Here is a 56,108-nt window from a genome sequence, read left to right as displayed (position 1 = left end):
CTCAACGATGGCAGCCGCAACATCCTCACCGTCGAGGACCCGGTGGAGTACGCCATCGCCGGCATTGGCCAAACCGCCATCAACCCGCGTGCGGGGCTGACGTTTGCCAGTGGCTTGCGCGCCATCCTGCGTCAGGACCCTGACGTGATCATGCTCGGCGAAATCCGCGATCAGGAGACTGCACAGATCGCCGTGCAGGCCAGCCTCACCGGCCACCTGGTGCTGTCGACCTTGCACACCAACAGCGCGGTAGGCGCAGTGACCCGACTGCGCGACATGGGCATCGAGCCCTTCCTGATCGCCTCTTGCCTGCGCGGCGTCCTGGCCCAGCGCCTGGTGCGGCGTTTGTGCAACTGTGCCGTGGCGCACCCGCTGCAGGCTGCCGAGCGCGAGCTGTGGCCCGAGCTGGCGGCGCTGGGCAGCACTTATCACGCGGTGGGTTGCGAGCAGTGCCAGGGCAGCGGTTATATCGGGCGACTGGGGCTGTACGAATTTATCGAACTGGACGCTGGGCTCATCGGCCTGTTGTACGACGGCGCCAGTGAGCTGGCCATGCAGGATTACCTGGCTGAACGGCGCCAAAGCCTGGTGGCGATGGCCAGCGATTGCCTGGCTCGCGGTGAGACCAGCCTGGCCGAAGTGCTGCGCGTGGTACAGGGCTAAGACATGCCGACCTATCGCTACCAGGCCGTTGACCTCGCCGGCAAATCGCACAAGGCCAGCCTGCAGGCTGACAGTGAACGCCACGCTCGCCAGCTGTTGCGCGAGCAGGGCCTGTTCGCCCGCCAGTTGCAGCGTCATGAAGCCGGCAGCCGACAACCCCGTCGCCAGCGCCTGAGCCGCGCCCAGCTGTGTGAGCTGACCCGTCAGCTGGCCACCTTGACCGGGGCCGGTATTCCCTTGGTCGATGCCCTTGCCACCCTTGAACGGCAACTGCGTCAGCCCGCCCTGCACAGTGTGCTGGTGGCCTTGCGCGGCTCGCTGGCCGAAGGCCTGGGCCTGGCCCGCAGCCTGGCCCGGCAGGGCGCACCGTTTACCGGCCTGTACTGCGCACTGGTCGAGGCCGGCGAACGTTCCGGGCACCTGGCCCAGGTGCTGACCCGCTTGGCCGACCACCTGGAGCAGGTGCAACGCCAGCAACACAAGGCCCGTACTGCGCTGATCTACCCCGCTGTGCTGATGGGGGTATCGCTGGCAGTGGTGATTGGCCTGATGACGTTCGTCGTGCCCAAACTCACCGAGCAATTCGCCCACGCCGGGCAAAGCCTGCCGCTGATCACCTCGTTGCTGATCGGCCTGAGCCAGGGGCTGGTGCAAGCCGGGCCCTGGCTGTTAGGGGTGGCGCTGTTGCTCGGGGTGCTGGGCGGCTGGCTGCTGCGCAAACCGCACTGGTGCCTGCGTCGCGACCAACTGCTGCTGCGCCTGCCGCGTATTGGCCACCTGCTGCAGGTGCTGGAAAGCGCGCGCCTGGCGCGCAGCCTGGCGATTCTCAGTGGCAGTGGCGTGGCCCTGCTCGAAGCCTTGCAGGTGGCCACTGAAACCATTGGTAACCGGCGTATCCGCCTGGCCATGGAGCAGGTGCGCCAGCACGTGCAGGGCGGCACAAGCCTGCACCGAGCGCTGGATGCCAGCCAGCAATTCCCGCCGCTGCTGGTGAACATGGTCGGCAGCGGCGAGGCCAGTGGCACCCTGGCGGACATGCTCGAGCGCGTGGCCGACGACCAGGAGCGCGGCTTTGCCCGCCAGGTCGATACCGCCATGGCGCTGTTCGAACCCCTGATGATCCTGGTGATGGGCGCCGTGGTGCTGTTCATCGTGCTGGCGGTGCTGCTGCCGATCATGCAACTCAACCAGGGCCTGCAATTGTGACGACAAGGAGTATTGCCATGCAGCATCGACGTAACCGCCAACGCGGCTTCACCCTCATGGAAATCATGGTGGTGATCTTCATCATCGGCCTGCTGATTGCCGTGGTGGCGCCCAGCGTGCTGGGCAACCAGGACAAGGCCATGAAGCAGAAGGTGATGGCCGACCTGGCCACCCTGGAGCAGGCGCTGGACATGTATCGTCTGGACAATTTGCGCTTCCCCAGCAACGAACAGGGCCTGGTCGCGCTGGTGAAAAAGCCGGCTCAGGAGCCGCTGCCTCGGGCCTGGCGCAGTGATGGCTACGTGCGTCGCCTGCCGGAAGACCCATGGGGCACCCCGTACCAGTACCGCATGCCCGGCGAACATGGCCGGGTCGATGTGTACTCGCTGGGCGCCGATGGCATGCCGGGTGGCGAAGGCCAGGATGCCGACCTGGGTAACTGGGCGCTGTAACCGGTGCGCGGTCAGCATGGGTTCAGTCTGATCGAGCTGCTGGTGGTGTTGGCCATCGCTGGGCTGATGACCGGGCTGGCGGTGGCTGGCCTCGGCAACGGCCAGGCCCGTGTCGAGCAGGCCCTGCAACGGCTGGCGGCCGAGGTCCGCGGCCAGGCCGCGCTGGCCCGGCATGCCGGGCAACTGCGCGGGCTGCGTTGGAATGGCCAGCGCCCGGAGTTCGTCCGCCGCCAAGGCAATGACTGGATCGTTGAAAAGGTCGCGCTCGGCGACTGGCCCAAGGGCCTTCACCCGGACTGGCCCCCGAGCCCGCAGCCGCGCCTGCTGTTCACGCCGCATGGCTGGGCACAGTCGGGCAGTGTGCGTTGGCGTTGGGCTGATGGCGGCCAGCAATGGGCTTGGCGCCGCAATGGTCACTTGCGGGTGGCGGTGGCGCCATGAGGCAGCGTCAGCGTGGTTTCACCTTGCTGGAAGTGACCGTGGCCCTGGCGATTGCCGCCGTGCTGGCAGTCATCACCAGCCAGGTACTGCGCCAGCGGCTGGCCGTTCAGGACAACCTGCAACAGCACCGCCTTGGCCTGTTGTGCGCGCGTGAGCTGCAAGCCCGCTTTGCTGTCGAGCAGTACTGGCCTGCCGAAAACCAGGTGGCCGGCAAGCTTGGCCAAGGTGGCCAACTGTGTCACTGGCAACTGCAACTGCGCCGCACCGGCGTGCGTGACCTGCGCCGTGGCGAACTGCAATTGTTCGCCGACCACGATCAGCGTCTGCCACTGGGCCAGTACACCGTGTTTCTGGAGCGCCCATGAAACGCCGTCAGGCAGGTCTGACCCTGATCGAACTGATGGTCGCCCTGGCGCTGACCGCCATACTCGGCATCATGCTCGCCGCGCTGGTCAACGGCTGGCTGAAGGTGCGCGAACGCCTGCAGCACACCAATCAGCAAACCTCGGTGCTGGACTTTTGTCTGGCACTGGAGCGGCGCTTTGACAGCCCGGTGCTGCGCCGTGTCTACGACCAGCGTTTGCCGCTGGCCAGCCGATGGCTGGACTGGCAACCCGCCAGCAACCAGTTGCTGTGGGTCGCCAGCACCGGCCTGCCGGCGGCCGAAGGTGGCTCGCGCCTGCAACGCCAGCGACTGCGCTTCGAGGTCCGTGAGCAGCGCCTGCTGCTGGAAAGCTCGGCCGATTTGTACGCCGCCGTCGCCCCGCGCTGGGTAGAGCGCGAACGACTCGACCAGGTCAGCGCCATGAACGTTCTGTACTACCAGGGCGGCCGCTGGCTGGCCTGGCCTTCTGACCAACCGGTACACCCAGGCCGTGGTGTGCGTCTGGAACTGCTGCGTGATGGAGCCCCCTATGTCTGCACCTTCGCCCTCCCATGGGGGCGCTCATGAAACTTGAATGGCGGCGGCGTACGCCGGCGCAGGCGTGGCTATTGCTGCGCCCGGGTGTTGTCTGGCACTGGGCGCTGGTCCATGAGGGTATTTTGCAAAGCCAGGGGCAGGGTGAGCCACCGGCAAACCCGCAGGCCCATGTTGCGCTGGTTCTGCCTGCCGAGGCCTGCAGCCATTTTCGCGTGCCGGCCCCGCCCGTGCTCAAGCGCGAAGAATGGCCTTTGTTGCTTGAGGATCGCTTGCTGCAGGCCCCGCATGAGGTGGCCTGTGCCTGCCTGGCCCGTGAACCCGGGCACCTTCGCCTGCTGGTAGTGGCGCGCCAGCAGTTGGATGAATGGCGTGGCCAATGTGCCGCCTGGGGCTTGCAGGTAGTGCGCTGCTGGGCGGAGCTGCAGTTGCTGCCGCTGCCCGAGCCAGGATGCGCCTGGCAATGGCAGCGTATGCCCGGCATGTCCTGTTACAAAGGGCTGGCCGAAGACGGACAGGAACACTGGCTGGCCTGGCCTGATGCCTTGGGTGGGGTACCGCAGCCACCGTGGGCAGGGCTGCACAAGACGTCGCTGAGCGGCAACTGGCCCACCGTATTTGCGCCGCTCGACACATTACCCGGTCTGTTCGAACGCATCCGCAAGGTGCGCTCGTTGCCGGCGGCGTCCCGACAGCAGCAGCGGCTGCTGGCAGCTTGCCTGGTGCTGGCCACCGTTTGGGGTGGCCTGTGGTTGAGCCAGCAATGGCGCCAGGCGCAACTCTGGCGCAGTCAGGTCTTTACCGTGACCGGCGAGCAGGCCAGCCCTCGACACGCGGCACAAGTCCTCAAGCGCCTGCGCGAGAGCGTACTGCAGCAGCAACTGCGTACACGCCAGCTAGACGACCTGCAGGCTCGCTTGCAGGCCTGGCTGCGTGACAATCCCGGCTTGCGCCTGCAAGCGGTGCGCTTCGATGGCCAGCGTTGGCACCTACACCTGCAGGGCGAGGGCAGTGCGCCGCCATGGCGTGATATGGCGGCTGCCGCTGGCGCCACAGTGCAGGTTCAAGATGGCCAAGTGATCTTCGACCTGGGAGCAGCCTCATGAACCGCGACTGGCTACAGCGTCATCGCTTCACGTTCGCCTGGGGACTGATCGCGCTGCTGCTGGCCTTCCTGGCCCTGCGCGAAGGCATTGCGCAATGGCGCGTGCTTGGCCAGTGGCGTGTGCTGGCCGAACAGGCGGCCAGCCTGCAAGGCGGGCCCGGTTTGAACCTGGAGCGGCTACGTCAGTCGGCCCAGGCCCGTGGGGTCGAACTGATCGAAGTCGATACGCAAGGCAAGGCCTGGCAACTGCGGGGGCAGGTGGCCGATGAGCGCATGCTGCAAGGCTGGGTGCAGAGCCTGCGTGCAGAAGGCGCATTGCCGTTGCAATGGGGGCTGGAGCAACAGGGCAAGGCTTTGCGATTCGACCTGGTGGTGCAGCCATGAGCCGCAGTGCAGCAATGGCCTGGGTGCTATTGGTATTCGTGCTCACGCTGTTTATCGAGCTTCCGGCCAATTGGGTGGTGCGTGCGTTCGGCCTGCCGGTACGTGATGTCGGCGGAAGCCTTTGGCAAGGGCAGGCACAACAATGGGGGCCGGTCGGGCCTTTGCGCTGGACGCTGCAGCCCTGGCGCTTGCAGGTGAATGCGCAAGTCGGGTTCCAGGGCCAGGCCTGGCAGTTGCGCGCAGAAGGCTGGCCTTGGCAGTGGCGGCTGGAGGCATCAGCCAAGGGGGCTTTGGCGACGGTCTCGACGGATTACCGCCTGGCCGGCCAGTGGCAGGGGGGGGTGAGGATGCAGGGGGCAGGGCGCCAATGCCAAGCCAGTGAAGGCCGCGTGATCGTAACCGACCTGGCTCTGAGCGACCCTTGGTCCCTTGGCCTTGGCCTTGGGCACGGTTGGCTGGAAATGGATTGCCGCAGTGGCTGGCACCTGCGCGGGCAGTTGGCGCAGCCAGGGCAACATCAACTGGCCGTGGATGCCGACCTGCCAGGGCGCCGGGCGCAGGTGGTGTTCCAGCTGCAGCCTGAAGCGCAGTTGACGCCATTGTTGCGTGGGGCTCAATGGCTCGGGCCGCAGGCCCTGGCGGGGCAGCGAGACCTTCGTTGGTGAGCAACTACGTGGCGTGGCGCCCTGTAGATACGCTGTGGGCGGTCGAGCTTTTCTGAGGTGGTCGGGGCTGAACCGCTTGGTCTTATCAAATGGTTCAAACCGCGAAGCAGGCGGCGCTTTGCGTGGCACCGGCTGCGCCGGTGTTCGCGGGTGAACCCGCTCCTACAACGGCCTGTGCCCAACCGCCGATATGTGCCCACCCACCGATTTGTGTCAAACCGCCGATTTGTGTCCAACCGCCGATTTGTGTCCAACCGCCGATTTGTGTCCAACCGCCGATTTGTGTCCACCCACCGATTTGTGTCCACCCACCGATTTGTGTCCAACCACCGATTTGGGCCCAACCACCGATTTGTGCCCAACCACCGATTTGTGTCCACCCACCGATTTGTGTCCAACCACCGATTTGGGCCCAACCACCGATTTGTGTCCAACCACCGATTTGTGCCCAACCACCGATTTGTGTCCAACCACCGATTTGTGTCCAACCACCGATTTGTGTCCATCCCCGATCAGTGTAGGAGCGGGCTTGCCCGCGAAGACGGCAGATCAGGCAATCACGATCACTCGTCGTCCGCAGTCCCGTTGGCCCGCCAGTAGGCCGCAGCCTTTAGCGCATCTTCCGGCACCCCTTTCTCCAGCAATAGCGCCTTGGCCTGGCGAGTCAGGGCTTTTTCCAGCGCCACCCAGGCATACAGCCGGCCTTGCGGCAAGCTCAGGTTCCGCACCAGTGCCAACAAGTCTTCCTCCTGGCGACGTACCCAGATCACTTCCACCTGGGCCTTGCTTGGCAGCGGCTGGCGCTCGTGCTCGTCTTCGATCTGGATCACTGCCAGCACCTGGCGGCCCGCCGGCAACTCCTCCAGCCGACGGCCAATGGCCGGGATAGCAGTTTCATCACCGATCAGCAGGTAGCTGTCGAAAATATCCGGCACCACCAGCGAGGCCCTTGGCCCTGCGATGTCCAGGGTTTGCCCGGGCGCGGCTTGCGCGGCCCAGGTAGAGGCAGGGCCGTCGCCGTGCAGCACGAAGTCGATGTCCAGCTCATTTGCCACCAGGTCGATGCGCCGCGGTGTGTACTCGCGCATGGTGGGCCGCGCGCCACCGTCCTTACCCATATTACGGGCCTCGATGGCCTGTTGTTGCTCCGGCGTTTCGGCAAACAGCAGCTTGATATGGTCGTCGCTGCCCATGCTGGTAAAGCCTTGCAGCTCGGCACCCCCCAAGGTGATCCGGCGCATGCGCGGGGTCAGCTCGGTGACCCGCAGCACCTGCAGACGGCGCTGGCGGATCTCGTGGTTTACGCGGTGAATGGTGTCACTCATGGGGCGTCTCCCTGAAAGGTTCGGTTGGCCCGGAGGCGATGGCCGTGGCGGCATGGTTGAGCAGGTCACGGACCCGTTCGATTTCTTCCGCGGTCCAGCGGCCGCTGTGCATGTGTAGTGCATGACGCAAATTACCGACCGCTTCATGAATCTCTGGCGGGCGGTCGTGGCCGCGCAGGGCGCGTTTGCTGACCTCGATGCGCATGCGCACGCCATCCAGGGCTACCGCCTGATCCGCCAAGGCGCTGCGGCCGGCATCGGTGATGGCATACAGGCGTTTGCTGCCCTGCACCTGGCCGCTGATCAGTTCGGCTTCTTCAAGAAAGTTCAGCGTGGGGTAGATCACCCCGGGGCTTGGGCTGTAGCTGCCTTCGAACAAGTTCTCGATCTGGCGGATCAGGTCGTAACCGTGGCCGGGTTGCTCGGCCAGCAAGTCCAGCATCAGCAGCTTGAGGTCACCAGGGGCGAAGACACGCGGGCCGCGCTCGCCACGGCCGGGGCGCCGCTCGAAGGGATCATGAGGGGTATGTTCGCGCATAAGGAAAGGGCTCCGTCGTTTGCGATATATCGTAAGATATTACTCAAGATATATCTAAAGACAAGCCATTTAATGCTGATGATTATCATCTACTCAGTCGATGTGTTACCTGTCGACGGCGGTGTGTGCACGGCAACCTGTGGCGGCTTGCACTCATTCGGGTTGCCTGGCTGCAGGTATGGCATGAGGATCGGTGCCATGCCCTTGAGCACCTGCACTGGCAGCGCCGAGGTAAATTTGAACGCTTCTGCCGTGCGACCCGGCACGAAGGCGGTCAGCGTGCCGAAATGGTTGTCGCCGAGGAAGAACACGAAGGTGGCGGTGCGGTTCAGCGAGCGCGAGCCGATCAGCCGGCCGCCGGCGCCGAAGCTTTCGATTCGGTTGTCACCGGTACCGGTCTTGCCGCCCATCACCAGTGGCGTGCCGTCCTGCAGCTTGAAGCTGCCGGAAATACGCCGCGCGGTACCTGCGTCGACCACTTGCGACATGGCGCCTTTGAGCGCACGCGCCACTTCGACCGGCAGAATGCGCACGCCGCGGTCCGGGTCTGTGATCAACTTGGTCTCGTAGGGTGTGTTGGCTGCAAAGTGCAAGGTGTCGATGCGCAAGGTTGGCAGGCGAATACCGTCGTTCTGGATGATCCCGACCAGTTCGGAGAGGGCAGCGGGGCGGTCGCCGGAGCTGCCGATGGCCGTGGCCAATGAAGGCACCAGGTGGTTGAATGGATAGCCCACGCGTTTCCAGCGCTGGTGGATGTCGAGGAAGGCTTCGATCTCGACCATGGTGCGGATGCGGCTGTCACGGGCGCTCTGGTGGCGGCTCTTGAACAGCCAGCCATATACCTCCTGGCGTTCGAAACGGCTGGCATTGATCATTTCGGTCAGTGTCGAGCCTGGGTGCTTCAGCAGGTAGCCAAGCAGCCACAGGTCCAACGGGTGGACCTTGGCGATGTAACCCTGGTCGGGCAGGTCGTACTTGCCCGGGCCATAAGCAGCGTACATCTCTGACAGACGGCCATCGGTCAGTTTGCCCAGCACCTTCTTGTCATCCTTGAGGTGGGCACGCACGAATGCGTTGAAGGTTTCCTGGCCTGCCTCGGGGAACAGGTAGCGGTGTACTGCCGCCAACCGCTGTGGGGTCACGCGCATGCTGTCGATAAAGGTGTCCAGGCGTTGTTGCGAGGTTCTACGCTGGTACTTTTTCCAGAAGCGCATCAGGTATTTGGTGCCCTCCTTGTCGGCGAAGCGCGCAAGGTACTCCTGGCGGCGCGGGTCGGCGTCGTCCTTGAGCAGCGCCACGCGGTTGTATGGTTGCTGGTAAGTCACGTAGCGCACGAGGTCGCGCATCAGGCGGATGAACGGCAGGTTGATCGACTCGCGCAGTGCATCTTTGAGTGTCGGGTTGCGGTTGTTGTCTTCCTTGCGGAAGTTGTTGAACACATGCATCCCGCCGCCAGTGAAGAACCCTTCGCCGGTGTTGGCCGAGTACTTGCGTTCCAGCGCGGCGTCGAGCATGGCGTCCAGGCTCTGGTTCTTGCTGTTCTGCGCCAGCCATTCCAGCGACCATTGCGTGATGCGGTCGAGTTCGGCCACTTCGACCTTCTTCAGCTCGGCGGCAGGTTTGCCGGCGTACTTGTCGTGCAGCTCGGCGATAATCTCCAGGTAGGTGGTCAGTACCCGTAGCTTGGCGGTTGAGCCCAGCTCCAGCTTGCTGCCTTCGTTGATGTCGAAGGGCTGGTTGGTGCTGTCGGTCTGCACCCGCACCCGCGAACCATCGGCGGTGCGCTCGAACAAGGTGAAGCTGTAGCTCACCTGGTCGGTGGTCTTGGCGGTGAGCAGTCGCTCGCCGATCAGGCCGATCTGTGCGGCAAACGCCGGGTCGGCGAGGTTTTTCAGGTACTGGCTGACCTGCAGTTGCAGGTCGGCCTGCAAGGTACTGGTGGCTGACAGGTCAAGGCGGTCGAGGTCGTACAGTGGGCGGTTGAGCATGGCCGACAGACGGTTGCGCGCAAGGCTGATGCCCTTGTTGGTGATGATCGGTACGATGGTCGGCTGCGCTACCCAGTCGCGGTACACCGCCTTGCTGACCAGTGCGGCATCGGCCAGCGGCTGATCGATGACCTTGTTGGCGGCAAGCACGCGAATGTGCGAGTCGGTGAGTTCGGCCAACTCGACCCGGCCCTTGGACAAGTAATACGAGGGACGGCGCTGGGCAATCATCAGCGACAGCACCTGGCGCAGGGCCAGGCCACGCGCGGCCATGCTCTCTGAGTCGGTGGCGGTGGCGTTCAGGGCCTGGTTGACCTGGTCGAAGTCGGCGCCGTACCACACCCGCAGGCCCTCGGCCATGCCATGTACCTCACCATGCCCAGGCACGGCCGACAGCGGTACGCTGTTGAGGTAGTCGCGCACGATACGCTGGCGTGCCTCGGTGGTGTCGGGGCCGCCCTGGTAGGCACGCACGCTGGCAGAAATCATCTGCCGGATCTTCTCCGCGCCCGACACCGTCAGGCCATCCGGTGAGTGGCGATATTTTTCCAGCTGGGTGGCCAGGGTGCTGCCGCCGGCAGACTGACCGGGCAGGGCCAGGTACTTGGCGACCTGGCTGTAGGCGGCCTTGGCAAAGCGTGGCCAGTCCACAGCCGGGTTGTTACGTGGGTCGTCGGTATCCAGCAGGTCGCGGTTTTCGATGAACAGCAAGCTGTTGACTATTACGGGAGGTATCGCCGCAAAGTCCGGGTACAGGTGCTGGGGGTAGTTGTACTGGTACAGCGTGTCGCCGCGGCAATCGGTGATCGACAGGCCGGCCTGGATCTTCTCGATATAGGGCGCGAACAGCCCATGATCGACGTAGTTCATCAATGCGGGTGAAAACTTCACCTGTTCGCTGATGAGGTAGTCGCGCTTGAGCAGGCGTGGCAGGAATTCACCCAGGGCGCTATAGCCCAGGCGTTTGTCGAACGGCCCATCACCGGGGTAGACGATGGCATCGCTGGGACCGGGTTGCAGCGAGTAGGTCAGTGTACCGGCCAGTCTGCTGAACTCGCGCGATTGTAGTTCGGAGGTACGGAATTCGTTATACGCGGCAACAGCGATGGCTACCAGTGCCACCAGCAGGATGAGGATGATCAGCCACCACCATAGCCGACGCTGACGGGGGGACTTGGATTGTGGCGTCTCGGCCTGAGGTATCTCGGGAGCTTCCGTTCTGCTGGGTTCCGATTGCCACAGTGCGCCCATAGTCTTCTATCCGGCCAAGTGTTTTCGTCTTGCTTGTCTGAAGCTTAGACGTTGAGTGGATAGGGTGAAAAATTTGTAGGAAGTTGGAAAAAGTGGTGTGGGGCTATACGGCTTTGGTGTGGGTTTCTTCAACGGACGATGTTGCTATGGTGCCTTGGCAATTCTTTGGGCGCGAAGCGGCCCCAGAGTTCTAGCCAAATTTCTGCATATATACAGTGAAAACACCTACAACGGTCTTCCTATACTGCTGGCCCCCTTCGCCCTGCCGGGCGCTCTAGTCCGGCACATGGGCAGGCCCACAAGGCCAGCCTGGCAAGCCAACGCCACGCCTATCGGCATGGTCGCGGCTGCACGAAGGTCAAATCCAATAACAAAATGAGGTTGTATTGCTATGCCAGTCGGCAACCACTCTGCCCACGGCCAGGCCACTGAAGGCGGCCCGCTCAAGCGTGAACTGGGCGAACGGCACATCCGCTTGATGGCGCTGGGCGCCTGTATCGGTGTCGGTCTTTTCCTCGGTTCGGCCAAGGCGATCGAAATGGCCGGCCCAGCCATCATGTTGTCTTACATCATCGGTGGCCTGGCCATCCTGGTGATCATGCGCGCGCTCGGTGAAATGGCCGTGCATAACCCTGTCGCCGGCTCTTTCAGCCGTTATGCCCAGGATTACCTCGGCCCATTGGCGGGCTTCCTGACCGGCTGGAACTACTGGTTCCTGTGGCTGGTGACCTGTGTTGCCGAAATTACTGCAGTGGCCATCTACATGGGCATCTGGTTCCCCGACGTACCGCGCTGGATCTGGGCCCTGGCGGCACTGGGCAGCATGGGCGCGATCAACCTGGTGGCGGTGAAGGCTTTTGGTGAATTCGAGTTCTGGTTCGCGCTGATCAAGATCGTCACCATCATCGCCATGGTCCTCGGCGGCATCGGCATCATTGCCTTCGGCTTTGGCAATGACGGTGTCGCAGTCGGTATCTCCAACCTGTGGAGTTATGGCGGGTTCATGCCCAATGGTGTGACTGGCGTGCTGATGTCGCTGCAGATGGTGATGTTCGCCTACCTGGGCGTGGAAATGATCGGCCTCACCGCAGGTGAAGCACGCAACCCGCAAAAGACCATTCCGCAGGCCATCGGCTCGGTGTTCTGGCGCATCCTGCTGTTCTACGTCGGGGCGTTGTTCGTGATCCTGTCGATTTACCCTTGGAACGAAATCGGCAGCCAGGGCAGCCCGTTCGTCATGACTTTCGAGCGCCTCGGCATCAAGACCGCCGCCGGCATCATCAACTTCGTGGTCATCACGGCGGCGCTGTCGTCGTGCAATGGCGGCATCTTCAGTACCGGGCGCATGCTCTATAGCCTGGCACAGAACGGCCAGGCGCCGGCGGCCTTCGCCCGTACCTCGAAGAACGGCGTGCCACGCAATGCGCTGCTGCTGTCGATCGGCGCGTTGCTGTTGGGCGTGCTGGCCAACTACCTGGTGCCTGAAAAGGTCTTCGTCTGGGTAACCTCGATCGCCACCTTCGGTGCGATCTGGACCTGGGTGATGATCTTGCTGGCACAGCTGAAGTTCCGCGCCGGCCTTACCACTGCCGAGCGCAAGGCACTGAAGTACCGCATGTGGCTGTGGCCGCTGAGTTCGTATCTGGCGCTGGCCTTCCTGGTGCTGGTGGTCGGGCTGATGGCGTACTTCGAGGATACGCGTGTGGCCCTGTACATCGGCCCGGCGTTCCTGGTGCTGCTGACGGTGCTGTACTACACGCTCCGCCTGGCGCCGAAAGACGCACAAGGTGTGACGAGTACCGCCTCCTGATCTGACGTGGGGCCGCTTTGCGGCCCCAGCGTTCCGTCAGGCCGCCACTTCGCTGTGCGGCTCGAAACTGTCCGCCCGAGCCAGTTGCCACATCCGCGAATAGAACTGCCCGTTCACCTCGCCGGTCAGCAACTCACCTGGCTTCAAGAACACATGCATCTGCGAGAACAGCTTGATCTCGGTGGCCGAAATGCGCCGCACCAGGTGCTTGGCCTCCAGTTGAGCCGGGTGCTCCAGGCCTGCCGCCGCCAGCATTTCTGCCAAGGCACGCAAGGTGTTGTGGTGGAAGTTCAGCACCCGCTGGGCTTTGTCGGGCACCACCAGCGCACGCTGGCGCAACGGATCTTGTGTGGCCACGCCGGTCGGGCACTTGTTGGTGTGGCAGCTTTGCGACTGGATACAGCCGATGGCGAACATGAAGCCGCGTGCAGAGTTGGCCCAGTCGGCACCAATGGCCAGCACGCTGGCGATGTCGAAGGCACTGACTATCTTGCCGCTGGCGCCCAGCTTGATCTTGTCGCGCAGGTTCAGGCCGACCAAGGTGTTGTGCACGAACAGCAGGCCTTCACGCAGGGGTACGCCGATATGGTCGGTGAACTCCACGGGCGCTGCGCCAGTGCCACCTTCCTTGCCATCGACGACGATGAAGTCGGGCAGGATGCCGGTTTCCAGCATGGCCTTGGCGATGCCCATGAATTCCCACGGGTGGCCCAGGCAGAACTTGAACCCCACCGGCTTGCCGCCGGACAGCTCACGCAACTGGGCGATGAACTGCATCATTTCGATCGGTGTCGAGAAGGCGCTGTGGCGCGACGGGGAGATGCAATCCTCGCCCATCAGCACGCCACGGGTTTCGGCAATTTCCTGTGTGACCTTGTGTTTGGGCAGTATGCCGCCGTGGCCGGGCTTGGCACCTTGGCTCATCTTGATCTCGATCATGCGCACCTGAGGGCTGCGCGCCTGGGCGGCGAAGCGTTCGGGATCGAAGCGCCCATCCGGCGTGCGGCACCCGAAGTAGCCGCTGCCCAGTTCCCACACCAGGTCACCGCCGTGCTCGCGATGGTAAGGGCTGATGCTGCCCTCGCCGGTGTCGTGGTGGAAGTTGCCCAGCTTGGCGCCCTGGTTGAGCGCACGGATGGCATTGGCACTGAGCGAGCCGAAACTCATGGCCGAAATGTTGAAGATCGAGGCCGAATACGGCTGGCTGCACTGCGGCCCACCAACGATAACGCGGAAGCTGGCCGGGTCGGCCAGTGGTGCCGGGCGCATGGAGTGGCCGATGAACTCGAAACCGGATTCATATACGTCGATCAGGGTGCCGAAAGGTTTGTCCGAGGCTTCGTTCTTCGCCCGGGCATACACCAGCGAGCGCTGGGCGCGGGAGAAGGGCAGGGCATCGCTGTCGGACTCCAGCAGGTACTGGCGGATTTCCGGGCGAATGGCCTCGACCAGATAGCGGATGTTGCCAAGAACCGGGTAGTTACGGCGTACGGCGTGGCGCTGCTGCAGTAAATCGAACAGGCCGACCAGGCTGAGGATGCCAGTGGTCAGGGTGAACGGCCACAACCATTCGTGGTGGCTGAAGGGGATGCTCGCCAGGGTGAACAGCACGCAGGCGGCGAAGAAGGCATAGCGACTGAGAAGTGACAGGCTCATACAGGGTCCTTGCGATGGCGCGGTCAGGCTCAGGGCCTGGGGGCAAACCCCGACCATAGCCAAGTTGCCGGGCGCTGCAAATTAAAATCGGGGTAGCGAAAATCATTCTCGACCCGAGCCGAATTGCCTGGGTGCAACGCATACCGCTGTAGGAGCGGGTTTACCCGCGAATGCGTCGGGAGCCTCACCATCGCATTCGCGGGTGAACCCGCTCCTACAGGGGGGACGTGCTGTGATCAAGATTTTCGAACCTGCTCAATAGCGTGCCGCCTCGACCAGATACGTGTAACGCCCAGTTGGCCTGTCAGGCCGGCACAGGAATGACCGGCCTTGTCAGGCCAATGACCCCATGGGATCCTCGCGGGTCATTTTTTCAGCGAGCCCACCCCCATGCCCAACATCATCCGCATCGCCGCTGCCCTGCTGATCGACCCTCAGGGCCGCACCCTGCTGGTGCGCAAGCGTGGCACCGAGGCTTTCATGCAGCCAGGCGGCAAGATCGATGCCGGTGAAACGCCGGTACAGGCGCTGGTGCGCGAGTTGCACGAGGAACTGGGCCTGCGCATCGACCCGGCTCAGGCCGTGCACCTGGGCCAGTTCAGTGCCCCCGCCGCCAACGAGCCGGGCTTCGAAGTGCAAGCTGAACTGTTCCGTGTCGACAGCGCCGCTGCTGTGGTGCCGGCCGCAGAGATCGAGGAGGTGGTCTGGCTGGCAGCAGATCAGGCGCCCGTCATGCAACTGGCCCCCCTGACCCGCGACTTGATCCTGCCGCTGTATCGCCAGGCGCTCAACGCACCGCGCTGACACCGTCGAGGGTGGCGAACGAGGTGTCCTTGGCCGTCAGCAAAAAGTCGCGCATGTACGGGGCATCGAGCATATCGGTGCGCACGGCGGCATAAAGCGTGGCAAACAGGCCTTTCTCGCCCAGGCGTTTGCCCTTCACATAGCCGCGCGAGCTGTACTCGTGCAGCGCCCAATGCGGCATGCCGCATACGCCACGGCCGCTGGCCACCAGCTGCATCATCATCACCGTCAGCTCCGAGGTGCGCACGGCGGCTGGCTCGATATCGGCCGGCTCCAGGAAGCGGGTGAAGATGTCCAGGCGATCGCGTTCCACCGGATAGGTGATCAGCGTCTGATCGAGCAAGTCTTGCGGCACGATGTAAGGCTTGCTGGCCAGCGGGTGCTGGTTGGCCACTGCCAGCATCGCCTCGTAGGTGAACAGCGGCACATAAGTGATGCCTGCCAGGTCCACCGGGTCGGAGGTCACCACCAGGTCAAGGTCGCCACGGGCCAAGGCCGGCAGCGGGGCGAAGGCAAAGCCGGAGGCCAGGTCCAGTTCCACTTCCGGCCAGGCATCACGGAACTGGTCGATGGTCGGCATCAGCCACTGGAAGCAGCTGTGGCATTCGATAGCCATGTGAAGGCGTCCGGCAGTGCCTCCGGCCAGACGTGCAATGTCACGTTCGGCACTGCGCAGCAACGGCAGGGTGGCATCGGCCAGTTGCAGTAGACGCAGCCCGGCGCTGGTGAAGCGGATCGGCTTGGTCTTGCGCACGAAAATCGGGAGGCCCAGGCGCTCTTCAAGCTCCTTGAACTGGTGCGACAACGCCGACTGGGTCAGGTGCAGGCGTTCGGCGGCCTCCACCAGGCTGTCGGCTTCGCGCAGGGCATGAAGGGTTTTCAGGTGACGGATCTCCAGCACAGATGACTCCGGGGTATGGAATAGAGGAACCAGGTAATGAGTTGAGTTTCTCTCATGATGCTACATCTGTCGACTGGGCGATCGTCGCACCGCCTGGCGGGAGTCATGAAACTGTCACCGAACTGTGGCAGCGCGCCCGAACAGAATTCATCAGACTCGCGCTCTACTGGGGATCTGCATTCTGGTGTTTCTTTCATGCGGGCTTTTTGGCTTTTTCTTTTCTTCCTGTTCAGCGCACCTGCGAGTTTCGCCGAACAGCGCTGTGACGCCCATGTGCCGGTGCAGCGTGCCGAACTGGGGGCCGTCAGCCTGGTGTACCAGAGCGTCGGTGCGCCACGCGACCCGGCCTTGCTGCTGGTCATGGGCCTGGGCGGGCAGCTGATTCATTGGCCGGACGACGTGGTCGAGGCATTGTGCCGCCAGGGTTTTCGGGTGATCCGCTATGACAACCGCGATGTCGGCCTGTCACGCTGGAACCAGGTGCCACCGCACGCCAACCTGACGCTTGAGCTGTTGCGTTACAAGCTGGGCCTGCCAGTGTCGGCGCCCTATACGCTGACTGATATGGCAGATGACGGCGTGCGCCTGATGGACGCGTTGGGCGTGCGCCAGTTTCATGTCTTGGGGGTGAGCATGGGCGGCATGATTGCCCAGCATCTGGCGGCGATGGCGCCCGAGCGTGTGCGCAGCCTGACGCTGGTCATGTCCAGTTCAGGGGCGGCGGGGCTGCCGGCACCGGACCCGGCGTTGGTGCAGCTGCTGGCCCGGCGCAGCGCACCGAACCGCGAAGTGGCTATCGAGCAGCAGGCCGACCTGCTGGCGGCCTTGGGCAGCCCGGAAGTACACGACGACCGTGACGTGTTGCTGCAACAGGCGGCGCAGGCCTATGACCGGGCGTTCAACCCTGACGGGGCCAAGCGCCAGATCATGGCGATACTGGCCGAGCCGAGTCGCGTGGAGTTGCTCAACCAGTTGCGAGTGCCGACCCTGGTGGTACACGGTACGGCTGACCCGTTATTGCCGGTGATGCATGGCGTGCACCTGGCGGCGCATATCCAGGGCAGCCAGTTGCGCTTGATCCCGGGGCTGGCGCATCGGTTCCAGGAGCCGTTCAAGGCGCCGCTGCTGGGGGCGGTGTTGCCTTATTTGCAGGCGCATAGGCAAGCGGTCACGCACATCGCAGGGCTCTGAAATCCGCGCTGGCTGCTTCGCGGGCTTGCCCGCTCCCACCGGTGCTGCACCGATCTCAGGCTTTCCAGTTCGGGTTCAAGTCAGCCGAGGCCGTATTTTTTCACTTTGTCGAACAGCGTGGTCTTGGCCATGCCCAGTTCCTGGCTGGCCTGGCTCAGGTTGCCGCCGGTGCGTTGCAGGGCATCAGTGAGCAGGTTGCGTTCGAATGCTTCCACCGCCTCGGCAAAAAGCAGGCCTTGGTTGGCACCACCGCTGGGGCCTTTCTTGAACGCTGGCAGGCCGAGGGCATAGCGTTCGGCCACGTTGCGCAACTCGCGCACGTTGCCCGGCCAGTCATGGGCCATCAGGCGCGACAGGGTCTGGCTGTCCAGTGTCGGTGTTTCCCGGTCGAAGCGCAGGGCCGACTGCTGCAGGAAATGCTCGAACAACTGCAGGATGTCTTCACGGCGCTCACGCAGCGGCGGCAGCTCCAGGGTGACCACGTTCAGCCGGTAATACAGGTCGCTACGGAACTGGCCGCTCTGGCCCAACGCATCGAGGTCAGCCTTTGTCGCGGCGATCACCCGACAATCCACCGGGATGCTCTGGTTCGAGCCCAGTCGCTCCAGGGTGCGCTCCTGCAGTACGCGCAGCAGCTTGATCTGCAGGTTGATCGGCATGCTCTCCACTTCATCGAGGAACAGCGTGCCGCCATTGGCGTGCTCGATCTTGCCGATACGGCGCTTGCCGGCACCGGTGAAGGCGTTGGCCTCGTGGCCGAATATCTCGCTTTCAAACAGGTTTTCCGGCAGGCCTCCGCAGTTCAGCGCCACGAATGGGTGGCCCTGGCGGCGGCTGAAGTCGTGCAGGCAGCGTGCGACCAGCTCTTTGCCGGTGCCGGTCTCGCCTTCGATCAGCACATTGGCTGAGGTGTCGGCGACGTTGGCGATCAGTTCGCGCAAGTGCTCCATGGCCGGCGAGCGACCAATGATGCGTCCCTCCAGGCTGCTCTGTTCAGCCAGCTGGCGGCGCAGGGCCACCACTTCGCGTGAAAGCCCGCGCTGTTCCAGCGCGCGGCGTACCACGTCGACCAGGCGCTCGGGGGAGAACGGTTTTTCCATGAAGTCGTAGGCGCCGTTACGCATGGCGCCAACGGCCATGTCGATATCGCCATGGCCAGTGATCAGCACCACCGGCAGGCTGCGGTCACGGGCCTTGAGGCGATTGAGCAGCTCCAGGCCATCAATACCCGGCAGGCGGATATCGCTGACGACAATGCCGGCGAAGTCGTCGCCGATGCGTTCCAGCGCCTGTTCGGCACTGCCTACGCCCTCGCAGGCGATATCCTCCAGGGCCAGCGCCTGCTGGCAGCCGAGCAGCACATGCGGGTCGTCTTCGACGATCAGGACGGTAAGAGGCGCTTGGTTCATGGATGCTCTGCCGATTCGCTAGGGGGGAAAACCAGAGGCAGGGCCAGGACGAAGGCCGTGCCGCCGGTGGCGGGATGCTCGACGTTGAGGCTTCCCTTGGCGGCGGCGGCAAGGCTCGCCGACAGGGTCAGGCCCAGGCCCAGGCCATGCTCGCCCGGTTTGGTGGTAAAGAAGGGTTCGAACAGGTGCTTGCGCGCCTCGGCGTCGATACCGTGGCCGTTGTCGCGCACCTGCAAACGGTACTTGTCACCCTGCACCTCGCCTTCCAGCCACAGCTCAGGCTGCGGTTGCGCGGCCATGGCGTCAAGGGCATTCCCGATCAGGTTGACCAGAATCTGCTCCAGGCGGGTCTGGTCGATGGCCAGTTGCTGGTCCTCGAACTGGTGGTGCAATTTCAAGTGACAGGCACTGATGCGGTTGGCCAGCACCTGCAGGGTGGCCTCTACCGCCTTGGCCAGTGAAGCCTGGCCGCTGTCATCGCCGCGCCGGGCGAACGAGCGCAGGCTGGCGGTGATGCGGCCCATACGGTCGATCAGGTCATTCATGGTGCGCAGGTTGGTACTGGCGGTTTCCAGCGCCCCGCGCTCAAGGAAACGCACAGTATTACCAGACAAGGTGCGCAGCGCAGCCAGTGGCTGGTTCAGCTCGTGGGCAATGCTGGTGGACATCTGCCCGATGGCGGCCAGCTTGCCCGCCTGCACCAGCTCATCCTGGGCGTGGCGCAAGGTCTGCTCGGCGTGCCGGCGCTCGCGAATCTGGCCCTTCAGGCGTTCGTTGCTGGCGCGCAGGTCGGCGGTGCGTTCGGCAATCCGCCGCTCCAGCTGGCTGTTGGCTTCTTCAAGGGCTTCGCGGGCCGCCAGGCGGGTGGCGATCACTTTGCGCCGCTCGTTCCAGGCAATGCCGAGGATCGCCAGCAAGGCAAAGGCCACGCCCACCAGAATGCCCTGCACCATGGACTCGCGACGCAGGTCCTGCAGGGGGGTCAGCAGGGTGAAATGCCAGGGCGTGTCGACCAGGCGCCTGGTTTGCGCCAGGTAGGCCACTTCGTGCGGCTTGCCATGAGCGGTTTCGGTGTTGGCCGGGAAGGTCAGTTTTTCCACGCCATCGGCCAGGGTCTCCCGGGCCAGAGGCTGCAATTCGTTCAGCGGCCACCAGTAGTACTGCAGGCTTCGCGCCAGGCGCTCCTTGATTTGCGGGGTCAGCGGGCGCACCGACTTAAGGCGCCGGGCCGGGTCGCTGGAGAGGATGATGATGCCATTCTCGTCGCTGACGAACGCCTCCAGGCGGGCACGCTGCCAGCGCTCCTCGAGGGTGTCCAGGCGCACCTTGATCACCGCAACGCCTATGATCTTGCCGTGCTCCTCAAGCCCATGGGCCAGGTAATAGCCGGCCTCGCCCGTGGTACTGCCGATGCCGTAGAAACGCCCGGGTTCGCCGCGCACGGCAGTCTGGAAGTAGGCGCGGAACGACAGGTCTTCACCCAGGAACGAGTCGGCATCGCGCCAGTTGCTGGTGGCCTGCACCCGGCCATTGGTGTCGAGGACGAAGATGGCCCGACTGCGACTGCGACGATTCAGGCCTTCAAGGTATTCATTGACCGTCTGGCGTGAGCCGCCGTCCGGGTCGGTGAGCAGGTGCGAGACGCTGTCTTCCAGCTCCAGCAGACTCGGCAAGTAGGTGTACTTGCTGATTTCGCTTTCGACCGTGCGTGCGTGCAGCTCCAGCTGGCGTTCACCGTTTTCGCTGAGGGTGCGGATGCCGTTGCTCTCGCTGATCAGGTAGCCAGCCATTCCCAGGCCGACCATCAGCAGGATGATCAGCGGCGGTAACAGCAATTGACGGATCAGGCGGGAATTCACGGCAGGCTTGGCAGGGCGAAGTAGCGAGGGGTCGCATTTCATCACAGTGGCCTTGTAACGACCAGCTTCCGCTGCCTGGTGGTCCCTGGCAGCGGAAGCTGTGGCCGGGTCAGTGCTGCAGGATCTTGCTGAGGAAGTGCTGGGTGCGCTGGTCGCGGGCGCTCTGGTCACCGAAGAACTCTTCCTTGGTGCAGTCTTCGATGATACTGCCCTTGTCCATGAAGATGACCCGGTTGGCGACTTTGCGGGCAAAGCCCATTTCGTGGGTTACGCACATCATGGTCATGCCTTCGTGGGCCAGTTGCACCATCACGTCCAGTACCTCGCTGACCATTTCCGGGTCCAGTGCCGAGGTGGGTTCGTCGAACAGCATGACGATCGGGTCCATCGCCAGGGCGCGGGCGATTGCCACGCGCTGCTGCTGGCCACCAGAGAGCTGGCCAGGGTGTTTCTTGGCATGGGCACTGAGGCCTACACGGTCAAGCAGGGCCAGGCCTTTCTTGGTGGCTTCTGCCTCGCTGCGGCCCAGGACCTTGCGCTGGGCAATGGTCAGGTTCTCGGTGATGGTCAGGTGCGGAAACAGCTCGAAGTGCTGGAACACCATGCCCACTCGCGAGCGCAGCTTGGGCAGGTTGGTCTTCGGGTCGGCAATCGAGGTGCCATCGACCACGATGTCGCCCTTCTGGAACGGCTCCAGTGCATTGACGCACTTGATCAGGGTGGACTTGCCCGAGCCCGACGGGCCACAGACCACCACTACCTCACCTTTCTTGACCTCGGTGCTGCAATCGGTCAGTACCTGGAAGTCGCCGTACCACTTGTTGACGTTCTTGATGGAAATCATACGGTGATCCTTTTTTGCAGGCGCTTGACCAGCCACGAAGCGGTGAAGCTGATGATGAAGTAGACAACGCCGGCGAAGATCAGGAACTCATGGGAGCGCCCGATGATGTCGCCGTTGGAGCGAGCCGAGTTGAGGAAGTCGACCAGGCCCACGGTGTACACCAGCGAGGTGTCCTGGAACAGGATGATGCTCTGCTGCAGCAGCAGCGGGGTCATCTTGCGGAAGGCCTGGGGCAGGATGATCAGGCGCATGGTCTGCGCGTAGTTCATGCCCAGTGCTTGTGCGGCGCCCATCTGGCCCTTGGAGATCGACTGCACGCCGGCGCGGACGATTTCGCAGAAGTACGCGGCCTCGAACATCATGAAGGCGACCACGCAGGAGGTGAAGGCACCCACCGGGGTATCTTCGCCGGTGATCCAGCGCAGCACGAACGGCACCGCCAGGTAGAACCAGGTGATCACCAGCAGCAGCGGGATCGAGCGGAAGTAGTTGACGTAGGCACCGGCCAGGTTCGACAGCAGTTTGCTCGACGACAGGCGCATCAGGGCCAGGATGGTGCCCAGCACGATACCGCCGATGACTCCCATGACCATCAGTTTGAGGGTCATGACCATACCGTCCCAGAGGGCAGGCAGGGCGGGGATGATTTCGCTGAAATCCATTTCCATTTACTTGCCCCCCACGGAGATCAGGCCAGGCACGGCAACTTTCTTCTCGACCATGCGCATGAGCAGCATCAGGCCCATGTTCAGGGTGAAGTAGATCAGCGTGGCCAGGGTGAACGCCTCGAACAGGTTGGCGGAAAACTCAGCGGTCTGTTTGGTCTGCGCCAGCAGCTCCATCAGGCCGATAAGCGACGCCACCGAGGAGTTCTTGAACACGTTGAGGAACTCGGAGGTGAGCGGCGGAATGATGATCCGGTAGGCCTGCGGCAGCAGCACATTTTTGTAGATCTGCGGGAGGCTGAAGCCCATGGCACGGGCGGCAGCTTCCTGGCCCTTGGGCAGCGCCTGGATACCGGTACGTACTTGCTCACAGACGCGTGCGGCGGTGAACAGGCCCAGGCAGATGACCACGCTGATCAGCGCCGAAGTGGTCGGGTTGAGGTCCTGCTTGAACCATTCCTGCAAGCCTTCTGGCAGCAGGTCCGGTACCAGGAAGTACCAGATGAACAGTTGCACCAGCAGTGGCACGTTGCGGAACAGTTCCACGTAGGCGGTGGCGATACCCGATACCAGGCGGTTCGGCACGGTACGCATGACGCCGAGGAGTGACCCCAGCAGCAGCGCGATGATCCAGGCGGTGATGGCGATGGCGATGGTCCAGCCCAGGCCGGTGAAGTACCAGTCCAGATAGGTTTCGCTGCCCACGCCGGTGGACTTGAAGAACACGCCCCAGTCCCAGTTGTAATTCATCGGGATTTCCCCTCAGACGGTTGTTTCACGGGCACCTTCGAGCATCCGGGGGCGCAAGGCGCCCTCGGATGAAAGGTTAGACACTAATGAGTGGCCTGCAGAATTGATTCGTGCTTGTGAGCACCAGGCCACTATTTACTGAGGATCAGGACTTCTTCTCGTCCGCAGCCTTGTCGGTTGGCTCGGCGATCAGTTTTTTCAGCTCGTCGCTCATCTCGAAGTTGAGGTTCAGACCTTTAGGCGGGATCGGCTGCATGAACCACTTGTCATAGCTCTTGTTGACTTCGCCCGACTTGAAGTAGGCAACGATGGCGTCGTCGACCGCTTTCTTGAACGCAGCGTCTTCCTTGCGCACCATGCAGCCGTAGATTTCATACGACTGTGGCGTACCGGTGATGACCCAGTCTTTTGGCTTGCGCGCCTTGGCCATTTCACCGGCGAGCAGGGCGTCATCCATCATGAAGGCCACGGCGCGGCCGCTTTCGAGCATGTTGAAGGCTTCACCGTGGTCCTTGGCGGAAATCACGTTCATCTTCATCTGCTTGTCGGCGTTCATCGCCTTGAGGATGCGCTCGGAGGTGGTACCGGCGGTGGTCACCACGTTCTTGCCGGCCAGGTCCGGGAAGTCTTTGTATGCAGGCTGACCGTCCTTGACCTTGGTCAACAGGCGGGTACCGACTTCGAAGATGCCGACCGAGAAGCCGACCTGTTGTTGGCGCTCGACGTTGTTGGTGGTGGAGCCGCACTCCAGGTCGACGGTGCCGTTCTGCACCAGCGGAATACGGGTTTGCGAGGTGACCAGGTTGTAACGGACCTTGATGTCCGTGCCCAGTTGCTTCTTCAGCGCGTCGACGACAGCCAGCTGGATGTCATGCGAATAACCGACGGGCTCGGGTTTGCCGGCCAGGTAGGAAAATGGAATGGAGGAGTCGCGGTGCCCCAGCGTGATGGTGCCCGATTCCTTGATCTTCTTCAGGGTGCCGGTGAGCTCCTCGGCCATGGCCGGCGAAGCGATGACTGCAGCCGCGATGGCTGCGCCCAGCAATTGACGAACGATACGCATCAAATTTTCCTCGACGTGTTTGTTTTTTTTATGGAGCCGTTGGCGGACTCTTCGTTCAACGAATACAGCAAGAAGCGGGTGCATTCGGCTACCAAGTGTAGAGCATGACTCGTGCCAAGCCCTGCTGTCGACCTTAAACCGCTTGTATTGCTCGCGCTTGACAGTCTCGACAGCTCTCCGGGGTTCGCCAGGCCGAATAAATAGCGTTTTCTCGTTCGGTTATCCGAACGCGCGGGCTGCCGCACATCCAGGTATCGCGTGTGGTAACTATGCAGTGCGCGGCAAGGGCGCAGACGTAGTGTGCTCTCCTCTTTGTCTGGAGAGCTTCACAGATGTCACCGCACCAGCCCCCGAGCGATTCCATCGATAGCCTGATTGCCCAAAACTTGCCTGGATGGCTAGTCGACCACGTGCAACCGGAAAGGCTCGATGCGTTACGTAACGCCCTGCGTCGCCAGGCGCACTGCAATGCGCGGCTTGGCCCGATCCTCCAGGCCATCCCTTCTTTGCAGGCCTACGCAGCAGAGTTGCTCAAAACGAAACTGCGCAAGAGCGGCCTCAGCAACCCGGACGTGACGGGCTGGAAGGTACGGGTCTCGCAGCGTCTGTTGCTGCCCAGCGCTTCGCCTGCGCTGCTGCGGCCTACCTATGTTCGCCGCTCCAGGCGGTCGTTGCTGGAGGCGGCGCTGCATAACTATCATCGCAGGGAGACACGCCCCGGGCTGATGCGCAGAGGGGAACTGGTCGATGGCAATGGTAACCGCCTGCCGATGAGCTTCCACGCGTTTGCCTCCGCGTGTCGCGAGGTCGATGCAGGTGGCAAGTACCAAGCGTTGCTCACGCACCATCTGCAGCCTGAAGACGGCCCGGAGGATGAGCCGGGCCAGGCCATTTCCCGCTTGCACGGGCTGTTCGAAGCGAGTTTCAAGGCCCATTTCGAGGTGGCGATGCGGATCGCTGCGTTGAAACAGGACATTGACGAACGCACGTATTTTCTTCTGTTGCCACATATTGCCGAAAAACCGGTGGTGCCTGCGCTGGTTGGCACTGTGGTCCCCCGGCAGTTGTACCTGCTGGGCCGCCCGGTTCAAGGCGTGCTGGCGCTGGAAGTGCGTCCCTCAGCTGATGGCGCAGTGGCGTCGGTGGTGCTCTGGATACCCGATGACCCTCATCAGCCCGTCTCCCGTCATGCCAGCTGGGATGCACTCGACAAGTACCTCGGTAAGCGCTTCCGTGCGCCGGCCTATCGGCGCTTTTTCGCGCGCTTCATTACCGAGCGTGAGCGCATCAATTTCTATCGGGTATTGAACGAACGGGTCGCGCAGGCATCGACAGCCGGGGTGGAACTCGACGCCCGTTCTGCACCGATCGCTGACGCGCCATTCGTACACCTGCGCCGGCAATACCTCGCCAAGATCAAGGATGACGCCAAGGTGCTCGCGGTGCCCACCGATGTCGAAGATGACGAAGACCGCGAAGCGCGCATGCAGGGCTACAAAGAGCTGGGTATGAATTTGCTGAGCGTGGCGGGGGCCTTCGTGCCGGTACTTGGCGAGGTGCTGCTGGTGGCAAACGCGGTTCAGATCGCTGACGAGGTTTATGAAGGATATGCAGATTGGCGCATAGGTGATCGCGAAGGGGCGTTGAACCACCTGTTCAACGTTGCCGAAAACGTGGTGGTCGGCGGGATGATCGCAGCCGGCAGCCAAGTGGCCGTGCGTGCCCTTGAGCGTCTGGCCTTTGTGGATGACTTGGCACCGGTGTGCACCTCCGCAGGCAAGGTCAAGCTCATGGCCATGGATCTACCGGGTTACGATGCCCAACCTTTGCGTGGTGTCGGCGCACAGGAATGGTTATGGCACCTCGATAGCGGCCGCTATCGGGTGATGGAGGACCCGCAGGATGGTCGCTCCAGGATCCTGCACCCTGGTCGTCCCAGTGCCTATCGGCCTGTGATCGAGCAGAATGGCGCCGGCGGCTGGCGCCATGAACTCGAAGCTCCCCAATACTGGGAAGGGCGGGCCAATCTGGTACGCCGCCTGAGTACGCCCCTGGCAGAGCTACCGGAAGCGACATGCGACTATCTGCTCCAGGTGACAGGGCTGAGTGAGGCGCAGATTCGCCGTTTGCACGTCGAACACATGGGTGCACCTGCACGGTTGCTCGATGCCCTGGAGCTTTATCAGGCACATGCATTACACCCGGATTTCAGCGCGCCGCAACTGGCGCAGTACGTTGCTGCCCGGCAAGTGCAGCCCAATGGCATCGAGCGGATATTGCAGCGCACTTTCCCGGGCCTGTCGGCTCGCTGTACGCGTGAGCTGCTTCAGCAATGCAGTGGTGCGCAGCTTGATACGCTCAGCGCTGCACAGCGGGTCCCTCTGGCAGTGGCCGAGCGCGCACGATGGTCGCTGCGCGAAAGCCGTCTGGACAGGGCATGCGCGGGTCTGCGCCTGCCGCGTTGCGTCAATCCCGACACCGAACGCCTGGCGTTGGGCTTGCTCAAGCGCCAGCTGAAATGGCCGGACGCCCTGCGCATCGAACTGCGCGAAGGTAGCCCGAGTGGGCGGTATCTGGCCGGTATCGGCGCTGAGTCTGCGCAGGATGTACGGTGTATCGTGCGCCGCGGCGACGGCTACCGCTATGCCGGTCAAGGCGCATCCGGCCCCTACCTGGCGGCACTGCTGTCTGCGCTGGACGAGACGCACACAGCCGATCTCGGCGATGCTGCTGTCAGTCCAGGCGCCTTGGGCTCGTTGCTGATCGAGGCCGCTGCCGGTGATCGTACCCAAGCGGCTGAGCTCTGTGGCATGCCCCGTATGGGCGTTGGCCTGCGACCCCCGACCCGGTTGGGGGATGGGCGTATCGGGTATGCCTTGAGTGGGCGAGGGGAGAGCAGTCGGCGTGCCATAGGGCGTGGTATTCACCAAGTGTTTCCGACAATGACAGACGGGGAGCTACAAGCCTATCTGCTTGACCTCATGGAGCGGCGAGTAGGGTTGTGGGAGCACTACAGCCAGCTCACGGGGCAGTTGGCACGCCTGCGTCAGAGCCTGCGCCAGTGGCGCAGGGATGCCAGTAACCCACTGGACGCGCTGCGCCGCCGTCGGGTCGCTACTGCCGTTCGGCGAAGCTGGCGGCGCAAGATAACCGACGAGGCTGGGGACTACGCGCTGATCATCAGCGGAGAGCGTATCGGAAGTCTGCCCGAATTACCGGAGGGGGTGAGCTTTGATCATGTGCGACGGCTGATCCTCAGTGACCTGCGCCTTGGTGAAATCAATGGGGACTTTCTTCGACGTTTTCCCAACCTGATTGAGCTCGACCTGTCCGGCAATCGCCTGACTGCGATCCCTCACGGCATTGAACATATGCCCCGCCTGCGGCAGCTAAACCTGCGCCGCAACAGCGTGATCATGGATGAGGCCGGTGAGTTGCGTCTTGCCGGAATGAGCGCGCTGCGGTACCTCGACCTCAGCCACAACCCGCTGGGAAGGGCGCCGGTACTGACGCGCCTGGGCAATTTGCGTGAAGTCAACCTGCGCTCTGCCGGCCTTGAGGCGTTGCCTGAGCGGATTTCATTTCGTGCCCACATAGACTTGCGTAACAACAACATCCGCACACTGCGCCGAGAGGTGCAGCAGCTGCGCCTGCAGGTGCACCAGTTGTCCTTGCACGATAATCCAATAGGCGAAGCTGACGCATTGCTGCTCGATGAGGCTCGAGGTGTAACCCCGGGGCAGTGGGGGTCTGCGTCCGCACGCCATCGCGCCATTGACAGTGATCTTTTCAACACCTGGGCCAACAGTACAGCCGACGCCGAGCGTGATCGCCAGCAGGCCATATGGACAGCGCTGCTTGAGGAACCGCAGTCAGATGGAATGTTTCGCTTTCTGGCAGACTTCGTCCACGGCGAGGACTTTGAACAACATCCAGGGCATTACCGCAGCCGTATCTGGCGGATTCTGGAAACGTGTGAGCAGCACGAGCAGTTGCGTCATCAGTTGTTTCTCGAGGCATCTGGCCGGCGCAGTTGTGAAGACCGCCTGCTGCTGTTGCTGGAGCAGATGGAACTTGGGGTTCTGGTGCTGCGCGCCGTCGAAGATGCTCATGGCAGTCGGATGGAAGCTCGTTTGTTAAGCCTGGCGCGTGGTTTGTTTCGCCTGGACGAGGTCGACCGTCACGCGACGTTGCACGTGCAACGCATGCATGCCGAGCACGCTCCACATATCGATGAAATCGAGACACGGCTTTTTTACCGACAGCGGCTTGCGCGTCCCTTGGGCTTGCCGATCGAGCTCGACGAAATGCATTACCCGGGTTTTGCAAACGTAACCACCAGCGACGTGCTGCGAGTCCAGGACGCGGTTTTGCAAAATGAGTCGACGGATGCCCTGATAGCCTCGTTGGCACAGCGGCCTTTCTGGGAGCAATACGCGCGAGAGTTTCATGCGCAGCGATTTGAAGAACTGGCACAGCCACTGCACCAGCGCATGGAGGCCCTACAGGCTCAGGTAGATGAGCAAGTGATTAGCGAAAACGAGTTTCTGCAACGCTGTGAAGCACTGAAGACTGATTACGATCGCAGCGAGCGGGCGCTGCTGGCGCGTTTGGCCCGTGAAGCCTATGAGCGCTGGGCGAATACGCCCCCTTGATGAGTCAAGAGGGCTTCACCGTCGATATCAGGCTGCGCGACTATTCGCGCGCACCTTGCGGGCTTGCTGCAGATACGCCTCCAGAGCCCTCTGCTCCTGCGCGGTCAGCGACAGGCCCAGCTTGGTGCGACGCCAGATAATGTCAGCGGTTTGCTCTGCCCATTCCTCCTCCAGCAGGTAGTCCACCTCGCGGGTGAACAGCCCGGCCCCGATAGCCTGCCCGAGGTCCTCGGGGCCGTGAACGCCATCGAGCAGCCGCCACACGCGGCTGCCGTAGGTGAGCACCCAGCGTTTGGCCAGGTCAACAGGCAACCAGCCGCAACGTGCCAGCACGGCATCGATCAGCGCCTGTACCGTTGTCATGCCCTCTGCGCCCGGCAGTGGCGCACTGGCAGTCCAGGCGCCGCGCATCTGGGTGAAGAAGGGCTTGAGTTCAACCATGGCCGATTCGGCCAGCTTGCGGTAGGTGGTGAGCTTGCCGCCGAACACTGACAGCAGCGGTGCCTGGCCTTCCTCTGCCGAAAGCGCGAGTGTGTAGTCCCGGGTCACCGCCGAAGGGTTGTCCGACTCATCGTTGCACAATGGCCGAACGCCGGAGTAGGTATGCAGGATGTCGGCTGGGCTCAGTTGATGGTTGAAGTGCTCGTTGACCACCTTCAACAGGTAATGTGTTTCCTGCTCGGTAATGGCGACCATGGCCGGGTCGCCGCTGTATTCCCGGTCAGTGGTGCCGATCAGGGTAAAGCGGTCCAGGTACGGGATGCAGAAAACGATGCGCTGGTCTTCGTTCTGCAGAATGTAGGCATGTTCGCCTTCATACAGGCGCGGCACGATTATGTGGCTACCCTGGATCAGGCGGATGCCGTAAGGCGCATCGAGCTTGAGGTCGTCCTTGATGAAGCTGGCCACCCAGGGGCCAGCGGCGTTGACCAGTGCGCGGGCATGGATTGTCTGGAGGCTGCCATCGGCGTGCTGCAGTTCTACCTGCCACAAGCCTTCTACACGTTCGGCGCGCAAGCAGCGTGTGCGGGTGTGGATATGTGCGCCTAGCTCACGGGCAGCCATGGCGTTGAGCACCACCAGGCGGGCGTCATCGACAGCGCAGTCGGCGTATTCGAAGCCCCGGGTGATTGCCGGTTTCAGGGGGTAGCCCGGGCCGAAGCGCAAGCTACGCGAGGCGCCCAGGCGCTTGCGCTTGCCCAGGTGGTCGTAGAGGAACAAGCCGGCGCGGATCATCCAGGCAGGGCGCAGGTGCGGGCGGTGCGGAAGCACGAAGCGCATAGGTTTGACGATGTGCGGCGCCTTGGCCAGCAGCACTTCACGTTCAGCCAGGGCCTCGCGGACGAGGCGAAATTCGTAGTGCTCCAGGTAGCGCAGGCCACCGTGAATCAGTTTGCTGCTGGCTGATGACGTGTGTTGGGCCAGGTCGTCCTTTTCGCAAAGGAAGACCTTCAAGCCGCGCCCAGCGGCGTCGGCAGCAATGCCCACGCCATTGATGCCGCCGCCGATCACGGCAAGGTCATAGCAGTCGGCTGTTGGGGGCTGGGACGAAACTGGCTGGGACACGGGCAAGGCCTCCTGGTGCTGTTCATATCGAATATGAACATTAATGTTCGTTTGCGAAAATACTAGCGCAATAGAAAGCCAGTCGCTAGCCAGTCTCTATAGAAAAAACTGATCAAATGACAATAAAGTGAACATTTATGAAAATTCAGGAGGGTACGGCTTGGGTTTTGGTTAGGACGCGCCTCTACCTCAGGAATAACTGGCCCGAAACAGGTGCAGGCGTTAGCTTCGCTGGCGATGCGCCGCGCGGGCGGCGCATGGTTTCACAGCCGCCACGAACCTGGCGGCATGCGCCCACAAGCCTTAAACCACCTCAAGCCTGATCTTGTTCTGGTTCAACAATTGGGTAAGGGGTGGGGTAGGAGCCTGGTCGGTCACCAGGCAGTCGACCAGGTCGATTGAGCCCAGACGTACCATGGCATTGCGCCCGAACTTGCTGGAGTCAGCCGCGAGAATCACTTGTCGGGCATTGGCAATGATGGCTTGCGACACGCGCACTTCCTGATAGTCGAAATCGAGCAGGCTGCCATCCTCGTCGATACCGCTGATGCCCACCAGAGCGAAGTCGACTTTGAACTGGTTGATGAAATCGACACTGGCCTGGCCGACTACACCACCATCTCGGCGCACCGTGCCACCCGCCACCAGCACTTCGAAATCGTCCTTGGCGGCCAGGATCGCAGCCACATGCAAGTTGTTGGTGATGACTTTCAGGTGGCTGTGGTTGAGCAGCGCCCGTGCAATCGACTCGGTGGTGGTGCCGATGTTGATGAACAGCGAGGCATGGTCGGGAATCTGCCGGGCCACGGCGTCGGCAATGCGCTGTTTTTCGTCGCGCATCTGGTCGGCACGCATGGCGTAGGCGGTATTTTCGATGCTCGAATCGTAAGCCGCACCGCCGTGGTAACGGCGCAGCAGGTTGAGCTCGGCAAGCTGGTTGATGTCGCGCCGGATGGTCTGGGGAGTGACAACGAATAGCTGCGCCATTTCCTCGATACTGACATAGCCGCGTTCGCGCACCAGTTCGAGGATTTGTTGTTGGCGGGGGGGCAGATTCATGGGCGGTCCTTTGGGGCTGCCGGACAAATTCTGCAATGATGCCGTAGGAAAGGGATGACGGCCAGTGGACGTTTGGGGCCGCATGGCGGCCCCAACAGGTATTATGCCTCGTGATCTTCCCAGTCACGGGTACGCTCGACTGCCTTCTTCCAGCCGGCATACAGCTTTTCTTTCTGCGTTTCATCCAGCTGCGGGCTGAACTCGCGCTCGATGATCGCCTTGTCGCGCAGCTCGTCCAGGCCGCTCCAGAAGCCACAGGCCAGGCCTGCCAGATAGGCGGCGCCCAGTGCCGTGGTTTCGCGCATCTGTGGCCGCTCCACGCAGGTGCCGAGGATGTCGGCCTGGAACTGCATGAGGAAATTGTTGGCCACTGCACCGCCGTCCACGCGCAGCTCGGACAAGCGCTGGCCGCAGTCCTGCTGCATGGCGTCGAGGACATCGCGGGTCTGATAGGCGATGGACTCCAGTGCGGCGCGGATGATGTGGTCCACCTTCACGCCACGTGTCAGGCCGAACAGCGCACCACGGGCATACGGGTCCCAGTACGGGGCACCCAGGCCGGTAAAGGCTGGCACCAGATACACGCCGTTGCTGTCCTTGACCTTGCTGGCGAAGTACTCGGTATCCAGGGCATCGTTGACGATCTTCAGTTCGTCACGCAGCCATTGCACGGTAGAGCCACCATTGAATACCGCGCCTTCCAGTGCATAGGCCACCTCACCACGCGGGCCGCAGGCAATGGTAGTGAGCAGGCCGTGGGATGACTTCACCGCCTGGTCGCCCGTGTTCATCAACAGGAAGCAGCCGGTGCCGTAGGTATTCTTGGCCTGGCCCGGCTCCACGCACATCTGGCCGAACAGTGCCGATTGCTGGTCGCCGGCGATACCGGCAATGGCAATGCCGCTCTTGGTGTGGCCGTACACTTCCGAAGAGGGGCGCACCTCAGGCAGCATTTGCCGCGGGATGCCCAGGATTTCCAGCAGCTTGTCGTCCCACTGCAGGCTGTGGATGTTGAACATCAGCGTGCGCGAGGCGTTGGTGTAGTCGGTGACATGCACCTTGCCGCCGGTAAATTTCCAGATCAGCCAGGTGTCGATGGTGCCGAACAGCAGTTCGCCACGCTCGGCGCGTTCACGGGCGCCGTCGACATTGTCGAGGATCCACTTCAGCTTGGTGCCGGAGAAATACGGGTCGGTGACCAGGCCGGTGGTTTCACGAATGTAGTCTTCATGGCCGTCACGCTTGAGCTGGGCACAGATCTCGGTGCTGCGGCGGCACTGCCAGACAATGGCGTTGTACACCGGGCGCCCTGTTTCCTTGTCCCACACCACAGTGGTTTCGCGCTGGTTGGTAATACCCAGCGCGGCGACCTGGGCGTGGCTGATACCTGCCTGGGCCAGAGCCTCGACCATGGTCGCGCTTTGTGTGGCGAAAATCTCCATCGGGTCATGCTCGACCCAGCCCGCCTGCGGGTAATGCTGTGCGAACTCGCGCTGGGAGGTACCCACAACATTGGCGTCACGGTCGAAAATGATCGCCCGCGAACTGGTGGTGCCCTGGTCCAGGGCGATGATGTAGTTCTTATCCTGGGTGTCTGTCATGGTCGTAGGCCTTGCAAGAATAGAGGGTCAGGGCTGTGCGTGGTGGCAGCATCAATTGGCTTGAGTATCGCCCTGGCGAATGTCATTTGTCTCAGGGATCGCGGCGGGCGCTAATGGCAGGTTGCGTGCAATAAGGCCGCGATAGCCAGCTGCACCCAGACAGGCGCCCAGGATCGGTGCAAATACCGGAACCAGGAAATAAGGAATATCCCGCCCGCCAGTGAAGGCGATTTCGCCCCAACCGGCCAGGAATGTCATGAGTTTTGGCCCGAAATCGCGGGCCGGGTTCATCGCAAACCCCGTCAATGGGCCCATGGCGCTGCCAATCACCGCAATCAGCAGGCCGATCAGCAGCGGGGCCATGGCGCCGCGCGGCAGGCCGTTGTTGTCGTCGGTCAAGGCCATGATCACGGCCATCAGGATGGCAGTTATCACCACTTCGACCAGAAATGCCTGGCTGGTGGACAGCGACGGGTGCGGGTAGGTGGAGAACACCGAGGCCAGCTCCAGGCTGCCTTCGCTACCGCGCAGCATGGCGTGGGCTTGTTCGAAATCGAAGAACAGGTTGCTGTACAGCGTGTAGACCAGTGCGGCGCCACAGAATGCGCCGCATACCTGGGCCAGCATGTAGAAGGGCAGCTTGCGCTTGTCGAACCCTGCGAACAGTGTGAGGGCGATACTCACGGCTGGGTTCAGGTGCGCACCGGAAATACCGGCGGTGAGGTAGATGGCCATGCTGACGCCCACGCCCCATATGATGCTGATTTCCCAAAGCCCGAAGCTGGCGCCCGCGACCTTGAGGGCGGCGACGCAGCCGGTACCGAAGAAGATGAGCAGGGCGGTGCCGAGAAATTCGGCCAGGCATTGGCTGGACAGTGTGGGTTGGCGCAGAGCAGTCGTCATGTATGACCTCGTTTTTTTTGTTGTGAGGCGCGTGGCGCTCGACAGCAAAACCCGGTGTCTATCCCCGTTGACCCCGGGTGATGTAGGAAATGCACCTTAAATGTGCATCGCTTATTCAGAAACGAAAAAATATAGACAAGAAACGCTGATGTCAAAGGTCGAAAGTGAACGATCAGTCACGATATGGCCGCTAGAATCAGCTGCGGATCCTCGTACTAGAGGTGCGCTATTGCTGTCCGCTGGCTGGGATGTAGGAATTGTCCTAAAGTAGCCGCCGAGTCATCCCTGACTGGAGCCCTTGCATGACCCCCGCCCTAGACCTGTTGAAGAAGCACCGTGCCGAGCATCGCGTGCACAGCTATGAACATGACCCGAAATCGGCGTCGTATGGCCTGGAGGCGGCGGAAAAGCTCGGGCTCGACCCGCAGCAGGTGTTCAAGACGTTGCTGGCAAGCAGCGAGAAAGGGGAATTGCTGGTAGCGGTTGTGCCTGTGGTGGGTACCTTGGACCTGAAGGCGCTGGCCCATGCTGCCGGGGTGAAGAAGTGCGAGATGGCCGACCCGGCGGCGGCGCAGCGGGCGACCGGTTACCTGGTGGGTGGCATCAGCCCGCTGGGGCAGAAGAAGCGCCTGCGAACCTTTATCGATGACTCGGCGCAGAGTTTTGCAACTATCCATGTCAGCGCCGGTAGGCGTGGCCTGGAAGTGGAGTTGGCAGCGGCGGTGCTGGCGGAGCATACGCAGGGCACGTTTGCCGGGATCGGTCGAGGCTGAGAGCATGGGGCCGCCAAGCGGCCCCATGGCGCTGAAGTCAAGTCGCCGAACTGTAACGACGCACGCCATTCTCCTGGCGTGGCAACTGTGCCGCAACGCTACCCGGTACAGGGAATAGCACGAGGTGATCGGCCTTCACTGCAATCTCCACGTTCTCACCGACCTCGTGGTCGTTGTGGCTAGGGAAGATCGCTTCCAGCTGGCTACCGGTGGGCAACTGCAAGCGATAGAGCGTCGATGCGCCGAGGAAGCTCTTGCCAATGATGTTCGCCAGTAGCGCGCTGCCTGGCGCATGCACGATATCATCCGGGCGCAGCAGTACATCCACCGAGCTGCCCGGCGCCATGATGTAGGCGCGGTTACCACGCAGTTCACCCACTTCGGTATTGACCGCCTCGTGGCTGCTCATTTGCCCACGGATGAAGTATCCCTGGCCGATGAAACTCGCCACGAATGGCGTCTGCGGTTCGTGGTAAAGGTTGTAGGGCGTGTCCCACTGTTCCAGACGACCTTCCTTGAAGACGCCAACCTGGTCGCTGACGGCAAAGGCCTCTTCCTGGTCATGGGTGACCAGAATGGCGCTGGTACCGCGGCTTTTGAGAATGTCGCGAACCTCATGGCTCAGGCGCCGGCGCAGTTCCACGTCGAGGTTGGAGAACGGCTCGTCAAGCAGCAGCAGTTGCGGCTCGGGTGCCAGCGCCCGGGCCAGGGCGACACGTTGCTGCTGGCCGCCAGACAGCTCATGGGGGTAACGCCCACCCAGCCCGCCGAGTTTGACCAGTTCCAGCATCTCTTCGATGACGGCGGCCTGGCGTGGGTGTTTGGCGATACCAAAGGCAATGTTCTGCGCAACGGTCAGGTGCGGGAACAGCGCGTAGTCCTGAAATACCATGCCGATGCGGCGCTTTTCCGGAGCCAGGGTGAAGCCAGCCCGGGAAATGACCTCGCCGGCCAAGTGGATTTCACCTTCGTGCACCGGTTCGAAACCGGCGATGGCGCGCAGGGTGGTGGTCTTGCCACAACCGGATGAACCCAGCAGGCAACCGATGTCGCCTGCGTTCAGGTGCAGGTTGAGGTTCTGGACGATGCGCTGGTCGCCATAGCCGCAGGCGAGGTTGCGCAGGTTGAGCAGTAGGGGTTGACTCATGCGTGGTGGTAAGCCGGTTCTACAAGGAATTCGAGAAGCGCCTTCTGTGCATGCAGGCGGTTTTCAGCCTCGTCCCAGGCGACCGAACGTGGGTCGTCGAGCAGGTCCTGGCTGATTTCCTCGCCACGGTGGGCGGGCAGGCAGTGCATGAAGAGGACATCGGGTGCCGCCAGGTCGAGCAGTTCGCGGGTGACCTGGTAAGGCGCGAAATGCGCCAGGCGCCGTGCAGTTTCCTCCTCCTGACCCATGGAAGTCCAGACATCGGTGACCACCAGGTGTGCATCACGCACGGCTTCCCTGGCATCACGGATGATCTGCACGCGGTCACCGCCCAGTGCCATGAAACGTTGATCCGGCTCATAGCCTTCGGGGCAAGCGATGCGCAACTTGAAATCGAACTGCCTGGCGGCTTCGATGTAGGAGTTGCACATGTTGAAGCCATCGCCGATCCAGGTCACGGTCTTGCCTTGAATCGAGCCGCGGTGTTCAACAAAGGTCTGCATGTCGGCCAGCAGTTGGCACGGGTGCGATTCGTCGGACAGGCCGTTGATCACTGGCACGCGCGACTTGGCGGCGAACTCGGTCAGGGTGCTGTGGGCGTGGGTACGGATCATCACCACATCAACCATGCTCGACAGCACGATGGCGCTGTCACCAATCGGCTCGCCGCGGCCCAGCTGTGTGTCGCGAGGCGACAGGAAGATGGCCTGGCCGCCGAGCTGGATCATGCCGGCCTCGAAGGACACACGGGTACGGGTCGAGGACTTCTCGAAGATCATGCCCAGTACACGGTTCTTCAGCGGTTCGAACAGCACGCCTCGCTTACGCAGGTCCTTCAGCTCGATGCCGCGGCGGATCACCCCGAGCAATTCGTCGGAGGTGAAGTCCAGCAGGGAGAGAAAGTGCCTAGCGTTCATGATTGACTACCTTATCTGCAACGGTATGCAGGTCGACCGTATGGTTTTTTTGACAACGGGAGTGACCTGCGGCGTAAGCCGCACGGGGCGGACGAAATAGGGAAAGGCGCAATACTATAAGTAAATGTCGCCTGAAGCCAAGGGGGGAAAAGCGGCCTGATCGCAAAGGGTGTTGCAAAGGGTGTCTTTGCCCGTTGGCCCGTGCTGTTCTTTATTTGCTACACAAGGTTGTACACGGCTTGCCGGCAATTTGGCAAATGGCTGTCGTAAATCGTGCGCCTGATGTCGGTGGATTCACACGGCGAAGCGCACTGGCCGCAGGCAGGGGGCGGGCGCATAGTCACTGTTCGACAACAACAAGGCAGAGGCGGCCATGACCAAGACCCTGCATCACCGTGCCTGTCACCTGTGCGAAGCAATCTGCGGGCTCAGCATCGAAGTCAGCCATGAGCAGGACGGGCGGGCCCTGATCAGCTCGATCAAGGGCGACCCACTTGACCCGTTCAGCCGTGGCCATGTCTGTCCCAAGGCCGTGGCGTTGCAGGACATTCAGAACGACCCGGATCGCCTGCGTCAGCCACACAAGCGAGTAGGCGAGCATTGGCACGCCATTGGCTGGGATGAGGCCTTCGCACTGGCTGCCGAAAAACTGTGGGCGGTCCAGCAGGCCCATGGGCGCAATGCCGTGGCGGTCTACCAAGGCAATCCGAGTGTGCACAATTACGGCTTGATGACCCACAGCAACTACTTTCTGGGCCTGCTCAAGACCCGTAACCGTTTCTCTGCCACTTCAGTGGACCAGTTGCCCCAACACCTGGTCAGCCACTTGATGTATGGGCATGGGCTGCTGCTGCCGATTCCGGACATCGACCACACCGGGTTCATGCTGATTCTTGGCGGCAACCCGCTGGCCTCCAATGGCAGCATCATGACCGTTCCGGACGTGGAGAAGCGCCTGAAGGCCCTGCGGGCGCGTGGTGGGCGCCTGGTGGTGGTTGACCCTCGGCGTAGCGAAACGGCGGCAATGGCTGACCGCCACTTGTTCATTCGCCCCGGTGGGGATGCAGCCCTGTTGTGCGGCTTGCTCAACACATTGTTCGAAGAAGGCCTGGCTCGGGGCTCACACTTGCCGGTCAGCGGCCTGCAGCAGGTGCGCGAGGCCATTGCGCCGTTCAGTGCCGAGGCCATGAGCGCCCAATGTGGTATTGCTGCAGCGGACATCCGCCAGCTGGCACGCGACTTCGCTGCTGCCGGGCAGGCCGTGTGCTACGGCCGCATGGGCGTCTCGACCCAAGCATTTGGCACTCTCTGCCATTGGCTGGTGCAACTTGTGAACCTGGTGACCGGCAACCTCGATCGCAGTGGCGGCGCGTTGTGCACGGAGCCTGCCGTCGACTTGGTGGCAACCACCTCGGGTGGCCATTTCAATGCCTGGCAGAGCCGTGTGTCGGGCTTGCCCGAGTACGGCGGCGAGCTGCCTGTGGCGGCCCTGGCGGAGGAAATGCAAACACCGGGCGAAGGGCAGGTGCGCGCCCTGGTGACAGTCGCCGGCAACCCTGTGTTGTCCACACCTAACGGTCGCCAGCTGGATGCGGCGCTGGAGGGGTTGGAGTTCATGCTCAGTATCGATCTCTACATCAACGAAACCACCCGCCATGCCGACCTGATCCTGCCCTCTACCACCGCGCTGGAAAACGATCATTACGACAGCACCTTCAACCTGCTGGCGGTGCGCAACGTCACGCGCTTCAACCGGGCGATCCTGGCCAAGCCGGAGGGGGCACTGCATGACTGGGAGATTTTCGTCGGTCTGGCGCAGGCGTTTGCCAAGCGTGCCGAGTTGGAGTTGAAGCCGACCTGGTCGCCTGCGCAGATGATTGATCAAGCCCTGCGCAAAGGGCGCTACGGTGAAGCAACGCGTTGGCAGCTTTCCCTGGCAACACTGGACGATCACCCGCACGGGCTTGACCTGGGGGCGTTACGCAGCAACCTCGCTGGGCGGCTGGCGACTGCCAGCAAGGCTGTCGAAGCAGCCCCGCAGGTTTTGCTCGACGACCTGCACCGCCTGGCGCAAATGACGCCCCCGGCGCCGGGCGAACTGCTGCTGATCGGGCGCCGCCATGTGCGCAGCAACAACTCGTGGATGCACAACTTCCATCGCCTGGTGAAAGGCAAGCCACGGCATCAGTTGTTGATGCACCCGCAAGACTTGCAGCAGCGGCAACTGCAGGATGGCCAGCGCGTGCGCATCCGTTCACGTACTGGCTCACTGGAGGTCGAGGTGCAGGCCTGCGAGGACATGATGCCCGGTGTGGTCAGCTTGCCCCATGGCTTTGGTCATGGTCGTCAGGGTGTGCGCATGCAAATCGCGCAGGCGCAACCTGGCGTGAGTGCCAATGACCTGACCGATGAGCGCTTTCGGGACCAGGTATCCGGAAACGCTGCGCTCAATGGCGTACCTGTGCAGGTCGAGGCCGCTTGAGGAACGGCAAGGCCGAGCACGGCGCTCGGCTTTCCGTTACAATGCGACACCGTGCCGACGACTGTGTCGGATAGTTCAGCCGAGGTGCTACATGGATATCATCGAAACGATCAAAGAGCAGATTGCCAACAACACCATTCTGCTTTACATGAAAGGCTCGCCGAATGCCCCGCAATGCGGCTTCTCTGCGCGTGCATCGCAGGCCGTGATGGGTTGTGGCGAAAAGTTCGCCTACGTCGACATCCTGCAGAACCCGGAAATTCGCGCCAACCTGCCAAAATACGCCAACTGGCCGACCTTCCCGCAATTGTGGGTAGCCGGTGAGCTGGTTGGCGGCAGCGACATCATGCTGGAAATGTTCGAGAACGGTGAGCTGCAAACCCTGATCAAGGAAGCGGCTGCCAAGGCCAAGGCTTCTGAAGCCTGATCTTCCGGCAAGCATGAAAAAACCCGCTGATCGCGGGTTTTTTCATGGGGCGAATATTTATTCTTCGCCCATCTGTGACTGCAGGTAGTTCTCGATACCGATCTTGTCGATCAGACCCAGTTGGGTTTCCAGCCAGTCGATGTGTTCTTCCTCGGACTCGAGGATATCTTCGAGCACGTCACGGGAGCCGAAGTCGCCAGCGGTTTCACAATGGGCGATGGCTGCCTTCAGGTCGACCAGGCCTTGCTGTTCGATCTTCAGATCGCACTCAAGCATTTCCTTGGTGTGCTCGCCGATCAACAGTTTGCCCAGGTCCTGAACGTTAGGAATACCTTCGAGGAACAAAATACGCTTGATCAGTTTGTCAGCGTGCTTCATTTCATCGATGGATTCTTTGTACTCGTGCTTGCCGAGTTTGTTCAGCCCCCAATCTTCGTACATGCGTGCGTGCAGGAAGTACTGGTTGATCGCGACCAGCTCGTTTCCGAGGATCTTGTTGAGATGCTGGATGACGCTTACGTCGCCTTTCATGTCGGGTTCCTGCCCTGTAGAAGTGTGTCAATCCACTGAAGTTTGAGCCCGATACTTAGGTGTGTCAAACCTAAGTTCTTGAATACTAAGTGAAAATTAATAGGAATAAGAATGTTTGTGAACCGCGTTGCACCGCTAACTTATTGAATTTCAGGCATAAAAAAACCGGACACCAGGTCCGAGGCCATGCTTTTTCGCCTAGATTCATGCGGTTTCATACTCCTTTACGGTCTAGTGTTTTCGGGGCTTCAGCGGCTCTATGGGGCTACGCTGAAATTATCCGGGTTACACCTGCTGCGTAACCCGAGCGTAACCCGTAGAGGCCCACGATGAGCAGCAACGTGAATTTCACTCAAGTAGCGCTAAATGGCCTGCCGCTTCCCGCGCCTGGGGAGCGTGCCGTTTATCATGATTTTGGTGGATCGCAGTCGGTTTCCGGGTTGGAGGTGCGCGTCACCAGCACCGGCGTCAAGACCTTCAGCGTTTTCAAACGGGTCGCGGGTGGAAAGCCTGAGCGCGTCACAATCGGCAAGTTTCCCGAGGTCTCGATTGACCAGGCGCGTCGGAAAGCTAAAGCGATCATCGCCCAGCTAGCCGCCGGGGTAAGCCCAAGCGAAACCAAGCGCGAAGCTCGGGTGCAGGGTATGACCCTGGCTGAAGCCATGACCCGCTATATAGAAGAACAGACCCGCGAGGATAACGGCATGCACCTCAAGGCGCGCACCAGGTCCGACTACTTGGGCATGATCCAGCCGTCGCGGCAAACCGCGAAGGGCAAGGCGACCAAGGGCGGGCTGCTGCGCAAGCTGGCCAACAAGCCGATTCGCGCCATCGCCGCCTACGAGATAAAGGCCGTGAACGATGAAAACAAGGCGCAGCGCGGCGAACGCCAGGCGACCTATGCGATGCAGGTTTTGCGGGCGGTGCTGAACTTCTATGGCGTCAAGGTCAAGAACGGCCCGTTCGATAAGGGGACGCCAAAGGCCGAGCGGATCATGACCCCAAAGACGCAGGCCAGCGAGGATGCACCGGTGGAGGCGCTGCTGGAGAACCTTGGGGCGTTCTGGAGGGCGTTGGGCGCCGTGCAGACGCCCACGGGCGACTACCTGCGGTTCCTGCTGTTGACCGGCTGCCGCCCTGGCGAGCCGCTGTGCGTGCCGGTCGCTGACTGCAACATGGCAGCCGGGAAGGTACTACTGCGCGATACCAAGACCCGCACCGATCACACGCTGTTGCTGTCACGGCAGGGGCTGGAAATCGTGCAACGGCAAGTTGAGGGCAGAGCACCGACCGAGCGCTTGTTTCCGATCACCAACGTCGAAGCGCACCAGCTGGCCCACGAACTGTCGGCCACTACCGGTTTAACCTTCACACCTAAAAACCTGCGCGCCACGTTCACGTCGATTGCCAGCGAGCTGGTTAGTGTCAACGTCTACAAACGAATAATGAATCGTGGGAAGAAAAACGATACAGACGATAAACACTATATAAAAATTCTCGAAGCGCAGATGCGCGAAGGCTGGCAAAAGGTCGCTGACCATATAGAAGCCACGGCCGCCGATAATGTTATCCCGATATCAGTTAAATTGAGTTAAATCTAAAAGGCCCTCTGTGAAGGGCCTTTTTATTATCCCGACAAATGGTAAAAGCCGGTTAACGGAAAGCGGGGCTTAGAATTTTCAAGGGGTTGTAGAGGGCCTTGTATCACGCTTGTATTTTAACGCTACAGAACTTGAAGGTCCGTCCATTTGATATCCAGTAGTGCCGGATGTAGTCTGATTTTGTAGTCAGTCATTCGCTGTCGCGAGGTTTCCGATGAACGAGAAATTCAATACCGAACAGGCCGCCGAATACCTGGGTCTTAAACCCGGCACGCTGAACATCTGGCGTTGCACGAAAGTTTCACCGGCGCCCGCGTACATTAAAATGGGGACAAAGGTTTATTACCTGAAGAAAGACTTGGATGCGTACATTGAAAGTCAAACTGTGCGGGCTTGAGAAGCCGCGCGACTGGCTGACGAATAAAGAAAAACCGACCTGGAGTGGGGCAGGCCGGTTCAAGTGAGAGCAACTTTGAAAAAGTACACCGGGAACGCCGGGGATCAATCGACAGCACCAAGTGGTATTTTCAATATAAACCCACTGGTGTTACTTGGCAACATCAGGGGATAGTTACTCATGACCATTGACGATGTGTTCGACCATATCAGTCCGCTCAAGCGCTGGGTGCCATTTAAACTGGTCTTCAATCCAAAGCGCGGTAAGCATGACAAGGTGCCAGACAACGGGCGCCATGGCTTATCCACCGCTGACCCAATGGACTGGCGCCCACTGCTGGGTGCGATCAAGACTGCCAAGGAGGGGTTCGGCCTGTCCGGTGTAGGCCTTGTCATGACTGGTGGTATCGAGGTCGACGGGCTCACGCTGGTCGGCTTCGACTTCGATGATGTGGATGAAGAATTCACCATCCCGTTTGAAACGTACACTGAGTGGTCGCCATCTAAAAAAGGCGTGCGCGCTTTTGCGTGGGCGCCTACTGAATGGTGCAAAAAATATCAAGACTCCACCAACCCCAAGCCGCCCCATTGCGACCACGCTGAAATCTATATCGGCACGGCTCCACGCTTTCTGACCGTCACCTTCAACGCTATCCAGATACTTGAGTTTAAACAACTCACGTCGGCGGATTTAAAAACCATCGTCTCGTGGGGCATGAAACCCTATGTGGAAAAGGTCGAGCCGTCCATAGCACCGGACACGGCGGGCAAGCCTGCCGACTTGACCCGCGTCCGGCTCACCGATGACCAGAAACAACTGGTCGACGGCACGTTCAAGGGTGATAAGTCCAAGACCATGCAAGGTCTTATCATCCGTCTGCTGGACAGAAACTTATCCAATGAAGACGTATTTGCCACGCTGGTACATGAGCCAAACCTGTGGGCGTATCTGCTCAGTCACCGCAGTAACAATGAAGACAAGGCGCTTAAATTCGCCAAAAAAGAAATAAACACCGCCTATCCACTATCCAAAAAAGGCAAGCGCGAAAAGCTTGTTTCGTTCAACAAAAAATGGGCCATTGAAACGCCCAACGAGGCAACTATGGATTATGGCCCGCCGCCGTTCCCGAAGAAACTCTACTACGAGGCGCCCGGTCTGGTGGGCGAGATTGGTAAGTGGATCATGGGGGCGTCATATGCGCCGAGAGAGGAATACGCCTACGCGACCGCATTAGTGGTCATGTCCTGCCTGATCGGCCCGTACTGTAGTTTCAGCCGCGAATCCAAAGTCAATTTGTTCATCGTTTTGGTGGGCGACACCGGCGACGGTAAAAACGAGGCATTCGATTCTGGAATAAAGTTGCTTTCCATGACCGACGCCAAAGATTGCGTGCTGGACTTTCCGGCCTCGGATGTTGCCTTGCGCCGCCAGCTGGTGGCCAACCCTAACGCCTTGATTCGCGCCGATGAAGTGGCACACACCATCGAATGCTTGAGCCGGGGCGATGCGAACGGCGGCAAGCTGATGAAGATGATACTGGACACCTATAACAATTCCCGGTTGCCGCCCAAGGTTTACGCCGACAGCAAGAACTCATTACCGGCTGTGGAAAATCCTTTTGTACAGATCATCGGTGGCACGACCGGGAAGATATGGGACGTTATACAGCCCAAGCATCTGGAGGACGGCACGTTAAATCGAATCATCTTTGTCAGCCTGCCGGATGATGCGCCGTACAGCGAAAACGATGACCCGAGCTATGAACTGCCCAAAGCTTTGAAAGACCGGCTCAACACATTCTGGCAGCAAGGACGGATGCACGACCTGATCGGCGACATGCCCAACTTTGGTCGCCGCGTCGAGTTCGCCCCCGAGGTGAAAGAGGCGGTGAAAGCTTTGGGGCCAGTGCTCCACCAGCGGGGCAAGGAAAGCGAACGTGGCGCGCTTTACGGCCGCTTTATCCTGAACACCAGCAAGATCGCCACCATCCTGGCGGTGGGTGACGGGCGCATGGCGGTAACGATGGCCGACTTCGAGCAGGCGCGGGCGTTCATGGAGTGGAGCATCGAGAACACTCACTACCAGGTAAGCGCCAAGATCGCGGGAAGCCAATTCGAGAAGCTGGCCAAGAAACTCCAGCGGATTCTGGAAAAGGCAGGCGGCAGGATGACCCTGCGCGATCTGTACAAGGCCGCAAATATCTACAAGTGGGAAGCCGACAAGGTGATCGACACCATGGAAGCTAGCGGCACCGTGGTGCTCCATGAGGAGGATAACGAGAGTCGAAACGGCACCACGACGACGTGGGTCGAGCTGTACAGGGGGGGACAAGAATGAAGGCTCACACTGTCCACGGATACTGTCTTACTGTCCTAAAAAATGGGCTCACACTGTCCGTACTGTACACCGACCCTTTAGGACAGTTTGAGCCGCTCTACACCGGGCTCTCTACATACTGTCTTAAAAAAAATATATCTATCCATGTAAATGAGCCTTTTAACGGGTTTTAACGCTGTTTTAAGCCAAAAAAGCCACTTTTAGGCCGGTGTAGAGAGATTTTGGAAAAAAAGTAAGACAGTATGATTTTGCCCTGTGGAGGGTCGTGAAATGAAACCCAAGATGCTGGTCCACCCATCGCAAGCCAGGACGATTGCCAGCCCGGTGGAGATTGAGCGACTGCTCTCTATGGGGTGGGTGTTGGCCGCGCCGAAACCAAAGACGGCAATGGCAGCCCGGATGCGTACGCTGCGCGCTCGCCGAAGGGCTGAGGGTTGGACTGTTTTCACGCTTTGGGCGAGCAGCGAAGACGCTGATGCTATCAGGGCCGCCCAGCGCCCCGGCGAGACTCTGGTGGAAATGCTAATTCGTTTAGTGCGCAAACAAAGTTTGCTCTAACGAATTTGTATGGGTGGCATACAGGATTAGAAAACGGCCAGCATCTTTAGTGGAAGGCTGTAACCCGCAAACTATGAGGCCTGGGAGAATGAAAGATCATCTGATGCTTGAGTTCTATAAATCTCAAACCAGCTTCGACGATGATGTTTTTGCGAACTGGTGCGCCTGGTGCGTCGATCATGCTGAGCCGCATGGTTCCTACAGTGAGTTCGTGGGACGCCTGTCCCGTTGCCACATCGCGCAGTTGCGGGTGAGAAATTCCAGGTCCGGCCACCTGCCGGCCCTGCAAATCGGCCAGCCAAAAATACTCAAAACGGATCATTGATCCGCTGTTTTTACCAGTGAAAGCACCATGCTAGAGCGGATACACCGTTTTGGGGTTACGAAAGGGTCACGGGAAGCGAACAAAGCATGGGGTTTCGGGAAGCCGGCCAAGCCCCAGAAAGACCAAAAAGAGCCCAGCTGTGAAGCGCAGGCAATATCCCTGTGGGTATGGGCGAAATAGACCAGAAATACGCCAGAGGCGCACGGGGCGGCCTGCTGGGGGCATGATTGGAGGATTCGACTGATGAAAACGACGAGACTGGTAACGCTGCTCGACACTGCCTGCCCTGAATACCGCGAAACGCCCTGGCGGCCACGCGGCCACAAAGTCTTCAATGGCATAAGGGTGATCAAGGGGGCAAATGGTTATGACCAGCACGACATATGAATCCAGTGCTCCCTACCAGCGCGCCCTGGACTGTTCGGTGCCAAGCCAGTGGCAGCCACAGCTGCGCGCCGACCTGAACGAATTGCAGCGCCTGCGCGCCGCCCACCTCGCTGCGCCCCCAACTGTGGCTGACCCCGACAAGATCGCGGCCATGCAGGCACGCGGCCGCCACGCTGGCACGACGAAGGTCGAGCGCAAGCGCGCCGCTGTAGCCGCTGTGGTCGGTGACAATATGCAGGTGGTGGTGAAGTGGGATCGGTCCCGGCGCAGTCGTGCGGAATGGTTAAAGCGGGTGATGAATGATGATGCCCCAGCGGTCGGGTGGCGCTATATCGACAACTATCTAAAAACCCTGTCACTCTAATAGTTAGACAAACAGGGTATCTGCACTCCCGGCATTAACATCGGCACTTCGCAGCGCTATACATAATTCCAACACATACCAGTTGGAGTACCCGCAAGTGTCCAGATCCGATGTTGCGACCGAACGCCGCCAGCCCATAATCACCCTCGCACCGAAAGATGTTCGACTGCGCGAATCAGCGGGTAACGAATTCCGCATTGTCGTCCCGGCAGGTGTTCCACTTGAGCGCTTGAGCGAGTCAAGCTTCTACGCTGTGGTGGCTCACCAGTTCAACCCGTTCGATGAACTTATCCTGATCGACGCAGGGCGCACGTATTGGGCGCGGTATCTCGTACTTCAATCTGGAATGGGATATTGCGAAGTGTTCCAGTTGGCCTTCGTCAAACTGCCCGCGATGTTGTGCGCCGTCGGTGAGAGGCTACCGTCCAACCATCGCTTGGTGTACACCGGCCCCGAGACCCTCTGGAGTGCTGTTCGCAATAGTGATGGGGTCGTAATTATCCAGAACGCCAGGACGCAGGAGGATTGTCTTGAACAACTTCTGCAACACGCGAGCTTGCGACCATGAACACTGAAAATATCAATCGGCACGTTCAAGCTGTGGCTATTCAGTTCATATCCTATCGCGGCCCCATAAATTCTATGTCCAACTATGTCGCGGGCTCGATGGGTGACGCCGCGCCCGATATTGAACTACTGACCAACTACCTGCGCAAACCAGAAACCCACGAAGAGCTGCTATTAAGGTGGGATATCGGCATCTGGCGAAACACCGCCGGTGATTGGTCGCTGGTATCGCTTGCTGCGCCTTCGTCCATTGAGCAGATGAAATACCGGCTGGAACATTTCCCAACATCTAACACGCAATGTCGCTGGTGCCTACAAGATGCGAAGCGCTTGGCACATATCGAGCTGATCCCTGAAAAAGATATCCACGGCAATCCGGTGGATAACTCGTGGCTGCATAAACATTGCATGCGCCCGTGGCTGACCATGCGTAATCAGGTCGCCCGTGCGCAGACCCATCCAACGAAGGAAAGCCTGATATGAAACTTCCATTGCCCACCTATCGCCACCCCGGCAACGCCCACCAGCTGATCGAGGTTATATCGATGTTCGTAAATAAAATTGACGAAGCGATTAAAAATCTTATCGCGGAACCGAACATGAGATTTCACGGCAGGAACCACATGATCCAATTAATCATGCACCGCGCAGGGCTTTTTATGTCCGAGGAGTCTTTCAGGGATGTGAAGCGCTATTTAGGGGATGAAGGCGCTGACGCACTTCTTCGAGACTTTGGGTGCGAATCATGAGTAACGATATCGACCTCTACACCCCCGGTGATATTCAGCCCTACGACCCCGGCCAGCCTGTGCTGGCGCCCCTTTCACCAGCACCGGATACCTGGGGTCGCGACGATGTTTTAACGCCACGGGAAATCGCCAATTACCAAGGTCTAAGTGGCCCCACTCTATTCGGTGCTGCGCTCCCACCTGGAACTACGTCACAGCAAATAAACGCTATCCTCGGTGAGTTGGGTGGCGTCTACATGGCAGACTTCGCCAAGCTGGGCTATCCATCACATTTAGTTCAAGCGGCCATTGCGTTTATCACAGCCAACGCCACCAAGGCGCCAACCAAAGTACGGCGGAATCACAGTTTTAAACTGCCATCGACCGAAACTGGTGACTGGCTCGCCGAGTCCTTTGCTAATCATCTACAGACCCTTAGCGGCACGCTGCAAGAACGCCAGCGGTTCTTAGACGCCAGTCTCCAGTGGCTGGCCCTGGCAAACAAGAAGCTCGGCGCAACGCAAACCCAGGTTGGAAGGCAGGCACACGGAAGTGCACCCCGCTCCACTGAAGCGATGCTAGCTCAGTTGTCAGATTCTGATTACAACAAAGTGATCAAGATCAATGAGCAGGCATTGGCTAATGCCATGCAGACTCTCCAGCAGCGGTGGGGTGAATTCACCTATTTACAGAACATCGCTATTGCGCAACGCTATCTCGATTCCCTGCCCGCAAAAGATCAGGCTTATTTTGACCAGTTCACGAATGTGAACGGTGTGGACTGGGTTCACTTAAGGAATACCGCGGATTTTATAATTTCTATGTTTGATGCCGCTACCGGAGCGCACAATATTCCGAAATCAGGCGGGGCTGTGCAAGCCGAAATAAACCAGATCGAAAGCTTAATGCGCACACCAGCTACCAGACGCGCCTATATGAATGATCCACAACTGCAAGGTCGTCTGCGTACGCTTTACGATATACGTGATCAGGAGAAATAAAATGGCATATTCATCTACCAACCCAGCCCGTGTCGCCGCTGCGTTCGGACTCACGGATGGCAAACAAGTTTTCCTGTACGAATCCACTCACGCGCATGCTGCCATCGAGTCGACAGCGGGATTTTTCATCGGCTGTGGCTTCGGTTCACCATCAGCATCCTGTGTCGGCATGAAGGTTGGCGACCTGTTGGTGAACGTCAACCATAGTACCGCAGGCAGCTCTGCTATCACCTGGCACCGGGTTACATCGCTGACTACTTCCACAGGTTTTAACAGTCCGATCACTCCCATCTTGTCGGTCGCGAGTAGCTGAGGTAAGTCATGAACAGCAAACTTTCTTTGATCGCCAGGCAAGTGGAAAGGCGAGAACAGCAGCAGGCCCCGGCACCTGTGGAAACTTCGGGCATTGGCGGCGCCATCGAAGCCGTGATCGAGCGGATGGTGGAAGAGCGTGTCGCGGCTGCCCTTGCAGAACAGCGGCGCCAGCTTGAGTTCAACAAGCCCAAACCCGTCACTGACTACAGAGACCTGCCGCCGATACCACGGACGCGGGCGCCCAAGGCCATGGAATGTCAGCTCTACCGTGACGAACTGCGCCGGGTCAATAGAATCTCAATTGGTACCATGGAATTCGTCGTCCAGCGAAACGAAGTCGGGCAAGTTGTTCGGATGGTGCCAGCTGACATCGCGCCGCTACCGCCTGCTGTGCCACCGGCAGATATCAACCGAGGTGCCTGACCATGGCGACCGTCACTTTCAGCAGCACCGATTCAGTCTCAGAGGCCCTAGCCGTCAAGTTAGCGCTGTCGCTGTGGTTATCTGAACAGCCAAAACCCGAGGCTGCACCGCCAGCCCGCGCCCATTGCAAGTACGACGAGAATGGCGATTTGCGCACCTTGGTCGTGACCCTTGGGGGTGACTAACATGGCCACGCGAGGCAGACCGCCAGGACAAGGCAAAGTGCCAGGCAGTGGCCGGGTGAAAGGCCGGTCAATCGACAAGGGCGAGAGGCAACTTGTAACGAGCCAGATGGCGGGCGACCTGCTGGCCGTCTACGAATCGCTGGGCGGCGCCGAGTGGCTGCTCAAGTTCGCCAAGGCCAACCCCAAGGAATTCATCCAGCATCTGAGCCGCCTATTCCCGGCGCCTCAGCGCGATGACGCCGACTTCGCGCAGCAGAACAATCAGTTCAATTTCAACAACCTCAACCCATTGGAGGCAGCCCGGAGAGTCGCCTTCGCGCTGAACGCTGGCATTCACGCACAGGGCGAACAGGCGTTGGAACCGGCGCTGATCGAAGTCACAGGTCGGACTCCGGCACCCGAGCCCGAAATGTCGCCCCAGGCTGCCTGCCGCTGGGGGGCGCCCGATCAGCCGAACCCGTCACCAGAGCCCGAAGGCCTCGATCAAGACCGCCAGCGCTGGGCGCAAGAGATACATCTGACATCCGAGGAAAGGGCCGACAATGCCCTCACCCGAGAGACCCGCGAATGCAGCCTCGAAACGTACTATGGCAGTTCCGCCGAGCAGTTCGACGCCCCAGCCCGACCGTCATCGCGCCAGCCATCCCCCGGTGAACGGTGCCGGGCATTGAGCCGTCGCGGGCGTGACTTGCTGTAGCCTCTAGTCAAACGACCAACGGTAGTGCCTCTGTGCAGGTGAGCACCTATAGTACCCCCATAAAAAGGAGGCTGACATGAAAGTCCCACTGTCAGAAAATGCGAAGCTTATGCTGGCGGATCCTAAAGCCGTTCGGGAGTTTATGACTGCCATTATTGCCCAAGATGACGCGCCCTTAGATAAGCCTATTGAAATCCCACCAATCACAGTGCGCGCCAGTGAAAAACAAAACTTTAAAATAAAGCTTGAGAAGGTGGATTAGAGGCACCTAAATCCACCTTCTCAAGCAAATAAAGAAGACTGGAAATGGAAATCGCACTGCCGGCGATTATAATATTCCTCCTAGTCTCACCAGGATTTATTTTTCGCGCACAGTTCAAAAGAGCGGAGCGTGAGACTTTCGACTACTCACCATTTGGAAGAGTTGTAGGGCAAGCTTTCCTTTGGACCGTGGTTCTGCATATTTTGTGGCTAATAATAACGTGGTGGTTACTTAATTCCACGATCGACATAAAAATACTAATGAGACTACTCTCATCAACGCATCAAGAGTCTTCATTTGACGCCGTGTCTAAAGACGTTATTAGAATTACATCGTACTTTTTAAGCTTGTATCTTTTCTGCTGGGCTGTTCCTCCACTTCTTCGCAAAAGTATCATTAAGTACCGCCTAGATCGAAAAGATTATTGGTTTAGCTGGCTTCGCATGGATGCCCCTTGGTATTACTTGTTACAAGGTGCTGACCTAACGAAAAAGCCGGACGTCATAGCGATCTCAGCCATAGTAAATGTCGGTGACAAACCAATCCTATATTATGGGGTGCTGGTCGATTACATAGTAGATAGACATAACGGAGAGCTGAACAGGCTAATTTTAAGTGGCGCATTTCGGTGGGAGCTAGAAAAATTTGACAAGGCCAATACGACTCAAGACAAAATGATGATAAGCGAGCCTATAGATGGTAACTATCTTGTAATTAGTTACGACGAAACAATAACGCTAAACATAAAATATCTGCAAGAATCCACAGATACTGACCCGACGCCCGATCCAGGCAACGCCGACGCCCAGCCTGATTAGTGATCACACCCAATCCAGCCACAACGGGCCTCCAGGGCAGGCGCCTAGGCCTGCCCCGGCTGTGACGCCTGGACCGCCACGGCAGTGATCACCTCAGCGGCCCATCATTCAGCCTGAATACGTGCCCATTCGTTGGCATATTGCTCGGCCTCGTTAACGCAGTCTTGGCACAGCGCGGCGTCGTAGTACGCCTCATTGCTCAAGGCTTCAACCAATGCTTTCCCTTCAAGCGTGACTGCACACTCGTTGTGGTATCCGCCCGGATTCTCCACGCCGTCGCACGGGCGAGACAGGAAAGGTTGCACCACCTTTTGTTGGAGGGCAGACAGCTGATCGTAACCCTTGTCGACCGCCTGCTGGGCTATACCTCGGACCTTTGGGTCCTCGTCATCCAAGCTGCCATTTTTGAGGAGAATTTCTAACACTTTCTGCTCAACGCTCATGTGAATCTCCATGAAAATTTGAAGCACCTGCCGCAGCAGTAGGAGCCAAACGATACCACCGCGTCGCACCGGATCGGAAGGCTACGCAGGGGCTATTTTGTGCCAGGACAACATTACCCAAAAACAAAGCTTTGCTAGCCTTTACGTCTGAGGTCAAGCGGGTTTGCGATACCGAGCAATATGAACTGGAGAGCCCAGATAGGCACCATGAACAGTGCCGATATCTGCCATGTGTCGTCGTTGAAAATCCCTTTGTCAAACATATTGAAAATATGTGCCGCAATGGCTGCCAGCCAAAAAACGATCAGTGTCCTTCGGACTATCTCTTTCATCCCGTCCCTCTGCGTCGGATTGGCTGGCGTCCCCAATGAGCGCAGCAGCTCGAGACGCTACCGTTTCGCCAGTATTCTGTCCACCGACCCGACAGGTGGCGGATGTGACCCCGACGTAACCCCGGCCAGAAACGACAAAGGCCTACATCGCTGTAGGCCTTTGTTTTGTATCAAATTCTTGACTGTTTCGGGCTTGGAATACGCGGACACCAGGTCCGGTTCTTGAAATTCTGGGTTCAGGCAGCGGTAAATTCGACGGGGTAGGGCAGGGCTGCCTGGCTGACCTGAAGCTCGGTCAGGGTCTCGCGGACCACCTGCTTGGCCACGCAGGCGCATTTCCCACACTGGCTGGCGACATTGGTGGCGGCTCGCACTTCCTTGTAACTGCAGCATCCTTCATAGATCGCATCGCGGATCTGTCCGTCGGTAACGCCGACACAAAGACACACATACATAAGGGCTGACCATCGCTGGTTGGGTCGATGGGTTGGAGCTTAATGGTAATGAGAATGCTTGTCAAAGATCTTTCTGAGAGGGCTGTGCTTGAGCGACCGGTGGTCGCTTTGTCGACGGAGTCGGCCTGTCATGAGAAGCCGTGTATGATGGTCGGCCTTTGTTGGATGTCGGGCAAGCCCGTCTGGCCCGGCAAACGGTTTTTCACCCTCATCAGGAGATTACAATGAGCGTACTCGTTGGTAAGAAAGCCCCCGATTTCACCGTTCCGGCCGTGCTGGGCAATGGCGAGATCGTCGATAGCTTCAACCTGGCCTCGGCCATCAAGGGCAAGTACGGCCTGGTGTTCTTCTACCCGCTGGACTTCACCTTCGTCTGCCCGTCCGAGCTGATCGCCCTGGACAACCGCATCCCTGACTTCCAGGCGCGCAACGTGGAAGTGATCGGCGTGTCGATCGACTCGCACTTCACCCACAACGCCTGGCGTAACACCCCGGTCAACAACGGCGGCATCGGTCAGGTGAAGTACACCCTGGCTGCCGACATGACCCACGAAATCTGCAAAGCCTACGACGTCGAGTCCGAAGGCGGCGTGGCCTTCCGTGGTGCCTTCCTGATCGATACCAACGGTGTTGTCCGTTCGCAGATCGTCAACGACCTGCCACTGGGCCGTAACATGGACGAGCTGCTGCGTCTGGTCGACGCCCTGCAGTTCCACGAAGAGCACGGCGAAGTCTGCCCTGCCAACTGGAAAAAAGGCGACAAGGGCATGAACGCTTCGCCTGAAGGCGTTGCTGCCTACCTGAGCGAGAACGCTGGCAAGCTGTAATTGCTGTGCGCATGAAAAAACCGGCCTTCGTGGCCGGTTTTTTTATGCCTTCCTGTGCCGGCCTCTTCGCGGGCGCGCCCGCTCCCACCGATTCTCTGCATGCCTGAAGGCAAAGGTGAACCTGTGGGGGCGGGCGTGCCCGCGAATGCTTTTGGCAGATCAATCGTTGAAATCGCGCCAGCCGCCCATTTCTTTCCAGCGGTTGACGATGCCACAGAACAGTTCAGCGGTTTTCTCGGTGTCGTAACGTGCCGAGTGCGCCTCACGCCCGTCGAAGTCGATGTCGGCGCTCTGACAGGCCCGCGCCAGCACGGTCTGGCCATACGCCAGGCCCGCCAGGGTGGCGGTGTCGAAGCTGGAGAACGGGTGGAACGGGTTGCGCTTCAGGTCATTACGCGCCACTGCCGCATTGAGGAAGCCCAGGTCGAAGCTGCTGTTGTGGCCGACCAGAATCGCCCGCTTGCAGCCGTTGGCCTTGAGTGCCTTGCGCACGCCGCGGAAGATGTCGGTCATCGCGCTTTCCTCGCTGACCGCCATGCGCAGCGGGTGGTCCAGCTTGATCCCGGTGAACTCAAGCGCGGCCGGCTCGATGTTGGCGCCCTCGAACGGCTCCACTCGGTGGAAGTAGGTATGTTCGGGGAACAGGAAGCCTTTCTCGTCCATGCCGATGGTGACAGCGGCAATCTCCAGCAATGCATCGGTGGCGCTGTTGAAACCGCCGGTTTCAACATCCACCACGACCGGCAGATAGCCGCGGAAGCGTTCGGCCATCGGGTGGCGAGGACCGCTGCTGCCTTGGGTTTCCAGGTCGTCTTCGTAAAGGTCTTCGCTCACGCGTTTGCCTCCAGCAGGCGCCAGCGCAGTTTTTCGCCAGCGCGCAGCGGGACTACGGTTTGCTCGCCAAATGGCAGGCTTTCCGGAGCGGTCCATTCTTCGCGGACCAGGGTAATGGTGTCGGTGTTCGCCGGCAGGCCATAGAAGGCCGGGCCGTGCAGGCTGGCGAAGCCTTCCAGCTTGTCCAGCGCGTTACGTTGTTCGAACGCTTCGGCGTACATCTCGATGGCCGCATAGGCGGTGTAGCAACCCGCGCAACCGCAGGCTGCTTCCTTGGCGTGCCGGGCATGAGGTGCCGAGTCGGTGCCGAGGAAGAACTTCGGGTTGCCGCTGGTGGCGGCGTCCAGCAAGGCCACCTGGTGCGTGTTGCGCTTGAGGATCGGCAGGCAGTAGAAGTGCGGGCGAATGCCGCCAACCAGCATGTGGTTGCGGTTGTACAGCAGGTGCTGGGCGGTGATGGTCGCACCCACGTTGGCCGGGGCCTCGGTGACGAACTGCGCGGCGTCGCTGGTGGTGATGTGTTCGAACACCACTTTCAGCGTCGGGAAGCGCTCGACCACACGGCGCATGTGCTCGTCGATGAAGCGCTTCTCGCGGTCGAACACGTCGATCTCGCTGCGGGTCACTTCGCCATGCACCAGCAGCGGCATGCCCACTTCCGCCAGTGCCTCCAGGGCCGGGAAGATGTTGTCGATGCTGGTCACGCCGGAATCGGAGTTGGTGGTGGCACCGGCCGGGTACAACTTGGCGGCGTACACGAAACCGCTGGCCTTGGCCGCGCGGACGTCCTCGGGGCTGATGTTGTCGGTGAGGTACAGCACCATCAGCGGCTCGAAGCGGCTGCCGGCCGGGCGGGCAGCCAGAATGCGCTCACGGTAGGCGCCGGCCTCGGCGGCATTGCGCACCGGCGGAACCAGGTTGGGCATGATGATGGCACGGGCGAAGGTACGCGCCACGTCGCCAACGGTGTGGGGCAGGACGGCACCATCGCGCAGATGGATGTGCCAGTCGTCGGGGCGCAGGAGGGTCAGGCGATCGGACATTGGGGATTCCAGGCGGGTCGAACTCAAGCCCCAATCCTACCGGAAAACCCCGGGGCGAGCACGGCTATCAAGTTTTCCGCGCGGCGTCCGATAGCCTGCTGGTAAGCCGTCAGAAATTGTGGAGCCGCCCGTGCGCCAGCGTTACCTAGCCCTGTTGACCCTGTTCGCCAGCCTGCCGGCCGGCGCACTGACTTTCCAGACGCGCATGGAGAACATTGCCTGGAAGGTCGAGGGTGACCAGTTCGAGTGCCGTCTGAGCCAGCCGATCGAAGGTTTCGGCAGCGGTACGTTCGTGCGCCGGGCAGGCGAGCAGCCGGTGTTCCAGCTGCGTTCGGACAGCAATGTACTGGGTGCCGGCACCGCCAGCCTGCTGGCCGCGGCAGCGCCATGGCAACCTGGGCGTGGCGATATCAACCTGGGCCATGTGCGTATGGCCCGCAGCGGTGTGCTGTTCAGCTCCTCCCAAGGGCAGGCCAGCCGGCTGATCAACGGTTTGCTCGACGGGCGTAGCACAGTCGTGCGCAACTACACCGGTGAGGCGGGCAGGCCGATGGAGGTGCGTGTGCTGCCGGTCAGCTTCGCCAAGGCCTACAATGACTATCAGGTCTGTGCGGGCAAGCTGTTGCCGATGAACTACGATCAGGTGCGCCAGACTCAAGTGGGCTTCCCTGGGGGCGGTTTCGAGCTGGATGCAGCAGCCAAGGCGCGGCTGGAGGTGATTCTCGACTACCTGAAGGCCGACCCCACGGTTAACCATATCGAGCTCAACGGCCACTCCGACAACAGTGGCAACCGCCTGACCAACCGCGACCTGTCGCGCCGTCGCGCATTGGCCGTGGCCGATTACTTCAAGGCTCACGGTGTGCCGCAAGAGCAGATTACTGTGCGCTTCCATGGCGAGCGTTATCCGCTGGCGAAGAACAACAGTGCGTCGAACCGGGCGCGTAATCGGCGGGTGAATATCGAGCTGGATCGGGTGGCGGTGGTTGAGAAGCCGGTGGAAAAGCCGGTTGAGCAAGCGGCGCCGGCTGTTGCACCGGTATCAGGGGCGAAGGCGCCCTGAGATCTGGTCGGTGTGTGTCATGGGCTCGCATCAAGGCCGCCAGGGGGTCGTCACAACATTTTCAGCGCCTGTGAGATCGAGCGCCGCCCGCGCGGCGCTTCGCGGGTAAACCCGCTCCTACGTTTGTTTCGGGCCAATTATGCCTGTGGGATCCGCGCGCGAACGCCTTGGCATACACCTCGAAATCGCGTTGTAC

56 protein-coding genes (1 of these 56 running past the window's edge) are annotated in these 56,108 nt (G+C 60.6%); 34 read left to right on the top strand and 22 right to left on the bottom strand.

Annotated elements, in window-relative coordinates; translation table 11 throughout:
* The 9 genes in view from ACF8EF_RS20940 to ACF8EF_RS20900 are tightly spaced (at most 17 nt apart) and all read left to right on the top strand, a layout consistent with a single transcriptional unit that may run on beyond the window.
* A protein-coding gene (locus ACF8EF_RS20940) for a GspE/PulE family protein (protein WP_176683824.1) crosses the window boundary here: on the top strand, positions 1-663 show its end. 786 nt of this gene lie to the left of the window's left edge; 663 of the gene's 1,449 nt are visible here — the last part of the coding sequence; the start codon falls outside the window, past its left edge; its stop codon occupies positions 661-663.
* 3 nt (positions 664-666) lie between these two features.
* Positions 667-1,869, top strand: coding sequence for a type II secretion system inner membrane protein GspF (gspF, locus tag ACF8EF_RS20935; RefSeq protein ID WP_176683678.1), 1,203 nt, complete (start codon positions 667-669; stop codon positions 1,867-1,869).
* 17 nt (positions 1,870-1,886) lie between these two features.
* The gene (gene gspG, locus ACF8EF_RS20930) at positions 1,887-2,321 is read left to right on the top strand and encodes a type II secretion system major pseudopilin GspG (RefSeq protein WP_176683677.1); all 435 of its coding nucleotides are present in this window, start codon (positions 1,887-1,889) and stop codon (positions 2,319-2,321) included.
* 3 nt (positions 2,322-2,324) lie between these two features.
* A complete protein-coding gene (gspH, locus tag ACF8EF_RS20925) occupies positions 2,325-2,762 on the top strand; it encodes a type II secretion system minor pseudopilin GspH (RefSeq protein WP_209967748.1) in 438 nt (145 codons plus the stop codon).
* Positions 2,759-3,127, top strand: coding sequence for a type II secretion system protein GspI (locus tag ACF8EF_RS20920; RefSeq protein ID WP_176683675.1), 369 nt, complete (start codon positions 2,759-2,761; stop codon positions 3,125-3,127). The genes gspH and ACF8EF_RS20920 overlap by 4 nt, the downstream gene beginning before the upstream one ends.
* Positions 3,124-3,714 (top strand): type II secretion system protein, encoded by a 591-nt coding sequence (locus ACF8EF_RS20915; protein WP_392529337.1) that lies wholly within the window; start codon positions 3,124-3,126, stop codon positions 3,712-3,714. Before ACF8EF_RS20920 ends, ACF8EF_RS20915 begins: the two co-directional genes overlap by 4 nt.
* The gene (locus ACF8EF_RS20910; RefSeq protein WP_392460670.1) at positions 3,711-4,787 is read left to right on the top strand and encodes a type II secretion system protein GspL; all 1,077 of its coding nucleotides are present in this window, start codon (positions 3,711-3,713) and stop codon (positions 4,785-4,787) included. The genes ACF8EF_RS20915 and ACF8EF_RS20910 overlap by 4 nt, the downstream gene beginning before the upstream one ends.
* Positions 4,784-5,170 carry a type II secretion system protein GspM gene (gene gspM / locus ACF8EF_RS20905; protein ID WP_392460668.1) on the top strand — a complete coding sequence of 129 codons (387 nt, stop codon included), beginning with the start codon at positions 4,784-4,786 and terminating at the stop codon, positions 5,168-5,170. The genes ACF8EF_RS20910 and gspM overlap by 4 nt, the downstream gene beginning before the upstream one ends.
* Positions 5,167-5,835, top strand: coding sequence for a hypothetical protein (locus tag ACF8EF_RS20900; protein WP_392460667.1), 669 nt, complete (start codon positions 5,167-5,169; stop codon positions 5,833-5,835). Before gspM ends, ACF8EF_RS20900 begins: the two co-directional genes overlap by 4 nt.
* Before the next feature lie 563 nt (positions 5,836-6,398).
* Here ACF8EF_RS20900 and ACF8EF_RS20895 read toward each other — a convergent pair.
* The 3 genes from ACF8EF_RS20895 to ACF8EF_RS20885 all read right to left on the bottom strand — a co-directional run bounded on the left by ACF8EF_RS20895 (position 6,399) and on the right by ACF8EF_RS20885 (position 10,937).
* Positions 6,399-7,160 (bottom strand): siderophore-interacting protein, encoded by a 762-nt coding sequence (locus tag ACF8EF_RS20895; protein ID WP_209967736.1) that lies wholly within the window; start codon positions 7,158-7,160, stop codon positions 6,399-6,401.
* Positions 7,153-7,698, bottom strand: coding sequence for a PadR family transcriptional regulator (locus ACF8EF_RS20890; protein ID WP_176683669.1), 546 nt, complete (start codon positions 7,696-7,698; stop codon positions 7,153-7,155). The genes ACF8EF_RS20895 and ACF8EF_RS20890 overlap by 8 nt, the downstream gene beginning before the upstream one ends.
* Before the next feature lie 89 nt (positions 7,699-7,787).
* Entirely contained in the window at positions 7,788-10,937 is a 3,150-nt protein-coding gene (locus tag ACF8EF_RS20885; protein ID WP_392460666.1) for a transglycosylase domain-containing protein, read from the bottom strand.
* A 391-nt stretch (positions 10,938-11,328) separates the two neighbouring features.
* On the opposite strand from ACF8EF_RS20885, the gene ACF8EF_RS20880 reads away from it, so the two are divergent.
* Positions 11,329-12,747, top strand: coding sequence for an amino acid permease (locus ACF8EF_RS20880; RefSeq protein ID WP_176683667.1), 1,419 nt, complete (start codon positions 11,329-11,331; stop codon positions 12,745-12,747).
* Positions 12,748-12,783: 36 nt separating this feature from the next.
* Here ACF8EF_RS20880 and ACF8EF_RS20875 read toward each other — a convergent pair whose 3' ends face one another.
* A complete protein-coding gene (locus ACF8EF_RS20875) occupies positions 12,784-14,403 on the bottom strand; it encodes an FMN-binding glutamate synthase family protein (RefSeq protein WP_028697979.1) in 1,620 nt (539 codons plus the stop codon).
* Between the two features lie 390 nt (positions 14,404-14,793).
* Here ACF8EF_RS20875 and ACF8EF_RS20870 point away from each other — a divergent pair, with 390 nt between their 5' ends.
* Entirely contained in the window at positions 14,794-15,207 is a 414-nt protein-coding gene (locus ACF8EF_RS20870; RefSeq protein ID WP_176683665.1) for an NUDIX domain-containing protein, read from the top strand.
* On the opposite strand, the gene metR is transcribed toward ACF8EF_RS20870, so the two are convergent.
* On the bottom strand, positions 15,191-16,108 hold the full coding sequence (metR, locus tag ACF8EF_RS20865; RefSeq protein ID WP_003254981.1) for a transcriptional regulator MetR: 918 nt from the start codon (positions 16,106-16,108) through the stop codon (positions 15,191-15,193). The two genes, ACF8EF_RS20870 and metR, sit on opposite strands and share 17 nt — an antisense overlap.
* Before the next feature lie 195 nt (positions 16,109-16,303).
* Here metR and ACF8EF_RS20860 point away from each other — a divergent pair, with 195 nt between their 5' ends.
* Positions 16,304-17,299 (top strand): alpha/beta fold hydrolase, encoded by a 996-nt coding sequence (locus ACF8EF_RS20860; protein ID WP_176683664.1) that lies wholly within the window; start codon positions 16,304-16,306, stop codon positions 17,297-17,299.
* Positions 17,300-17,379: 80 nt separating this feature from the next.
* Here the strand turns inward: ACF8EF_RS20860 and ACF8EF_RS20855 are convergent, their stop codons facing one another.
* From ACF8EF_RS20855 to ACF8EF_RS20830, 6 genes are all read right to left on the bottom strand, one after another.
* The gene (locus tag ACF8EF_RS20855) at positions 17,380-18,708 is read right to left on the bottom strand and encodes a sigma-54 dependent transcriptional regulator (RefSeq protein ID WP_339443739.1); all 1,329 of its coding nucleotides are present in this window, start codon (positions 18,706-18,708) and stop codon (positions 17,380-17,382) included.
* Positions 18,705-20,609: an ATP-binding protein gene (locus ACF8EF_RS20850; RefSeq protein WP_339443738.1), complete on the bottom strand. Its 1,905-nt coding sequence runs from the start codon at positions 20,607-20,609 to the stop codon at positions 18,705-18,707. Before ACF8EF_RS20850 ends, ACF8EF_RS20855 begins: the two co-directional genes overlap by 4 nt.
* 67 nt (positions 20,610-20,676) lie before the next feature.
* Positions 20,677-21,411, bottom strand: coding sequence for an amino acid ABC transporter ATP-binding protein (locus ACF8EF_RS20845; RefSeq protein WP_012273899.1), 735 nt, complete (start codon positions 21,409-21,411; stop codon positions 20,677-20,679).
* The gene (locus ACF8EF_RS20840; RefSeq protein WP_176683662.1) at positions 21,408-22,079 is read right to left on the bottom strand and encodes an amino acid ABC transporter permease; all 672 of its coding nucleotides are present in this window, start codon (positions 22,077-22,079) and stop codon (positions 21,408-21,410) included. Before ACF8EF_RS20840 ends, ACF8EF_RS20845 begins: the two co-directional genes overlap by 4 nt.
* Complete coding sequence (locus ACF8EF_RS20835) at positions 22,080-22,826, bottom strand: amino acid ABC transporter permease (protein WP_176683661.1); 747 nt, start codon at positions 22,824-22,826, stop codon at positions 22,080-22,082. It abuts the gene before it with no gap.
* Positions 22,827-22,971: 145 nt separating this feature from the next.
* On the bottom strand, positions 22,972-23,889 hold the full coding sequence (locus ACF8EF_RS20830; RefSeq protein WP_176683660.1) for a glutamate/aspartate ABC transporter substrate-binding protein: 918 nt from the start codon (positions 23,887-23,889) through the stop codon (positions 22,972-22,974).
* Between the two features lie 332 nt (positions 23,890-24,221).
* On the opposite strand from ACF8EF_RS20830, the gene ACF8EF_RS20825 reads away from it, so the two are divergent.
* On the top strand, positions 24,222-28,544 hold the full coding sequence (locus tag ACF8EF_RS20825; RefSeq protein ID WP_392460665.1) for an NEL-type E3 ubiquitin ligase domain-containing protein: 4,323 nt from the start codon (positions 24,222-24,224) through the stop codon (positions 28,542-28,544).
* A gap of 27 nt (positions 28,545-28,571) precedes the next feature.
* On the opposite strand, the gene glpD is transcribed toward ACF8EF_RS20825, so the two are convergent.
* The 4 genes from glpD to ACF8EF_RS20805 all read right to left on the bottom strand — a co-directional run bounded on the left by glpD (position 28,572) and on the right by ACF8EF_RS20805 (position 33,673).
* Complete coding sequence (glpD, locus tag ACF8EF_RS20820) at positions 28,572-30,110, bottom strand: glycerol-3-phosphate dehydrogenase (protein WP_176683658.1); 1,539 nt, start codon at positions 30,108-30,110, stop codon at positions 28,572-28,574.
* Between the two features lie 303 nt (positions 30,111-30,413).
* Positions 30,414-31,169, bottom strand: coding sequence for a DNA-binding transcriptional repressor GlpR (gene glpR / locus ACF8EF_RS20815; RefSeq protein WP_176683657.1), 756 nt, complete (start codon positions 31,167-31,169; stop codon positions 30,414-30,416).
* Positions 31,170-31,270: 101 nt separating this feature from the next.
* Positions 31,271-32,770: a glycerol kinase GlpK gene (gene glpK / locus ACF8EF_RS20810; RefSeq protein ID WP_060495345.1), complete on the bottom strand. Its 1,500-nt coding sequence runs from the start codon at positions 32,768-32,770 to the stop codon at positions 31,271-31,273.
* 51 nt (positions 32,771-32,821) lie between these two features.
* The gene (locus ACF8EF_RS20805) at positions 32,822-33,673 is read right to left on the bottom strand and encodes an MIP/aquaporin family protein (RefSeq protein ID WP_176683656.1); all 852 of its coding nucleotides are present in this window, start codon (positions 33,671-33,673) and stop codon (positions 32,822-32,824) included.
* 302 nt (positions 33,674-33,975) lie between these two features.
* On the opposite strand from ACF8EF_RS20805, the gene ybaK reads away from it, so the two are divergent.
* Positions 33,976-34,446: a Cys-tRNA(Pro) deacylase gene (gene ybaK / locus ACF8EF_RS20800; protein WP_176683655.1), complete on the top strand. Its 471-nt coding sequence runs from the start codon at positions 33,976-33,978 to the stop codon at positions 34,444-34,446.
* Positions 34,447-34,483: 37 nt separating this feature from the next.
* Here ybaK and ACF8EF_RS20795 read toward each other — a convergent pair whose 3' ends face one another.
* Together ACF8EF_RS20795 and argF are read right to left on the bottom strand one after the other, a co-directional pair.
* Positions 34,484-35,593 carry an ABC transporter ATP-binding protein gene (locus ACF8EF_RS20795; RefSeq protein WP_209967717.1) on the bottom strand — a complete coding sequence of 370 codons (1,110 nt, stop codon included), beginning with the start codon at positions 35,591-35,593 and terminating at the stop codon, positions 34,484-34,486.
* On the bottom strand, positions 35,590-36,510 hold the full coding sequence (gene argF, locus ACF8EF_RS20790; RefSeq protein WP_176683653.1) for an ornithine carbamoyltransferase: 921 nt from the start codon (positions 36,508-36,510) through the stop codon (positions 35,590-35,592). The genes ACF8EF_RS20795 and argF overlap by 4 nt, the downstream gene beginning before the upstream one ends.
* A gap of 373 nt (positions 36,511-36,883) precedes the next feature.
* On the opposite strand from argF, the gene ACF8EF_RS20785 reads away from it, so the two are divergent.
* Together ACF8EF_RS20785 and grxD are read left to right on the top strand one after the other, a co-directional pair.
* A complete protein-coding gene (locus tag ACF8EF_RS20785; RefSeq protein WP_176683652.1) occupies positions 36,884-38,992 on the top strand; it encodes a molybdopterin-dependent oxidoreductase in 2,109 nt (702 codons plus the stop codon).
* Between the two features lie 91 nt (positions 38,993-39,083).
* Complete coding sequence (grxD, locus tag ACF8EF_RS20780; RefSeq protein WP_021781969.1) at positions 39,084-39,419, top strand: Grx4 family monothiol glutaredoxin; 336 nt, start codon at positions 39,084-39,086, stop codon at positions 39,417-39,419.
* 57 nt (positions 39,420-39,476) lie between these two features.
* Here the strand turns inward: grxD and bfr are convergent, their stop codons facing one another.
* Entirely contained in the window at positions 39,477-39,950 is a 474-nt protein-coding gene (bfr, locus tag ACF8EF_RS20775) for a bacterioferritin (protein ID WP_003254948.1), read from the bottom strand.
* 329 nt (positions 39,951-40,279) lie between these two features.
* Here bfr and ACF8EF_RS20770 point away from each other — a divergent pair, with 329 nt between their 5' ends.
* The 16 genes from ACF8EF_RS20770 (at position 40,280) to ACF8EF_RS20695 (ending at position 50,915) form a co-directional block, all read left to right on the top strand.
* Entirely contained in the window at positions 40,280-41,545 is a 1,266-nt protein-coding gene (locus ACF8EF_RS20770; protein ID WP_392529335.1) for a tyrosine-type recombinase/integrase, read from the top strand.
* 220 nt (positions 41,546-41,765) lie between these two features.
* On the top strand, positions 41,766-41,948 hold the full coding sequence (locus ACF8EF_RS20765) for a helix-turn-helix domain-containing protein (protein ID WP_279840305.1): 183 nt from the start codon (positions 41,766-41,768) through the stop codon (positions 41,946-41,948).
* Positions 41,949-42,128: 180 nt separating this feature from the next.
* A complete protein-coding gene (locus tag ACF8EF_RS20760; RefSeq protein WP_392529333.1) occupies positions 42,129-44,285 on the top strand; it encodes a hypothetical protein in 2,157 nt (718 codons plus the stop codon).
* Between the two features lie 270 nt (positions 44,286-44,555).
* The gene (locus tag ACF8EF_RS20755) at positions 44,556-44,843 is read left to right on the top strand and encodes a hypothetical protein (RefSeq protein WP_392529331.1); all 288 of its coding nucleotides are present in this window, start codon (positions 44,556-44,558) and stop codon (positions 44,841-44,843) included.
* 88 nt (positions 44,844-44,931) lie between these two features.
* Complete coding sequence (locus ACF8EF_RS20750; RefSeq protein ID WP_392529329.1) at positions 44,932-45,168, top strand: hypothetical protein; 237 nt, start codon at positions 44,932-44,934, stop codon at positions 45,166-45,168.
* 243 nt (positions 45,169-45,411) lie between these two features.
* Positions 45,412-45,555, top strand: coding sequence for a hypothetical protein (locus ACF8EF_RS20745; RefSeq protein WP_392529327.1), 144 nt, complete (start codon positions 45,412-45,414; stop codon positions 45,553-45,555).
* Positions 45,536-45,919 carry a hypothetical protein gene (locus ACF8EF_RS20740; RefSeq protein WP_392529325.1) on the top strand — a complete coding sequence of 128 codons (384 nt, stop codon included), beginning with the start codon at positions 45,536-45,538 and terminating at the stop codon, positions 45,917-45,919. Before ACF8EF_RS20745 ends, ACF8EF_RS20740 begins: the two co-directional genes overlap by 20 nt.
* A 97-nt stretch (positions 45,920-46,016) precedes the next feature.
* On the top strand, positions 46,017-46,487 hold the full coding sequence (locus ACF8EF_RS20735) for a hypothetical protein (protein WP_392529323.1): 471 nt from the start codon (positions 46,017-46,019) through the stop codon (positions 46,485-46,487).
* Positions 46,484-46,969: a hypothetical protein gene (locus ACF8EF_RS20730; RefSeq protein WP_392529322.1), complete on the top strand. Its 486-nt coding sequence runs from the start codon at positions 46,484-46,486 to the stop codon at positions 46,967-46,969. The genes ACF8EF_RS20735 and ACF8EF_RS20730 overlap by 4 nt, the downstream gene beginning before the upstream one ends.
* A complete protein-coding gene (locus ACF8EF_RS20725) occupies positions 46,966-47,235 on the top strand; it encodes a hypothetical protein (protein WP_392529321.1) in 270 nt (89 codons plus the stop codon). Before ACF8EF_RS20730 ends, ACF8EF_RS20725 begins: the two co-directional genes overlap by 4 nt.
* A complete protein-coding gene (locus tag ACF8EF_RS20720; RefSeq protein ID WP_392529319.1) occupies positions 47,232-48,215 on the top strand; it encodes a hypothetical protein in 984 nt (327 codons plus the stop codon). The genes ACF8EF_RS20725 and ACF8EF_RS20720 overlap by 4 nt, the downstream gene beginning before the upstream one ends.
* A 1-nt stretch (position 48,216) precedes the next feature.
* Positions 48,217-48,528 (top strand): hypothetical protein, encoded by a 312-nt coding sequence (locus ACF8EF_RS20715; protein WP_392529317.1) that lies wholly within the window; start codon positions 48,217-48,219, stop codon positions 48,526-48,528.
* Between the two features lie 8 nt (positions 48,529-48,536).
* On the top strand, positions 48,537-48,953 hold the full coding sequence (locus tag ACF8EF_RS20710) for a hypothetical protein (RefSeq protein ID WP_392529315.1): 417 nt from the start codon (positions 48,537-48,539) through the stop codon (positions 48,951-48,953).
* 291 nt (positions 48,954-49,244) lie between these two features.
* The gene (locus tag ACF8EF_RS20705) at positions 49,245-49,835 is read left to right on the top strand and encodes a hypothetical protein (RefSeq protein WP_392529313.1); all 591 of its coding nucleotides are present in this window, start codon (positions 49,245-49,247) and stop codon (positions 49,833-49,835) included.
* 76 nt (positions 49,836-49,911) lie between these two features.
* A complete protein-coding gene (locus ACF8EF_RS20700; RefSeq protein WP_279840285.1) occupies positions 49,912-50,097 on the top strand; it encodes a hypothetical protein in 186 nt (61 codons plus the stop codon).
* 44 nt (positions 50,098-50,141) lie between these two features.
* On the top strand, positions 50,142-50,915 hold the full coding sequence (locus ACF8EF_RS20695; RefSeq protein WP_392529311.1) for a hypothetical protein: 774 nt from the start codon (positions 50,142-50,144) through the stop codon (positions 50,913-50,915).
* Between the two features lie 104 nt (positions 50,916-51,019).
* On the opposite strand, the gene ACF8EF_RS20690 is transcribed toward ACF8EF_RS20695, so the two are convergent.
* Positions 51,020-51,358: a hypothetical protein gene (locus ACF8EF_RS20690; protein WP_392529309.1), complete on the bottom strand. Its 339-nt coding sequence runs from the start codon at positions 51,356-51,358 to the stop codon at positions 51,020-51,022.
* A gap of 568 nt (positions 51,359-51,926) precedes the next feature.
* Positions 51,927-52,145, bottom strand: a complete 219-nt coding sequence (locus ACF8EF_RS20685; RefSeq protein WP_003254947.1) for a bacterioferritin-associated ferredoxin — start codon at positions 52,143-52,145, stop codon at positions 51,927-51,929.
* Between the two features lie 224 nt (positions 52,146-52,369).
* On the opposite strand from ACF8EF_RS20685, the gene ACF8EF_RS20680 reads away from it, so the two are divergent.
* A complete protein-coding gene (locus ACF8EF_RS20680) occupies positions 52,370-52,972 on the top strand; it encodes a peroxiredoxin (protein WP_003254945.1) in 603 nt (200 codons plus the stop codon).
* A 159-nt stretch (positions 52,973-53,131) separates the two neighbouring features.
* Here the strand turns inward: ACF8EF_RS20680 and rnt are convergent, their stop codons facing one another.
* A complete protein-coding gene (gene rnt / locus ACF8EF_RS20675) occupies positions 53,132-53,743 on the bottom strand; it encodes a ribonuclease T (RefSeq protein ID WP_010952252.1) in 612 nt (203 codons plus the stop codon).
* A gap of 59 nt (positions 53,744-53,802) precedes the next feature.
* Complete coding sequence (gene pyrC / locus ACF8EF_RS20670) at positions 53,803-54,849, bottom strand: dihydroorotase (RefSeq protein WP_176683651.1); 1,047 nt, start codon at positions 54,847-54,849, stop codon at positions 53,803-53,805.
* A 130-nt stretch (positions 54,850-54,979) separates the two neighbouring features.
* Between pyrC and ACF8EF_RS20665 the strand changes: the two genes are divergently transcribed.
* On the top strand, positions 54,980-55,912 hold the full coding sequence (locus tag ACF8EF_RS20665; protein ID WP_176683650.1) for an OmpA family protein: 933 nt from the start codon (positions 54,980-54,982) through the stop codon (positions 55,910-55,912).
* Positions 55,913-56,108 lie beyond the last annotated feature (196 nt).

This window comes from Pseudomonas sp. zjy_15, from assembly GCF_043101865.1.
In the GTDB taxonomy this organism is placed as follows: domain Bacteria; phylum Pseudomonadota; class Gammaproteobacteria; order Pseudomonadales; family Pseudomonadaceae; genus Aquipseudomonas; species Aquipseudomonas putida_Y.
Note: the sequence above shows the minus strand (reverse complement) of the source record. Positions and strands in the feature narration are given on the sequence as shown.

Coding starts and splice junctions, on each gene's coding strand:
- ACF8EF_RS20690 (WP_392529309.1), bottom strand. CDS start 51,358: ATGAGCGTTGAGCAGAAAGTGTTAGAAATTCTCCTCAAAAATGGCAGC.
- ACF8EF_RS20695 (WP_392529311.1), top strand. CDS start 50,142: ATGGAAATCGCACTGCCGGCGATTATAATATTCCTCCTAGTCTCACCA.
- ACF8EF_RS20770 (WP_392529335.1), top strand. CDS start 40,280: ATGAGCAGCAACGTGAATTTCACTCAAGTAGCGCTAAATGGCCTGCCG.
- ACF8EF_RS20845 (WP_012273899.1), bottom strand. CDS start 21,411: ATGATTTCCATCAAGAACGTCAACAAGTGGTACGGCGACTTCCAGGTA.
- ACF8EF_RS20920 (WP_176683675.1), top strand. CDS start 2,759: ATGAGGCAGCGTCAGCGTGGTTTCACCTTGCTGGAAGTGACCGTGGCC.
- ACF8EF_RS20720 (WP_392529319.1), top strand. CDS start 47,232: ATGAGTAACGATATCGACCTCTACACCCCCGGTGATATTCAGCCCTAC.
- ACF8EF_RS20880 (WP_176683667.1), top strand. CDS start 11,329: ATGCCAGTCGGCAACCACTCTGCCCACGGCCAGGCCACTGAAGGCGGC.
- ACF8EF_RS20680 (WP_003254945.1), top strand. CDS start 52,370: ATGAGCGTACTCGTTGGTAAGAAAGCCCCCGATTTCACCGTTCCGGCC.
- ACF8EF_RS20785 (WP_176683652.1), top strand. CDS start 36,884: ATGACCAAGACCCTGCATCACCGTGCCTGTCACCTGTGCGAAGCAATC.
- ACF8EF_RS20745 (WP_392529327.1), top strand. CDS start 45,412: ATGAAAACGACGAGACTGGTAACGCTGCTCGACACTGCCTGCCCTGAA.
- ACF8EF_RS20730 (WP_392529322.1), top strand. CDS start 46,484: ATGAACACTGAAAATATCAATCGGCACGTTCAAGCTGTGGCTATTCAG.
- ACF8EF_RS20835 (WP_176683661.1), bottom strand. CDS start 22,826: ATGAATTACAACTGGGACTGGGGCGTGTTCTTCAAGTCCACCGGCGTG.
- ACF8EF_RS20900 (WP_392460667.1), top strand. CDS start 5,167: ATGAGCCGCAGTGCAGCAATGGCCTGGGTGCTATTGGTATTCGTGCTC.
- ACF8EF_RS20910 (WP_392460670.1), top strand. CDS start 3,711: ATGAAACTTGAATGGCGGCGGCGTACGCCGGCGCAGGCGTGGCTATTG.
- gspM (WP_392460668.1), top strand. CDS start 4,784: ATGAACCGCGACTGGCTACAGCGTCATCGCTTCACGTTCGCCTGGGGA.
- bfr (WP_003254948.1), bottom strand. CDS start 39,950: ATGAAAGGCGACGTAAGCGTCATCCAGCATCTCAACAAGATCCTCGGA.
- ACF8EF_RS20705 (WP_392529313.1), top strand. CDS start 49,245: ATGGCGGGCGACCTGCTGGCCGTCTACGAATCGCTGGGCGGCGCCGAG.
- ACF8EF_RS20750 (WP_392529329.1), top strand. CDS start 44,932: ATGAAAGATCATCTGATGCTTGAGTTCTATAAATCTCAAACCAGCTTC.
- ACF8EF_RS20830 (WP_176683660.1), bottom strand. CDS start 23,889: ATGCGTATCGTTCGTCAATTGCTGGGCGCAGCCATCGCGGCTGCAGTC.
- ACF8EF_RS20755 (WP_392529331.1), top strand. CDS start 44,556: ATGAAACCCAAGATGCTGGTCCACCCATCGCAAGCCAGGACGATTGCC.
- pyrC (WP_176683651.1), bottom strand. CDS start 54,849: ATGTCCGATCGCCTGACCCTCCTGCGCCCCGACGACTGGCACATCCAT.
- ACF8EF_RS20840 (WP_176683662.1), bottom strand. CDS start 22,079: ATGGAAATGGATTTCAGCGAAATCATCCCCGCCCTGCCTGCCCTCTGG.
- ACF8EF_RS20870 (WP_176683665.1), top strand. CDS start 14,794: ATGCCCAACATCATCCGCATCGCCGCTGCCCTGCTGATCGACCCTCAG.
- ACF8EF_RS20760 (WP_392529333.1), top strand. CDS start 42,129: ATGACCATTGACGATGTGTTCGACCATATCAGTCCGCTCAAGCGCTGG.
- ACF8EF_RS20715 (WP_392529317.1), top strand. CDS start 48,217: ATGGCATATTCATCTACCAACCCAGCCCGTGTCGCCGCTGCGTTCGGA.
- gspF (WP_176683678.1), top strand. CDS start 667: ATGCCGACCTATCGCTACCAGGCCGTTGACCTCGCCGGCAAATCGCAC.
- rnt (WP_010952252.1), bottom strand. CDS start 53,743: ATGGCCGAACGCTTCCGCGGCTATCTGCCGGTCGTGGTGGATGTTGAA.
- ACF8EF_RS20710 (WP_392529315.1), top strand. CDS start 48,537: ATGAACAGCAAACTTTCTTTGATCGCCAGGCAAGTGGAAAGGCGAGAA.
- argF (WP_176683653.1), bottom strand. CDS start 36,510: ATGAACGCTAGGCACTTTCTCTCCCTGCTGGACTTCACCTCCGACGAA.
- ACF8EF_RS20875 (WP_028697979.1), bottom strand. CDS start 14,403: ATGAGCCTGTCACTTCTCAGTCGCTATGCCTTCTTCGCCGCCTGCGTG.
- ACF8EF_RS20825 (WP_392460665.1), top strand. CDS start 24,222: ATGTCACCGCACCAGCCCCCGAGCGATTCCATCGATAGCCTGATTGCC.
- ACF8EF_RS20765 (WP_279840305.1), top strand. CDS start 41,766: ATGAACGAGAAATTCAATACCGAACAGGCCGCCGAATACCTGGGTCTT.
- ACF8EF_RS20685 (WP_003254947.1), bottom strand. CDS start 52,145: ATGTATGTGTGTCTTTGTGTCGGCGTTACCGACGGACAGATCCGCGAT.
- ACF8EF_RS20725 (WP_392529321.1), top strand. CDS start 46,966: ATGAAACTTCCATTGCCCACCTATCGCCACCCCGGCAACGCCCACCAG.
- ACF8EF_RS20850 (WP_339443738.1), bottom strand. CDS start 20,609: ATGAAATGCGACCCCTCGCTACTTCGCCCTGCCAAGCCTGCCGTGAAT.
- ACF8EF_RS20915 (WP_392529337.1), top strand. CDS start 3,124: ATGAAACGCCGTCAGGCAGGTCTGACCCTGATCGAACTGATGGTCGCC.
- ACF8EF_RS20885 (WP_392460666.1), bottom strand. CDS start 10,937: ATGGGCGCACTGTGGCAATCGGAACCCAGCAGAACGGAAGCTCCCGAG.
- ACF8EF_RS20740 (WP_392529325.1), top strand. CDS start 45,536: ATGACCAGCACGACATATGAATCCAGTGCTCCCTACCAGCGCGCCCTG.
- gspG (WP_176683677.1), top strand. CDS start 1,887: ATGCAGCATCGACGTAACCGCCAACGCGGCTTCACCCTCATGGAAATC.
- ACF8EF_RS20700 (WP_279840285.1), top strand. CDS start 49,912: ATGAAAGTCCCACTGTCAGAAAATGCGAAGCTTATGCTGGCGGATCCT.
- glpR (WP_176683657.1), bottom strand. CDS start 31,169: ATGAATCTGCCCCCCCGCCAACAACAAATCCTCGAACTGGTGCGCGAA.
- glpK (WP_060495345.1), bottom strand. CDS start 32,770: ATGACAGACACCCAGGATAAGAACTACATCATCGCCCTGGACCAGGGC.
- grxD (WP_021781969.1), top strand. CDS start 39,084: ATGGATATCATCGAAACGATCAAAGAGCAGATTGCCAACAACACCATT.
- ACF8EF_RS20805 (WP_176683656.1), bottom strand. CDS start 33,673: ATGACGACTGCTCTGCGCCAACCCACACTGTCCAGCCAATGCCTGGCC.
- ACF8EF_RS20890 (WP_176683669.1), bottom strand. CDS start 7,698: ATGCGCGAACATACCCCTCATGATCCCTTCGAGCGGCGCCCCGGCCGT.
- ACF8EF_RS20895 (WP_209967736.1), bottom strand. CDS start 7,160: ATGAGTGACACCATTCACCGCGTAAACCACGAGATCCGCCAGCGCCGT.
- ACF8EF_RS20860 (WP_176683664.1), top strand. CDS start 16,304: ATGCGGGCTTTTTGGCTTTTTCTTTTCTTCCTGTTCAGCGCACCTGCG.
- ACF8EF_RS20855 (WP_339443739.1), bottom strand. CDS start 18,708: ATGAACCAAGCGCCTCTTACCGTCCTGATCGTCGAAGACGACCCGCAT.
- ybaK (WP_176683655.1), top strand. CDS start 33,976: ATGACCCCCGCCCTAGACCTGTTGAAGAAGCACCGTGCCGAGCATCGC.
- ACF8EF_RS20795 (WP_209967717.1), bottom strand. CDS start 35,593: ATGAGTCAACCCCTACTGCTCAACCTGCGCAACCTCGCCTGCGGCTAT.